This window comes from Phreatobacter sp., assembly GCF_052440005.1.
Taxonomy (GTDB): domain Bacteria; phylum Pseudomonadota; class Alphaproteobacteria; order Rhizobiales; family Phreatobacteraceae; genus Phreatobacter.
The window spans coordinates 1-55,483 of sequence record NZ_JBQVQL010000004.1; the positions used below are offsets into that span (position 1 = coordinate 1).

General features: G+C 69.4%; 53 protein-coding genes (1 of these 53 cut by a window edge). 23 read left to right on the forward strand and 30 right to left on the reverse strand.

Annotation, left to right across the window (positions count from 1 at the left end):
- Positions 1-343 precede the first annotated feature (343 nt).
- From ACT6XY_RS01730 to lexA, 6 genes are all read left to right on the forward strand, one after another.
- Positions 344-2,185, forward strand: coding sequence for an extracellular solute-binding protein (locus ACT6XY_RS01730; RefSeq protein WP_444746622.1), 1,842 nt, complete (start codon positions 344-346; stop codon positions 2,183-2,185).
- 62 nt (positions 2,186-2,247) lie between these two features.
- Entirely contained in the window at positions 2,248-3,834 is a 1,587-nt protein-coding gene (locus tag ACT6XY_RS01735) for an AMP-binding protein (RefSeq protein WP_444746623.1), read from the forward strand.
- A gap of 27 nt (positions 3,835-3,861) precedes the next feature.
- Positions 3,862-4,530, forward strand: a complete 669-nt coding sequence (locus ACT6XY_RS01740) for a DsbA family oxidoreductase (RefSeq protein ID WP_444746624.1) — start codon at positions 3,862-3,864, stop codon at positions 4,528-4,530.
- Between the two features lie 63 nt (positions 4,531-4,593).
- Positions 4,594-5,079, forward strand: coding sequence for a cyclic pyranopterin monophosphate synthase MoaC (gene moaC, locus ACT6XY_RS01745; protein WP_444746625.1), 486 nt, complete (start codon positions 4,594-4,596; stop codon positions 5,077-5,079).
- Positions 5,080-5,082: 3 nt separating this feature from the next.
- Positions 5,083-6,285 (forward strand): molybdopterin molybdotransferase MoeA, encoded by a 1,203-nt coding sequence (locus ACT6XY_RS01750; protein WP_444746626.1) that lies wholly within the window; start codon positions 5,083-5,085, stop codon positions 6,283-6,285.
- 111 nt (positions 6,286-6,396) lie between these two features.
- Entirely contained in the window at positions 6,397-7,089 is a 693-nt protein-coding gene (lexA, locus tag ACT6XY_RS01755; protein ID WP_444746627.1) for a transcriptional repressor LexA, read from the forward strand.
- A 7-nt stretch (positions 7,090-7,096) separates the two neighbouring features.
- Here lexA and ACT6XY_RS01760 read toward each other — a convergent pair whose 3' ends face one another.
- The gene (locus tag ACT6XY_RS01760; RefSeq protein ID WP_444746628.1) at positions 7,097-9,373 is read right to left on the reverse strand and encodes a ComEC/Rec2 family competence protein; all 2,277 of its coding nucleotides are present in this window, start codon (positions 9,371-9,373) and stop codon (positions 7,097-7,099) included.
- 113 nt (positions 9,374-9,486) lie between these two features.
- Here ACT6XY_RS01760 and gltX point away from each other — a divergent pair, with 113 nt between their 5' ends.
- Positions 9,487-10,905 carry a glutamate--tRNA ligase gene (gene gltX / locus ACT6XY_RS01765; RefSeq protein ID WP_444746629.1) on the forward strand — a complete coding sequence of 473 codons (1,419 nt, stop codon included), beginning with the start codon at positions 9,487-9,489 and terminating at the stop codon, positions 10,903-10,905.
- Between the two features lie 166 nt (positions 10,906-11,071).
- Positions 11,072-12,370, forward strand: a complete 1,299-nt coding sequence (gene gltA, locus ACT6XY_RS01770; RefSeq protein WP_444746630.1) for a citrate synthase — start codon at positions 11,072-11,074, stop codon at positions 12,368-12,370.
- Positions 12,371-12,430: 60 nt separating this feature from the next.
- Here the strand turns inward: gltA and lpxB are convergent, their stop codons facing one another.
- From lpxB to pyrH, 12 genes are all read right to left on the reverse strand, one after another.
- Positions 12,431-13,594 carry a lipid-A-disaccharide synthase gene (gene lpxB, locus ACT6XY_RS01775; RefSeq protein ID WP_444746631.1) on the reverse strand — a complete coding sequence of 388 codons (1,164 nt, stop codon included), beginning with the start codon at positions 13,592-13,594 and terminating at the stop codon, positions 12,431-12,433.
- Entirely contained in the window at positions 13,591-14,442 is an 852-nt protein-coding gene (locus tag ACT6XY_RS01780) for an LpxI family protein (RefSeq protein WP_444746632.1), read from the reverse strand. Before ACT6XY_RS01780 ends, lpxB begins: the two co-directional genes overlap by 4 nt.
- A complete protein-coding gene (gene lpxA / locus ACT6XY_RS01785; RefSeq protein ID WP_444746633.1) occupies positions 14,435-15,286 on the reverse strand; it encodes an acyl-ACP--UDP-N-acetylglucosamine O-acyltransferase in 852 nt (283 codons plus the stop codon). Before lpxA ends, ACT6XY_RS01780 begins: the two co-directional genes overlap by 8 nt.
- A 3-nt stretch (positions 15,287-15,289) precedes the next feature.
- On the reverse strand, positions 15,290-15,745 hold the full coding sequence (gene fabZ, locus ACT6XY_RS01790) for a 3-hydroxyacyl-ACP dehydratase FabZ (protein ID WP_444746634.1): 456 nt from the start codon (positions 15,743-15,745) through the stop codon (positions 15,290-15,292).
- Between the two features lie 2 nt (positions 15,746-15,747).
- The gene (lpxD, locus tag ACT6XY_RS01795) at positions 15,748-16,806 is read right to left on the reverse strand and encodes a UDP-3-O-(3-hydroxymyristoyl)glucosamine N-acyltransferase (RefSeq protein WP_444746635.1); all 1,059 of its coding nucleotides are present in this window, start codon (positions 16,804-16,806) and stop codon (positions 15,748-15,750) included.
- Positions 16,807-16,854: 48 nt separating this feature from the next.
- Positions 16,855-19,380 (reverse strand): outer membrane protein assembly factor BamA, encoded by a 2,526-nt coding sequence (gene bamA, locus ACT6XY_RS01800; protein ID WP_444746636.1) that lies wholly within the window; start codon positions 19,378-19,380, stop codon positions 16,855-16,857.
- A 214-nt stretch (positions 19,381-19,594) separates the two neighbouring features.
- Entirely contained in the window at positions 19,595-20,737 is a 1,143-nt protein-coding gene (rseP, locus tag ACT6XY_RS01805; protein WP_444746637.1) for an RIP metalloprotease RseP, read from the reverse strand.
- Between the two features lie 55 nt (positions 20,738-20,792).
- Entirely contained in the window at positions 20,793-21,971 is a 1,179-nt protein-coding gene (dxr, locus tag ACT6XY_RS01810) for a 1-deoxy-D-xylulose-5-phosphate reductoisomerase (protein WP_444746638.1), read from the reverse strand.
- Positions 21,965-22,813 carry a phosphatidate cytidylyltransferase gene (locus ACT6XY_RS01815; RefSeq protein WP_444746639.1) on the reverse strand — a complete coding sequence of 283 codons (849 nt, stop codon included), beginning with the start codon at positions 22,811-22,813 and terminating at the stop codon, positions 21,965-21,967. Before ACT6XY_RS01815 ends, dxr begins: the two co-directional genes overlap by 7 nt.
- 1 nt (position 22,814) lies before the next feature.
- Positions 22,815-23,582 (reverse strand): isoprenyl transferase, encoded by a 768-nt coding sequence (locus ACT6XY_RS01820; RefSeq protein ID WP_444746692.1) that lies wholly within the window; start codon positions 23,580-23,582, stop codon positions 22,815-22,817.
- Positions 23,583-23,601: 19 nt separating this feature from the next.
- Entirely contained in the window at positions 23,602-24,168 is a 567-nt protein-coding gene (gene frr / locus ACT6XY_RS01825) for a ribosome recycling factor (RefSeq protein WP_444746640.1), read from the reverse strand.
- 56 nt (positions 24,169-24,224) lie between these two features.
- Complete coding sequence (gene pyrH / locus ACT6XY_RS01830; RefSeq protein ID WP_444746641.1) at positions 24,225-24,941, reverse strand: UMP kinase; 717 nt, start codon at positions 24,939-24,941, stop codon at positions 24,225-24,227.
- Between the two features lie 169 nt (positions 24,942-25,110).
- Between pyrH and ACT6XY_RS01835 the strand changes: the two genes are divergently transcribed.
- Positions 25,111-25,845: an SDR family oxidoreductase gene (locus ACT6XY_RS01835; RefSeq protein ID WP_444746642.1), complete on the forward strand. Its 735-nt coding sequence runs from the start codon at positions 25,111-25,113 to the stop codon at positions 25,843-25,845.
- Positions 25,845-26,489, forward strand: a complete 645-nt coding sequence (locus ACT6XY_RS01840) for a 2-hydroxychromene-2-carboxylate isomerase (protein ID WP_444746643.1) — start codon at positions 25,845-25,847, stop codon at positions 26,487-26,489. Before ACT6XY_RS01835 ends, ACT6XY_RS01840 begins: the two co-directional genes overlap by 1 nt.
- Before the next feature lie 66 nt (positions 26,490-26,555).
- On the opposite strand, the gene tsf is transcribed toward ACT6XY_RS01840, so the two are convergent.
- From tsf to ACT6XY_RS01855, 3 genes are all read right to left on the reverse strand, one after another.
- Complete coding sequence (gene tsf / locus ACT6XY_RS01845; protein ID WP_444746644.1) at positions 26,556-27,479, reverse strand: translation elongation factor Ts; 924 nt, start codon at positions 27,477-27,479, stop codon at positions 26,556-26,558.
- Positions 27,480-27,614: 135 nt separating this feature from the next.
- The gene (locus ACT6XY_RS01850; RefSeq protein WP_444746645.1) at positions 27,615-28,613 is read right to left on the reverse strand and encodes a 30S ribosomal protein S2; all 999 of its coding nucleotides are present in this window, start codon (positions 28,611-28,613) and stop codon (positions 27,615-27,617) included.
- 168 nt (positions 28,614-28,781) lie between these two features.
- On the reverse strand, positions 28,782-29,432 hold the full coding sequence (locus ACT6XY_RS01855; protein WP_444746646.1) for an HAD hydrolase-like protein: 651 nt from the start codon (positions 29,430-29,432) through the stop codon (positions 28,782-28,784).
- Between the two features lie 123 nt (positions 29,433-29,555).
- Between ACT6XY_RS01855 and ACT6XY_RS01860 the strand changes: the two genes are divergently transcribed.
- From ACT6XY_RS01860 to ACT6XY_RS01880, 5 genes are all read left to right on the forward strand, one after another.
- On the forward strand, positions 29,556-30,092 hold the full coding sequence (locus tag ACT6XY_RS01860) for an MOSC domain-containing protein (protein WP_444746647.1): 537 nt from the start codon (positions 29,556-29,558) through the stop codon (positions 30,090-30,092).
- A gap of 87 nt (positions 30,093-30,179) precedes the next feature.
- Positions 30,180-30,971, forward strand: a complete 792-nt coding sequence (locus ACT6XY_RS01865) for an SDR family NAD(P)-dependent oxidoreductase (RefSeq protein ID WP_444746648.1) — start codon at positions 30,180-30,182, stop codon at positions 30,969-30,971.
- Positions 30,968-31,951 (forward strand): small ribosomal subunit Rsm22 family protein, encoded by a 984-nt coding sequence (locus ACT6XY_RS01870; protein ID WP_444746649.1) that lies wholly within the window; start codon positions 30,968-30,970, stop codon positions 31,949-31,951. Before ACT6XY_RS01865 ends, ACT6XY_RS01870 begins: the two co-directional genes overlap by 4 nt.
- Positions 31,948-32,196, forward strand: a complete 249-nt coding sequence (locus tag ACT6XY_RS01875) for a cysteine rich repeat-containing protein (protein ID WP_444746650.1) — start codon at positions 31,948-31,950, stop codon at positions 32,194-32,196. The genes ACT6XY_RS01870 and ACT6XY_RS01875 overlap by 4 nt, the downstream gene beginning before the upstream one ends.
- Before the next feature lie 81 nt (positions 32,197-32,277).
- The gene (locus tag ACT6XY_RS01880) at positions 32,278-33,171 is read left to right on the forward strand and encodes an EamA family transporter (protein ID WP_444746651.1); all 894 of its coding nucleotides are present in this window, start codon (positions 32,278-32,280) and stop codon (positions 33,169-33,171) included.
- On the opposite strand, the gene ACT6XY_RS01885 is transcribed toward ACT6XY_RS01880, so the two are convergent.
- From ACT6XY_RS01885 to ACT6XY_RS01895, 3 genes are all read right to left on the reverse strand, one after another.
- On the reverse strand, positions 33,158-34,249 hold the full coding sequence (locus tag ACT6XY_RS01885) for a 5-(carboxyamino)imidazole ribonucleotide synthase (protein WP_444746652.1): 1,092 nt from the start codon (positions 34,247-34,249) through the stop codon (positions 33,158-33,160). The two genes, ACT6XY_RS01880 and ACT6XY_RS01885, sit on opposite strands and share 14 nt — an antisense overlap.
- Positions 34,236-34,745: a 5-(carboxyamino)imidazole ribonucleotide mutase gene (gene purE, locus ACT6XY_RS01890; protein WP_444746653.1), complete on the reverse strand. Its 510-nt coding sequence runs from the start codon at positions 34,743-34,745 to the stop codon at positions 34,236-34,238. The genes ACT6XY_RS01885 and purE overlap by 14 nt, the downstream gene beginning before the upstream one ends.
- A 121-nt stretch (positions 34,746-34,866) precedes the next feature.
- Positions 34,867-35,079: a YdcH family protein gene (locus ACT6XY_RS01895; RefSeq protein ID WP_106748334.1), complete on the reverse strand. Its 213-nt coding sequence runs from the start codon at positions 35,077-35,079 to the stop codon at positions 34,867-34,869.
- 235 nt (positions 35,080-35,314) lie between these two features.
- Between ACT6XY_RS01895 and ACT6XY_RS01900 the strand changes: the two genes are divergently transcribed.
- The gene (locus ACT6XY_RS01900) at positions 35,315-35,491 is read left to right on the forward strand and encodes a YdcH family protein (protein ID WP_106748335.1); all 177 of its coding nucleotides are present in this window, start codon (positions 35,315-35,317) and stop codon (positions 35,489-35,491) included.
- A 97-nt stretch (positions 35,492-35,588) separates the two neighbouring features.
- Here ACT6XY_RS01900 and ACT6XY_RS01905 read toward each other — a convergent pair whose 3' ends face one another.
- Positions 35,589-36,149 (reverse strand): cytochrome b, encoded by a 561-nt coding sequence (locus ACT6XY_RS01905; protein ID WP_444746654.1) that lies wholly within the window; start codon positions 36,147-36,149, stop codon positions 35,589-35,591.
- Between the two features lie 249 nt (positions 36,150-36,398).
- Between ACT6XY_RS01905 and ribA the strand changes: the two genes are divergently transcribed.
- On the forward strand, positions 36,399-37,520 hold the full coding sequence (gene ribA / locus ACT6XY_RS01910; RefSeq protein ID WP_444746655.1) for a GTP cyclohydrolase II RibA: 1,122 nt from the start codon (positions 36,399-36,401) through the stop codon (positions 37,518-37,520).
- Between the two features lie 53 nt (positions 37,521-37,573).
- Positions 37,574-39,850 carry a hypothetical protein gene (locus tag ACT6XY_RS01915; protein WP_444746656.1) on the forward strand — a complete coding sequence of 759 codons (2,277 nt, stop codon included), beginning with the start codon at positions 37,574-37,576 and terminating at the stop codon, positions 39,848-39,850.
- Here ACT6XY_RS01915 and ACT6XY_RS01920 read toward each other — a convergent pair.
- From ACT6XY_RS01920 to ACT6XY_RS01945, 6 genes are read right to left on the reverse strand one after another with little or no spacing between them, the layout of a single operon-like run.
- On the reverse strand, positions 39,837-40,604 hold the full coding sequence (locus tag ACT6XY_RS01920; RefSeq protein ID WP_444746657.1) for a LamB/YcsF family protein: 768 nt from the start codon (positions 40,602-40,604) through the stop codon (positions 39,837-39,839). The two genes, ACT6XY_RS01915 and ACT6XY_RS01920, sit on opposite strands and share 14 nt — an antisense overlap.
- 11 nt (positions 40,605-40,615) lie before the next feature.
- A complete protein-coding gene (locus tag ACT6XY_RS01925) occupies positions 40,616-41,656 on the reverse strand; it encodes a biotin-dependent carboxyltransferase family protein (protein ID WP_444746658.1) in 1,041 nt (346 codons plus the stop codon).
- Positions 41,653-42,378: a 5-oxoprolinase subunit PxpB gene (gene pxpB, locus ACT6XY_RS01930; protein WP_444746659.1), complete on the reverse strand. Its 726-nt coding sequence runs from the start codon at positions 42,376-42,378 to the stop codon at positions 41,653-41,655. Before pxpB ends, ACT6XY_RS01925 begins: the two co-directional genes overlap by 4 nt.
- A 13-nt stretch (positions 42,379-42,391) precedes the next feature.
- On the reverse strand, positions 42,392-43,696 hold the full coding sequence (locus ACT6XY_RS01935; protein ID WP_444746660.1) for a TRAP transporter large permease: 1,305 nt from the start codon (positions 43,694-43,696) through the stop codon (positions 42,392-42,394).
- A 48-nt stretch (positions 43,697-43,744) separates the two neighbouring features.
- Positions 43,745-44,326 carry a TRAP transporter small permease subunit gene (locus ACT6XY_RS01940; protein WP_444746661.1) on the reverse strand — a complete coding sequence of 194 codons (582 nt, stop codon included), beginning with the start codon at positions 44,324-44,326 and terminating at the stop codon, positions 43,745-43,747.
- A 13-nt stretch (positions 44,327-44,339) separates the two neighbouring features.
- On the reverse strand, positions 44,340-45,338 hold the full coding sequence (locus ACT6XY_RS01945; protein WP_444746662.1) for a TRAP transporter substrate-binding protein: 999 nt from the start codon (positions 45,336-45,338) through the stop codon (positions 44,340-44,342).
- Between the two features lie 315 nt (positions 45,339-45,653).
- Between ACT6XY_RS01945 and ACT6XY_RS01950 the strand changes: the two genes are divergently transcribed.
- On the forward strand, positions 45,654-46,172 hold the full coding sequence (locus tag ACT6XY_RS01950) for a winged helix DNA-binding protein (RefSeq protein ID WP_444746663.1): 519 nt from the start codon (positions 45,654-45,656) through the stop codon (positions 46,170-46,172).
- 18 nt (positions 46,173-46,190) lie between these two features.
- On the opposite strand, the gene ACT6XY_RS01955 is transcribed toward ACT6XY_RS01950, so the two are convergent.
- Together ACT6XY_RS01955 and ACT6XY_RS01960 are read right to left on the reverse strand one after the other, a co-directional pair.
- Entirely contained in the window at positions 46,191-47,831 is a 1,641-nt protein-coding gene (locus tag ACT6XY_RS01955; protein ID WP_444746664.1) for a hydantoinase B/oxoprolinase family protein, read from the reverse strand.
- A gap of 5 nt (positions 47,832-47,836) precedes the next feature.
- The gene (locus ACT6XY_RS01960; RefSeq protein WP_444746665.1) at positions 47,837-49,936 is read right to left on the reverse strand and encodes a hydantoinase/oxoprolinase family protein; all 2,100 of its coding nucleotides are present in this window, start codon (positions 49,934-49,936) and stop codon (positions 47,837-47,839) included.
- Between the two features lie 297 nt (positions 49,937-50,233).
- Here ACT6XY_RS01960 and ACT6XY_RS01965 point away from each other — a divergent pair, with 297 nt between their 5' ends.
- Positions 50,234-51,010 carry a creatininase family protein gene (locus ACT6XY_RS01965; RefSeq protein WP_444746666.1) on the forward strand — a complete coding sequence of 259 codons (777 nt, stop codon included), beginning with the start codon at positions 50,234-50,236 and terminating at the stop codon, positions 51,008-51,010.
- Between the two features lie 4 nt (positions 51,011-51,014).
- Here the strand turns inward: ACT6XY_RS01965 and ACT6XY_RS01970 are convergent, their stop codons facing one another.
- Positions 51,015-51,962, reverse strand: a complete 948-nt coding sequence (locus tag ACT6XY_RS01970; protein WP_444746667.1) for an acetamidase/formamidase family protein — start codon at positions 51,960-51,962, stop codon at positions 51,015-51,017.
- A gap of 183 nt (positions 51,963-52,145) precedes the next feature.
- Here ACT6XY_RS01970 and ACT6XY_RS01975 point away from each other — a divergent pair, with 183 nt between their 5' ends.
- From ACT6XY_RS01975 to ACT6XY_RS01985, 3 genes are read left to right on the forward strand one after another with little or no spacing between them, the layout of a single operon-like run.
- Complete coding sequence (locus tag ACT6XY_RS01975; protein WP_444746668.1) at positions 52,146-52,697, forward strand: glutathione peroxidase; 552 nt, start codon at positions 52,146-52,148, stop codon at positions 52,695-52,697.
- Between the two features lie 43 nt (positions 52,698-52,740).
- On the forward strand, positions 52,741-53,913 hold the full coding sequence (gene rnd / locus ACT6XY_RS01980) for a ribonuclease D (protein WP_444746669.1): 1,173 nt from the start codon (positions 52,741-52,743) through the stop codon (positions 53,911-53,913).
- 10 nt (positions 53,914-53,923) lie between these two features.
- Entirely contained in the window at positions 53,924-55,123 is a 1,200-nt protein-coding gene (locus ACT6XY_RS01985) for a dipeptidase (protein ID WP_444746670.1), read from the forward strand.
- A 37-nt stretch (positions 55,124-55,160) separates the two neighbouring features.
- On the opposite strand, the gene ACT6XY_RS01990 is transcribed toward ACT6XY_RS01985, so the two are convergent.
- Positions 55,161-55,483: the final stretch of a universal stress protein gene (locus tag ACT6XY_RS01990; RefSeq protein ID WP_444746671.1), read on the reverse strand. The gene runs 511 nt beyond the window's last position; the window shows 323 of its 834 coding nt (coding positions 512-834); its start codon lies beyond the right edge, outside the window; the stop codon is at positions 55,161-55,163.

Sequence of the window (55,483 nt, forward strand, 5' to 3'; positions counted from 1 at the left end):
GGAGCCGGCTGGGCGGGACGCTGCGCCGGGCGCTGCGGCTGCTGCGCCTGGGCCAGGGCGAGAGCGGGCACCAGCGCGAGAGCGAGGCCTGCACCGACGCGAGCCGCGGCTTTGGCGGAGAACGACATGAAAGGTCCTTTCGATCGTGTCCGAAGCGCAAGCGGGGAGCCTGGGCGGGCCGGACCTTAATGGGTCGGATTCGGACGCGCTATGTCGCTGCCGAACGTGGCGACACGGTGGCGCTGTCCCTGGTCGCGCTCAATAGCGGCTCGCCGTCCCGTTGAAAAGCCGGAATCACCCGGCCTCATGCTAGGGATTGAGGCAGCCCAACCGACCGGAACCCATGCTGCATCGCCTCCTCCTCCGCCTTGTCGCCGCCGCCCTCCTGATCGCGCCTGCCGGAGCCGCCGCAACGGCCGCGGCCGAGGTGCCGCGTGCACCCGTGCGTCAGGCGCTCGCCATGCACGGCGAGCCCGCCAGCGCGCCCGACCTCGCCCACCGCCGCTACGTCAATCCGGATGCGCCGAAGGGCGGGCGCATCGTCCTTGGCGTGCAGGGCACGTTCGACACGCTCAACCCCTTCGTCGTGCGGGGCCTGCCCGTGCCTGGCGCCCGGCAATATCTCTACGAGACGCTGCTCGCCCGGTCCTATGACGAGCCCTTCACCCTCTATCCGCAGATCGCCGCCGGCCTGGAACTGCCCGACGACCGCTCCTGGATCATCTTCCACGTCGATCCGCGCGCCCGTTTCTCCGACGGCCGGCCGGTGACCGCCGCCGACGTGCGCTTCTCCTTCGAACTCCTGAAGGAGCGCGGGCGGCCGAACCACCGCAGCTACTACCGCAAGGTGAAGAGCGTCGACCTCCTCGACGACAGGACCATCCGCTTCGACCTCGCCGGCGCCAATGACCGCGAGCTGCCGCTGATCCTTGGCCTGATGCCGATCCTGCCTCTGCACGCGACCGACCCGGCGACCTTCGAGGAGACGACGCTGGAGCCGCCCGTCGGCTCCGGTCCCTACGTCATCGGCGAGGTCAGGGCCGGCGAGAGCCTCACCCTCCGGCGGGACCCGAACTGGTGGGGGCGTGACCTTGCCATCAACCGCGGCCTCTTCAATTTCGACGAGATCCGCTTCGACTTCTACCGCGACGGCAACACGCTCTTCGAGGCCTTCAAGAAGGGCCTCGTCGACAGCCGCGTCGAGACCGATCCCGGCCGCTGGACCTCGGGCTACGACTTCCCCGCCATGCGCGAGGGCCGTATCGTCCGCGAGACGCTGCGCCCCGGCACGCCCAAGGGCATCCGCGGGCTGACCATGAACACCCGCCGCGCGCCCTTCCAGGACGTGCGGATCCGCGAGGCGCTGGGCCTCCTCTTCGACTTCGAGTGGACAAACCGGGCTCTCTATGCCGGCGGCTTCGAGCGCACCCAGTCGCTGTTCGAGGGCTCCGAGCTCTCCGCCCGCGGCCGGGGCGCGACGGAGGAGGAACGGCGGCTCCTCGCCGCGGCGGGCGCCAGGGTGCGGGAGGACGTCCTCGACGGGACCTACGCCGTACCCGTCTCCGACGGCACGGGCAGCGACCGCAACCGCCTGCGGCAGGCCCTGGCGCTCTTCGCGGCCGCCGGCTGGCGCCTCGACAATGGCGCCATGCGCCATGCCGTCACCGGGCGCCCCTTCACCTTCGAGTTCCTGGTCGCGACGCGGGACCAGGAGCGTCTCGCCCTCACCTACCAGCGTTTCCTCCAGCGCGCCGGAATCCGCATGGCCGTGCGCAACGTCGACGCCGTGCAATACGATCGGCGGCTCCGCGACTACGATTTCGACATGGTCGACTACCGCTGGTGGAACACCTCGCTCTCCCCCGGCAACGAGCAGGCCTTCTACTGGGGCGTCGCCGCCGGCCAGTCGCCTGGCAGCCGCAACCTGCCCGGCATCGCCGATCCGGCGGTGGACCGCCTCGTCGAGGCCATCGTGGAGGCGCGCCGGCGCGAGGATCTCGTCACCGCGGCGCGGGCCCTCGACCGGGTCGTGACCTCCGGCTTCTACTGGGTGCCGCTGTTCCACCAGCCGTCCCAGTGGATCGCCCGCTGGAATCACATCGGCGTGCCTGCCGAATCATCCGTTTTCGGCTATCTCGTTGAGACGTGGTGGCGTCGTGACGCCGGTGGGGCTGACGGACAGTGATTCTGGGGCGCGGCAGGAAGGGTAAGGCGTCGGGCCTTGCGGGGCGCGCGACGCTCGATTCATTGCTGCGCCGCGCCGCCGAAATCCGCCCGACGGCACGGGCCCTCTCCGACGCGCCGAACCGCCCCCATCTCATCGGCGGCGAGCCGCGGCAGCTCTCCTGGGCCGAGCTCGACGGCCTCGTGGACGCCCTCGCCGGCCGCCTCAGGGACATGGGCCTGCCGACCGATGCGGTCGTGGCGACGCAGTTCCCGCTCTCCAGCGATGCGATCATCTCGTTCCTGGCGCTGCTGCGCGCCGGCCTCGTCGCCGCGCCGATCCCCCTCGGCTGGGGCCGCCGCGAGACGACCGCCCATCTCCAGCGCATCGGCGCACGTGCCATCCTCACGGCCGGCCGCGCCGGTCCGGTCGACTGCGCCGACATGATGCGTTTCGCAGCGGCCGAAACCTTTTCCGTCCGCTTCGTCCTGTCGCTGGGCGGCCCCGCGCTTGACGGCGTCATTCCGCTGGACGACGTGCTGGCAAACCCGGCGCCGGCCGAGCGGGTCGAGGTCGCCCGGCCCGACAATCCGGCCGACCACGTCGCGGTGGTGACCGCCGACGCCGTGGCCGAAGGCCATATCGCCGTCGCCCGCAGCCACAACGAGCTGATCGCCGGCGGCCTCGCTGCCTTTATGGCGGGCGTGCCGGACGAGCATTCCGTCTTCGCCGCGACCCTGGCTCCCGATTGCTTCGCCGGCCTCGCCCTGCAGGTCGTGCCCTGGCTCATGTCCGGCGGCACGCTTGTCGCCCATCCGCCGCTCGCCCTGCGCATCGTCGTCGACCGGCTCGCACCCGACGGCGCCACCCATGCCGTCCTGCCGGCCGCCGCCGCAGCGGCCGTCGTCTCCGCACCCCTCGCCCAGCGGCCCTCGCTGCGCCATCTCGCCCTCTTCTCCCGTCGTCCCGTCGAGCCCCAGGCCTTCGCCGAGGCGATTGCCGAGGGCCTCGCCGTCGACGTCTTCCTGGGCATCGGCGAAACCGCGGTCGCCCGCGCCCTGAAGGACGGCGCGGGTGCGATCATGCTGGGCCCGGACACCCACACCTCCGGCGGCCAGTCGCCGGTGCTCATCGAATCGCGCGTCGGCCCCGAAGGACGGCTCGAGCTGCGTGGCGCCATGGTTCCGCGCGCCGCCTTTCCGCCCGGCGCCGAGAACGGCGTTCCCCCCTTCTGGTCCGTGGACGAGGAGGGCTTCCGCGACACCGGGCTTCCTGCCGCCGCCGACAAGCCGCGCAAGACCCTCTCCATCGGCTCCCGCGAGCCGGGAGTCGTCTCCATCGGCGGGCGACGCTTCGCCGAGAGCGCGATCCGCGCCGCCTATGTCGAGGCCGGCGGCGAGATTGCGCCGGTGATCCGGCCCGACGCCCTCCTCGGCGACCGCGTCTCGGGCGTCGTCGGTGACGGCCGGGCGATCGCGGGCCTCGCCGGCCGCCTCCTGGAGACCGGGGTCACACCTCTCGCCATCCCCGGCGGAACCCGTCAGGCCGGGCAGCTGCCCTTCGAGGATACCCGCCCGCGCGAACCCGAGCCCATCCTTGACCCGCTGGGCGATGCCCATTCCGCCCTTGCACAGCTCCTGAGTGTGGCGCGGGCGGCGGCGGGGTATTAAATCTGGGCTTTGCCCCGGGAGCCCGCCATGGCCGACACACCATCCACGACCCCGCCTGCGCTGACGATCGACGTCGTCTCCGACGTCGTCTGCCCCTGGTGCTTCGTCGGCAAGCGCCGGCTGGAAAAGGCGCTGGCGCTCGTCCCGGACGTCCCCACCGAAATCCACTGGCGCCCCTACCAGCTTGCCCCGGACCTGCCACCGGAGGGCAAGCCGCGGCGCCAGTACATGCTGGACAAGTTCGGCGACCCAGAGCGCATCCGCCAGATCCACGAGCGCCTCACCGGCATCGGCGCCGAGGAGGGCATTCCTTTCGACTTCGATCGCATCGCGGTCGCACCGAACACGCTCAACGCCCATCGGCTGATCCTCTGGGCGCGCTCGCCCGACATCCAGGGCCGCGTGGTCGAGGCCCTGTTCACCGCCTTCTTCGTGGAGGGGCGCAATCTCGCCGACGACGAGGAGCTGATCGCCATCGGCGCCGCCTGCGGCCTCGACGCCTCGCTGCTGGCCGAACTTTTCCCCACCGACGCCGACGTCGAGCGAACGCAGCGCGAATATGCCTCGGCCCAGCGCATCGGCGTCACAGGCGTGCCCTTCTTCATCGTCGCGGGCCGCTACGGCATCGCCGGCGCCGAAGCCCCGGAGACGATCGCCGGCGCCATCCGCCAGGCTGCGGCAGAGGTCGCGGCCTGAAGGCCTGCCCGCCCGGGCGGGCAGGCCGTTGCAGACCCCTCGCGAAGGCGCTAGGTGCGGTTCATGGCACAGTCAAAGACCCTCACCCATCTCGACGCGAGCGGCACGGCCAACATGGTCGACGTTTCGGCGAAACCGGCGACGGAGCGCACCGCCGTGGCGGTGGGCGCGGTGGTGATGAAGCCGGAAACGCTGGCGCTGGTGCGCGCCGGTGACGCCAAGAAGGGCGACGTGCTCGGCACCGCCCGCCTCGCCGGCATCATGGCGGCCAAGCGCACGCATGAGCTCATTCCCCTCTGCCACCCGCTCCTCCTCACCAAGGTCGCCGTCGACCTGACCCCCGACGACGCGCTGCCGGGCGTTCGGGTGAGCGCGACGGTCAAGGTATCCGGCCAGACCGGTGTCGAGATGGAGGCGCTCACCGCGGTCTCGGTCGCCTGTCTCACCGTCTACGACATGGTCAAGGCGGTCGACCGCGGCATGCGGATCGAGGCGGTCCGCGTCGTCGAGAAGACGGGTGGCGCCTCCGGCAGCTACAGGGCGGACTGAGCGATGGCCGGCCTGCTTCCCGTCGACGAGGCGCTGGCGCGCGTCCTGGCGGGTGCACAGCCCCTTCCCGAGGAGTGGATCGCAGTCGGCGACTGCGACGGCCGCGTCCTCACCCGTGACCTCGTCGCCGGCCGCAGCCAGCCGCCGGACGACGTCTCGTCTATGGACGGCTATGCGGTCCGCGCCGCGGATCTTCCCGGACGGCTGCGGGTCATCGGCGAGTCGGCGGCCGGCCGCAGCTTCGCGGGCAGCGTCGCCCCCGGAGAGGCCGTGCGCATCTTCACCGGCGCCCCCGTTCCCGCCGGAGCCGACGTCGTCGTCATGCAGGAGGATGTCGGGCGCGAGGGCGACCATGTCGTCATCGCCGGCAGCGCACGGCCCGGCAAGTTCATCCGCCGCCGTGGTCTCGACTTCAGCGAGGGCTTGACGGGGCTCTCGGCGGGAACACTGATGAATCCGCGCCGCCTCGCCCTCGCCGCGGCCATGAACCATGCCACGGTACCGGTCCACCGCCGGCCCCGCGTTGCCATCCTGTCGACGGGTGACGAACTGGTGGAGCCGGGCACTGCGCCCGGGCCTGGGCAGATCGTCTCCTCCAATGCCCTGGCGCTCGCCGCCGTGGTCCACCGGGCCGGCGGCCAGCCGACGCTCCTCGGCATTTCTCCCGACCGGCTCGACGAGACGCTCGCCCGCGTCCGCCTCGCCCGCAGCCAGGGCCACGATATCCTGGTGACCTCCGGAGGCGCCTCGGTCGGCGAATACGACCTGATGCAGCAGGTCATCGCCACGGAGGGCGCGACCCTCGGATTCTGGAAGATCGCCATGCGGCCGGGCAAGCCGCTGATGATGGCCGACCTCGGCCCCATGCGGCTCCTCGGCCTGCCGGGCAATCCCGTCGCCTCCTTCGTCTGCGCCATGCTCTTCCTGCGGCCGCTGCTGCTGCGCCTCGCGGGGCGCGGCGATTCGGCCGACGAGGCGGAAGAAGCCGTCCTCGGTGCGGACGTGCCGGCCAACGACCTGCGGGCCGACCATCTCAGGGCGACGCTGGCCGTGCGCGACGGTCGGCTGGTGGCGACCCCCTTCCCCGTGCAGGATTCCTCGATGATCCGGGTGCTCGCCGAGGCCGAGGCGCTGATCCTCCGGCCCCCGCACGCCCCCGCCGCCGCGGCCGGCAGCCCGTGTCGGATCATCCGCCTCGACAGCTAGGCACCGCCTTTACCGGATCTCAACGGTTGCGGAACACATAAAGAACAGATAGTGATTGTTCATGATCTGTTCGGTTGAGTCGGCCGACGGCACTGCAGGGGACGGGAACCGATGCTGACACGCAAGCAACATGAACTTCTCCGCTTCATCCAGGAGCGGTTGAAGGAAAGCGGCGTGCCCCCCTCCTTCGACGAGATGAAGGAGGCGCTGGACCTGAAGTCCAAGTCGGGCATTCATCGCCTCATTACGGCGCTGGAGGAGCGCGGGTTCATTCGCCGGCTACCTAATCGCGCCCGCGCGCTGGAGGTGATTCGTCAGCCCGAGCAGTCCGCCGGCCCTGCCCGCGGCAAATTCTCTCCGAGCGTCATCGAGGGCTCTCTCGGCCGCGCCCGCCCGCCGTCGCAGGACGATGACGTGGTGATGCCGGTGGCCGTGCCCCTGATGGGCCGTATCGCGGCCGGCGTGCCGCGCGAGGCCATCGAGCAGCGAACGTCCACGATTTCGGTTCCTCCTGAAATGCTCGCCCGCGGCGAACACTATGCCCTTGAAGTGCGTGGTGATTCGATGATCGAGGCGGGCATCCTCGAGGGCGACCTCGCCCTCATCCGCAAGGGTGACAGCGCCGAGACCGGCGACATCGTCGTCGCCCTCATCGACGACGAGGAGGCGACCCTGAAGCGCCTGCGCAAGCGTGGAACCTCCATCGCGCTGGAGGCGGCCAACCCCGCCTATGAGACCCGCGTTCTGGGCCCGGACCGCGTGCAGATCCAGGGCAAGCTCGTCGGGCTGATCCGGCGCTACTGATCGAATTTTACTGAGCCGGCTCTGGATCGTCGTCCTGCGGTTCGGCCGGGGCCTGCGGCGCAGGCGCAGGTTGCGTGGCGCCTGCAGGCGGTCGGATGAGGCGCAGCGCCTCGCCCGCCGGGCGCGGCCGGAACCAGGGCCTGTCGGCGCCCTCCGGCCGGGCGGCCTCGACTCCGAGGCCGCTCTCCCCGCCGTGGATGCGCACCGCTCCCGTCCAGGCGATGGCGCGCAGGTCCACGATGGTCGCAGGACAGCCCGCCGGCACCGGTTGGCGCGTCACCACGATCCGCGCCTCCCGGCAATCGTCAGCCACAGCGTCCGGGTGGCGCGGCACGGCGATGCGCCCGCCGCCCGCAAGCGGCATGGCGCAGCCGAGCGGATCGCAGCGAACCCCCTGTTGCAGGCTCTCGTCGGCGGCGCTGCGGCCGTCCGCCTCGGCGGTGAGCCAGCGCTGGACCGCGAAGCGGTTTCCGCGGGCGGAGACGACCCGCAGGCGGCCGTCAGGAGCGCGGGCGGCGACCGTCGCCCCCTCCCCGTCGATGAGGATGAGCGGCCGCTGACCGGCCGGCGCGAGCGCGAGGCCGAGGGCGACCGCCGGAAGGCCGAGCCAGCGGAGCGGGGTCGAAAGGAGCGCGACGACGATGAAGCCGGCCGAGAACATGAGGAGCCCTGCCGGATGCAGCGAGGGCACGATGATCCGCCCGCCGGGCCAGGACGCAACCCACTCGCCCGTCTTCACGAAGAGGTCGATGCCGAGGCCGGCCAATGCCCACACCGGCCTGTCCCAGCCGAAGGGCCAGAGCAGCAGGGCGAGGATTTCGAGAGGCATGACCACGAACTCGATGATCGGCGCGCCGAGGAGGTTTCCGGCCACGCCGTAGAGATGGACCGTGTTGAAGTGGAAAGCCGCATAGGGCGTGGTCGCCAGCGACGCGAGGAAGGAACTGGCAGCGAGCCCGATGATGCCGTTGGTGACGAGGAGCAGCGAGCGCCCGATGCCTGCGGGGTCGCCGGAGTTGCGCTCGGCCCAGGGCCTCAAGGTGACGTAGCCGGCGACGAGGGCGAGCGTCGCGGCGAAGGACATCTGGAAGCTCGGGCCCAGCAGGCTCTCCGGCGCGATGGCGAGCACGGCGAGCGCCGCCAGCGCCAGGGTGCGCAGCGTCAGCGCGCCACGGTCCAGCGCCACGCCGACCAGCACGACCGCGATCATGATCCAGGAGCGCTGGGTCGCCACCTCCGCGCCGGAGATGACGAGGTAGGCAGTCGCCACCGCGAGCGCCGCCAGAGCCGCCCAGGCCTTCACGTGGCGGGTCAGGGCCAGCGCCGGCACGAGCGCGAGGCCGCCGCGCACCAGGGCGAAGACGAGCGCCGCCACGAGAGCCATGTGGAAGCCGGAGATGGAGAGGATATGGTAGGTGCCGGCGGCCCGCATGGCCTCGTTGATCCCCTCGGGGATGCCATCGCGGCGGCCGGTAACCAGCGCGTCGGCGATGGCGCCGGACGTGCCGGGGATGGCGGCGCGGATGCGCTCGCTGATGGCGCCGCGCAGGCTCTCGTGGGCGGCCCGCAAACGCACCGGCCAGGGAGCGATGGCGTCGGCTCCGGTCGCTCCGGGCGTAACGGGCCCGACGACGAATCCGCTCGCGCCGAGACCCTGGAAATAGGCGTCGCGGCCGAAATCGTACTGGCCGGGCGCGGCGGGATCGGCGGGCGGCCGCAGCCGCGCCGACAGCGTCACCGCCTGGCCCGCGGATACCGTGGTGCGCGTGCGGCTGGTGACGCGGATGCGCTGTGGCGCGCGGTCGAGAGCCGGGCTGACGCCGATGACCCGCAGCGTCAGCCGGTCGCCACCCTCGCGCTTCTCGACGCCCTCCACCCAGGCCTCGATGCGCAGGAGCCCGCTCTCCGCTGCGAGCACGGGATGGGCCATGACGCGGGTCTTCACCGTTGCCGCCGCAAAGCCGGCCGCGACCGCCGCGAGCCCCGTCGCGACGAGGAAGGCGCCGTAGCGGCGTCGAAGACGGAACGCGAGGACGACGAGGCCTGCAAGAAGGACCAGCGGCGCTACGAGGGACGGCTCCTCGGGGGCCGCGAAATAGAGGAGGATTCCGCCGCCCATCGCCACCGGCAGCATCAGGAAGGCACGACCGCGCTCGAGCTCGAGGGCGCCCCAGGCGAGGACACGGCCGCGCCACGCCTCAATGACGGGCGAGACGGCGACACCTGCCGGCGCGGCACCCCGGCCGGCCAGCACGGCGGCGATGGCTTTCGCCCGCCCTCTCAACGCCGCGCACCCATGGGGCCGCTCCCCAAGCCGTTCACAACATGCTACAGCCACGCGCTTTCCGGCGCCGAGCCTAACGCGGCCCGGCTTCCCCTGTCGTCTTCGGAAGAATCATGACCGTCGTCTCCCGCTTTGCGCCCTCCCCGACGGGCTTTCTGCACATCGGCGGCGCGCGCACCGCGCTGTTCAACTGGCTCTACGCCAGGAAGACCGGCGGCAAGATGCTGCTGCGCATCGAGGACACCGACCGCCAGCGCTCGACCACCGAGGCGATCGACGCGATTCTCGACGGCCTGTCATGGCTCGGCCTCGGCTGGGACGACGAGACGATCTACCAGTTTGCCCGCGCCGAGCGGCACGCCGAGGTGGCGCGCCAGCTGCTGGCCGCCGGCCGCGCCTACCACTGCTATGCCTCCCCCGAGGAGCTGGACGAGATGCGGGCCCTCGCCATGAAGGAGGGCCGACCACCCCGTTATGACGGCCGCTGGCGCGATCGCGACCCCGCCGAGGCTCCCGCCGGCATCAAGCCGGTGATCCGGCTCAAGGCGCGCCAGGATGGCGAGACGGTGGTGGACGACCTCGTCCAGGGCCGGGTCGTCATCCCCAACAAGGACCTCGACGACCTCGTGCTGCTGCGTTCCGACGGCACGCCCACCTACATGCATGCCGTGGTCGTCGACGACCACGACATGGGGATCACCCACATCATCCGCGGCGTCGACCACCTGACCAATGCCGCCCGCCAGACGCAGATCTACGAGGCCCTGGGCTGGCCGGTGCCGGCCATGGCCCATATCCCGCTCATCCACGGGCCGGACGGCGCCAAGCTCTCCAAGCGCCACGGCGCGCTCGGCGTCGAGCAGTACCGCGCGCTGGGATATTTGCCGGAGGCGCTGCGCAACTATCTGGTGCGCCTCGGCTGGAGCCAGGGCGACAAGGAGTTCTTCTCGACCGAGGAGATGATCGAGGCCTTCGACCTCTCCGCCGTCGGCCGCTCGCCGGCGCGCTTCGACTTCGCCAAGCTCGAGGCGGTGAACGGACATTACATCCGACACGCTGCCGATGACCGGCTGCTTGCCGCCATCGACGACATCCTGCCCCATATCGACGGCGGGTCCGAGATCGCCGCGGCTCTCACGCCGGAGCGGCGCGCCCAGGTGATGAAGGCCATGCCCGGCATCAAGGAGCGCGCCAAGACGGTGCTCGAACTGATCGACGGCGCCGGCTTCATTCTCGCCAGCCGGCCCCTCGCGGTCGACGACAAGGCCGCCGCCCTGCTGACCCCGGACGCGCGCGCCCACCTCGCAGCGCTCCACCAGCGTCTCGCGGCGCTGCCCGAATGGACGGTTGCGGCAGCCGATGCGGCAGTGCGCGCCGAGGCCGAGGCACGCGGCGTCAAGCTCGGCATGCTGGCCCAGCCGCTGCGCGCGGCCCTCACCGGCCGCACCACCTCGCCCGGCATTTTCGACGTGCTCGAGGTGCTCGGCCGGGAGGAAAGCCTCGCCCGCATCGCCGACCAGATGAGCGCCTGACGGCACGCCTGCGAGCCCGTCATACCTATGTCGCAAGGCGGGGCCTACGCAGCCCCACGCGCTTGCCGCATGGTCAAAAAGCGTCTATCCGGTCTTGAGGGCGCGACAGGTGTTCGGCACCATGGGCGGGCACGCATATTCAGATAGGAAATTCAAGGGGTTGCCGATGTCCGCAAGCGCAAAGACCGCGACACTCACTCTTGGCGACAAGACCATCCCGCTGCCGATTTCCAACGGCACCGTCGGCCCGTCGACCGTGGATATCGGCAAGCTCTATGCGCAGACCGGTATGTTCACCTACGACCCGGGCTTCACCTCCACCGCCAGTTGCGAAAGCAAGATCACCTATATCGACGGCGACGAGGGCGTCCTGCTCTATCGCGGCTACCCGATCGAGCAGCTCGCCGAGCACGGCGACTTCCTCGAGACCTGCTACCTGCTGCTCTACGGGGACCTGCCGACCGCTGCCCAGAAGGCCGATTTCGACTACCGCGTCACGCACCACACCATGGTGCATGACCAGATGAGCCGCTTCTTCACCGGCTTCCGCCGCGACGCCCACCCGATGGCCGTCATGGTCGCGGCTGTCGGCGCCCTCTCGGCCTTCTACCACGACTCCATCGACATCGCCGATCCGCACCAGCGGATGATCTCCTCGATCCGCCTCGTGGCGAAGCTGCCGACGCTGGCCGCCATGGCCTACAAGTACTCGATCGGCCAGCCCTTCGTGTATCCGCAGAACTCGCTCGACTATGCGTCGAACTTCCTGCGCATGTGCTTCTCCGTGCCGGCCGAGGACTACAAGGCCAATCCGGTCCTCGCCCGCGCCATGGACCGCATCTTCATCCTGCACGCCGACCACGAGCAGAACGCCTCGACCTCGACCGTTCGCCTTGCCGGCTCCTCGGGCGCCAATCCCTTCGCCTGCATCGCCGCCGGCATCGCCTGCCTCTGGGGCCCGGCCCACGGCGGCGCCAACGAGGCCGCGCTGAAGATGCTCGGCGAGATCGGCTCGGTGGAGAACATTCCGAAATTCGTCGCCAAGGCGAAGGACAAGAACGATCCGTTCCGCCTGATGGGTTTCGGACACCGCGTCTACAAGAACTACGATCCGCGCGCCAAGATCATGCAGAAGACCTGCCACGAGGTCCTCGGCGAGCTCGGCATTAAGGACGACCCGCTGCTCGACGTCGCCGTCGAACTGGAGCGCATCGCCCTGTCGGACGATTACTTCATCGAGAAGAAGCTCTATCCCAACATCGACTTCTATTCGGGCATCACCCTCAAGGCGATGGGCTTCCCGACCGACATGTTCACCGTGCTCTTCGCCCTCGCCCGCACCGTCGGCTGGATCGCCCAGTGGAAGGAAATGATCGAGGACCCGCAGCAGAAGATCGGCCGTCCGCGTCAGCTCTACACGGGCGAGCCGCGCCGCGACTACACGCCGATTTCCCGGCGCAAGTGATCCCGGCGGGCATCCGCCTGCAAGCATGGTTCAGCGGGGCGCTTCGGCGCCCCGTTCGCGTTACGGGGTGGGGCGGACAGCCGAGAGCACGATCCGTCCGGCCCTGACGCTCGGCGCCTCGCCCGAAAAATCCATTACGGTGTCGAGGCGGGCGAAGGCCTCCACCTGGCGCCGTCGTTCCGGACCGTCGACGATGACCGACGCCAGCGCGGCCGAGACCGCCTCCACCGTCCCTTCTTCCTGCAGGAATTCCGGTACCACCTTCTCGCCGAGCACGAGGTTGGCCAGCACCGCCGTCTCAGCCGTGATCAGCCGGCGGGCGATCTGCGCTTCGAGCCAGCCGGTGCGATAGGCGACGACCTGGGGCACGCCGGCGACGGCGAGCTCCAGGGTCACGGTCCCCGAACAGGCGAGGGCAGCCCTTGCCGAACGGAAGGCGGCGAACTTCGCATCCTCCCCATCGATGATGCGCGGCTTCACCGTCCAGAACGACACCTCTTGCGCGATGAGGTCGCGATGCTGGGCGACCGCCGGCAGCACCCAGTCGATCGGCCCCAGCCTGGCATCCACCCGCGCCAGCACCCCCGCATAGAGAGCAGAGAGACGCGTGATCTCGTTGCGACGGCTCCCGGGGAGCACGAGAACCTGGGGTGGCGCCGCATCGCGCCTCAGCAGTTCGTCCGGGCCGGGCCTGATCTCGGCGAGCCGCTCGCTGATCGGATGGCCGACATAGCTCGTCGGCGGCCCGCCGAGCTTGCGGTGGACGTCCGGCTCGAACGGCAGCAGGGCGAGAAGCTGGTCGACATAGGAGCGCATCTCCGCCGCCCGTCCCGGCCGCCAGGCCCAGACCGTCGGCGAGACGTAGAAGACGACGGGAATGTCAGGCCGCGCCTTGCGGACCCGCCGCGCCACCCGCCGGTTGAAGCCCGGTGCGTCGATCAGCACCAGCACGTCCGGCGGCCGCGCCAGGATCGCCGCAACGGTCTCGCGGATGCGCCGGAGCACGCGGGGAATGTGGACGATGATGGAGGTGAGGCCGAAGAGCGCGATCTCCACCATGGGGAACTGCGAGTCGAGGCCCCGCGCCCCCATCCGCCGTCCGCCGACACCGCGGAAGGCAACCGGCGCGCCGCGCAAGGCCACCAGCCCGTCCATCAGGTGGGCGCCGAGCTGGTCGCCGGATTCCTCGCCCGCAATGATGAAGACGTCGAGCGGCTGCGTCATGGCGCTTCGCCGGCGGGAACACCGACGACGAAGAGGCCGTGCCTGTCGGCGAGGCGGATGACCTCCTCCACGTCGACCACGAGGGTGGATCCGGCGACGACCGCGATACCCTTCAGCCCCGCGGCGGCGGCCTTCGCCACCGTATCGGGGCCAATGGCAGGCATGTCGATGCGCCGGTCCTGGCCGGGCTTCGGCGCCTTGACGAGCAGGCCGCTGCCACGGGGCCATTTCAGCCGCCCGGCAGCCAGCATGGTGGCGCAGCGGTCGAGCATCCCGTCGGTGCCCTCGGCGCCCTCCACGGCGACGATGCGGCGGTTGCCGATCACCATGCCCTGCCCGACGTCGTAGGGGCCGAGCGCCGCGATGGCGCTTCGGGCGAGCGCGATGTCCTCGAGGTCGGCCGCGGCCGGCCGCACCCCGCCGAGAGGGCCGTCGGGCATCAGCAGTTCCGGTGCCACCTCGTGCGCGCCGAGGAGGCGGAAGCCGTGGCGCTCGAAAATGCCGGCAATGCCGCGCAGGAGATGGTCGTCGCCGCCGCGGAACAACCGGACGATGTCCGGAAGCACGCGCAGGCCGCCGAGATCCGGCACCGTCGTCCAGAGGTTGGGTCTGACCAGCGAGCCGATCAGCACGAGATCGCGGCAGCCGGCCTTCCTCGCTTGCGCCACCATGGTGCCGAATTGGCCGATGCCGATCCAGGCGTGCGGAAAGGCCTGAAGGTCCGGGCCGGCGATGCCCTTCAGCAGGAGCGCGAAGACCGGACGCCCCTGGGCCGTCGCCGCCCGCGCCAGGGCGAGAGGAAAGCTCCCCGCCCCCGCGATAATGCCGAGCGGGCTCGTCTCACTCATCGGTGGCGGAAGGGCCCGCGCCGGCCACCCGGGTCTTCTTCGGCGCGGCCATCATCACCGGCCGCTTCTCCCCGGCCTCGATGAAGGCGATCAGGCGGCCGGCAGCGGGGTGGTCGCGATAAGCGGCCGTGGCGTCGGCGAGGCGCTCGGCAAAGGTGCCGACGCCGTAGAACAGGGTCTCGTAGCAGGCCCGCACGGTGCGCACGTCGTCGCGGCTGAGGCCGCGGCGCTTCATGCCGACGACGTTGAGGCCGATCAGCTCGCCCGAGGTGCCATTGGCGCCGAAGGCCATGCCGTAGGGGATGACGTCGTCCTTGACGCCCGTCACCCCGCCGACCATGGCGAAATCCCCGATGCGGGTGAACTGGTGGACCGCGCAGAGGCCGCCGAGGAAGACGTAGTCGCCGACCTTCACATGGCCGCCGATGGTTGCCGCATTGGCGAAGATGACGTTGTTGCCGACCCGGCAGTCATGGGCGACATGGGCATAGGCCATGAGGAAGCAGCGGTCGCCGATGGTCGTGGCGCCGGTCTTCGGCGTGCCGCGGTTGACCGTGACGCTCTCGCGAATGACGCAATCCTCGCCGACGCTCGCAGTCGTCGGGTCGCCCTTGTAGGAGAGGTCCTGCGGCGCGGTCCCGATGGAAGCGAAGGGAAAGATCTCGCTGCGCGCCCCGATGGTCGTATGGCCGTCGAGATTGACGTGGGAGTGCAGCGTCACGCCGTCGCCGATCTCCACGTCCGGGCCCACCGTGCAGAAGGGACCGATGCTGACACCCTGCCCCAGCCGGGCCGCGGGTGCCACATAGGCCAGCGGATGGATCTCGGTCGCGCGGCTTGTCATGGGTCAGGCGTCCGCCAGCATGGCCGAAAGTTCGGCTTCCGCGACCAGCTTGCCGTCGACCATGGCCTCGCCGCGGTAGAACCAGATGTTACGCTTCTTGGCGATCTTCGTCATGTGATACTCGATCCGGTCCCCGGGCGTGACCGGCTTGCGGAACTTCGCCTTGTCGATGGTCATGAAGAAGACGAGCTTGCCCGTTCCGCCCACCGAGGTCAGCGCCATGACGCCGCCGGTCTGGGCCATGCCCTCGATCATCAGGACGCCGGGCATGATCGGGTTGCCAGGGAAATGACCCATGAACTGCGGCTCGTTGGCCGTGACGTTCTTGATGCCGATGCCGAATTCATCGCCGCGGATGTCGACGATCTTGTCGATGAGCAGGAACGGATAGCGGTGCGGCAGCACGCTGAGAATCTTCTGGATGCCGGCCGTATCGATGCTGGTCGTCGTCTCGTTCATCGTCAGGAAGCCCCCTCGTCCTTGTCGGCGGGCCTTGCGCGCGCCAACCGTTCCACCGCGGCGATCTCGCGGAACCAGTCTCGCACCGGCTTGGCCGGCCGGCCGCCCCAGCGCGCCCCGTCGGGCACATCATCCTTGACGATGGAGGTGGCGGCAATCTGGGCGCCGTGGCCGACGGTGACGTGGTTGTTGACGCCGACCTGCCCGCCCAGCATGACGAAATCGCCCAAACGCGCCGAGCCGGAAATGCCGACCTGGCTGACGATGACGCAGTGGCGGCCGATCTCGACGTTGTGGGCGATCTGCACGAGGTTGTCGATCTTGGTGCCCTCACCGATCACGGTATCGAGCACGTGGCCACGGTCCACCGTGGTGTTGGCGCCGATCTCCACGTCGTCCTGAATGATGACGCGCCCGACCTGCGGTACCTTGGCGTGCTTCTGCCGGCCGAGCTCGAAGCCGAAACCGTCCTGGCCGATGCGCACGCCGGCATGGACGATGACCCGGTTGCCGAGCAGCGCGTGAACAAGCGAGACATGGGGACCGATGGCGCAGTCGCGCCCGATCCGCACCCCCGGTCCAATGACGCAGCCAGCCGCCAGCAGTGTGCCGGACCCGACCTCGGCCTGCGGCCCGACGACCACACCCGGATCGACCACCACGCCCGGCTCAAGCCTCGCGGAGGGGTGAATCATCGCGCCCGGCGAAATCCCGGTGGCGCAGAACAGCGACTGCGGACGCAGCGCCTGCGGATAGAGCTTGCGCGACACAGAGACGAAGGCCGCGTGCGGATGAGCGACGACGATGGCCGCGACGCCCGCCGGCACGAGGTCCCGCTGCCGGCCGGAGACGAGGCAGGCCGCGGCCCGCGTCGCCGCGAGCTGATCGGCATATTTGGAATTGTCGAGGAAGGTCAGGCTGTCGGGCGAGGCGTTGGCGAGCGCCGAAACACGGCCGATGGCGCGGTCGCCGTCGCCGCCGACCCATTCGGCCTTCAGAAAAGCCGCGACCGAGGCGACGGTCATCGCCTCGGCCGGAACAAGGAACTGGGGTTCCGTCATGATCATCCCGCCAGGGACCGCAGCGCCCCTGGACAGGGACGCCGACGGTCAGAAGCGCGTGCCGCCCGAGAAGCGGAAGGCCTGCGTCTGGTCGCCCCTCGCCTTCGAGAGGACGAAGGAGTAGTCGAAGCGGATCGGGCCGAAGGGCGAGTTCCACAGGAGGCCGACACCCACGGACGAGCGGATCTTGTGGGCTTCCGACCCCTGGAGGTCGACCAGCAGGTTCGTCCCGCCCGTATTGAACGAGTTGATCGAGCTGTAGCCCCACACCGAGCCGGCATCCGCATAGAGCGCGCCGCGCATGCCGAAATCCTTCGGCAGGAACGTGATCGGGAAGGTGACCTCCGCCGAGGCGCCCCAGTACATCGTGCCGCCGACCGCGTCGGCCGCCCGGTCCAGAGGCACACCGGCCGCCGCGTTGCGGATCGCGAAGTCGCGCGGACCGATACCGGCGGTCTGGAAGCCGCGCACGAGCTCCGGACCCATGAAGAACTGGTCCACCGAGTCGAGCTTGCCGCCGAGACCGGCGATGTGGCCACCCTGGACGCGCAGCATGGCAATCCAGTCGTTGGTCAGGTCGTGGTAGTAGCGCGCGTCACCCGTGGTACGGACGAAGCGGGCGTTGCCGCCGATGCCGGCCACGTCCTGGCGCAGCTCGGCGTAGAGGCCCTGGCTCGGATTGATGGCACGATCGAGGTTCGAATAGATCAGCGAATAGCCGAGCATCGAAATGAAGCGCGTGCGGTTGTTGATGGCGCGCAGCGCCCCCGAGACTTCGCCGTCGTCGAGGCAGTTGTAGGCACGGCCGAGGCCGGCGGTGTTGATCGTGCCGTCCGGAGCCAGCGAGGCAGCACCCTGGTCGACGCCGGCAGCAGCAGCACGCGGGTCGCCGCCCTCGAAATAGGAGAGCGTGCCGTTGTTGTTGTACTGGCGCAGCGGGCCCGTGTAGCTGCTGTAGCAGTTCGTCTGGTCGTCGCGGATGGAGATCCGCTGCGACACGGCGCTGTAGCGCAGCTGGACCGCGAACTGCTCGGTGATCGGGATGCCGAGGCGCAGCGTGCCGCCGTACGAGGTCGACTCGAACGGCTGATAGGTGGCGCGGCTGGTGTGGCGGTAGAACAGGTCGAAGCCACCCGACAGACGGTAGTCCATCAGGAAGGGCTCGGTGAAGGAGAAGTTGATGCCGCGCGAGCGCTGGCCGAACATGCCGCCCAGGCGAACGAACTGGCCGCGACCAAGGAAGTTGCGCTCTTCGACGGAGGCCTCGGCGATAAAGCCATCCGCAGTCGAGTAGCCACCGGCGATCGAGAAGGCACCCGTCGGCTGGTCCTGGACCTCGACGTTGACGATCACGCGGTCGGCGGCCGAGCCCGGCTCGGTGGTGATCTTCACTTCCTTGAAGAACCCGAGGTTCTTCAGGCGACGCTCGGCGCGGTCGACGAGCACGCGGTTGTACGCGTCGCCCTCGGCCATATCGAACTCGCGGCGGATGACGCGGTCCTGGGTGCGGGTGTTGCCGCGCACGTTGATGCGCTCGACATAGACGCGCGGGCCTTCCTCGACGACGTAGACGAGGTTGACGGTCAGCGTCGACGGGTCACGCTCGCCGCGCGGGCGGACGGAGGCGAAGGCATAGCCGCGGCGGGCGACCTCGAGGGTCACGTCCTCGAGCGACTTGTCGACAAGCTCGACGTTGTAGACGGCGCCGGGCTGGGTCTTCACGGCGCCGCGCAGGGTCGAACCCTCGACGTCGCGGATGTTCGACTGCACGTCGACCGAACCGATCCGGTACTGCGGACCTTCCTCGATCTCGATGACGATGTTGAACGAGTTGGCGGCCTGGTCGAAGTCGGCGCGCGCCGAGAGAATGCGCATGTCGACGTAGCCGGCGCGCAGGTAGAGGCGACGGATGGCCTCCTGGTCGGCGTTCAGGCGGTCGGCGTCATAGACGTCGTTGGACTTGAGCCAGGACAGGATGCCGGTCTCGGCCGTCGACATCACGTCCAGCAGACGCTGGCGGCCGAAGGCGTTGTTGCCGACGAAATTGATGGCGCGGACGCCGGCCTTCTTGCCCTCGGTGATCTCGAAGATCAGGTCAATGCGGCCATTCGGCTGCTCGATCGTCTTCGGCACGATCTCGACCTCGTAGCGGCCGGTGCGGCGATAGACGTCGTAGAGGCGCTGGGTGTCGGACTGGACCGTGGCGCGGGAGAAGGTGCCGCGGGCCCGCGACTCGATCTCGCCCTGCAGCTGCTCGGTCTTCAGGCGGCGGTTGCCCTCGAAGACGACCCGGTTGATGACCTCGTTCTCGGCGACTTGGACGACGAGGCGGCCGCCCTGGCGGCTGACGCGGACGTCGCGGAACAGGCCCGTCGCGTACATGGCCTTGATGGCCTCGTCGACACGGGCGGCGGTCAGCGGCTCACCGGGGCCGGTGCGGAAGTAGGAACGGACCGTATCCGCCTCGATGCGGCGGTTGCCTTGCACGACGATGCCGCTCGCCGACTGCGCATTCACCTCTGTCGAGAGCACCATGCCCGCGGTCGTGGCCATCACCACGCCCACTGCGGTCATCGTCCCTGCGATCACGACCGTTCGGACCGTCCGAGCGAAAGAAGTCATGAAGCACGCGCCTGTCTGTTTGGTATGTCGGTTTCACGCGAACGCGAACCACCCGTGGATTCCGCCCGGGCGACACGCTTGTAACCGGTTTGTCCGGGAGTGCAAACCGCACCGCCCCGGCCCGGCCGGTTTTTCGAAATCCGTTGCCGGTTCGCCACGCCTGCCATCAGCCGACGAGCCCCCGGATGTCGTTCCAGGTGGCGAAGATCATCAGCATCAGAACCAGCGCCAAACCGAAGCGGAACGCCATTTCCTGGGCCCCTTCGCTCATCGGACGGCCGCGCACGGCCTCGATCGCGTAGAAGACGAGATGGCCGCCGTCGAGCATCGGAATGGGGAAGAGATTGAGGAGGCCGATCGACACGGAAATGAGAGCCGCGAGGCTCAGGAGGGCCACGAATCCGATCTGCGCGGCCTCGCCCGAGACCTGAGCGATTCTGATGGGACCACCGAGCTGGTCGGCGCTCTGCGTGCCCATCACGACGCCGCCGAGATAGGCGAAGGTGCGCTCCACCACGAACCACGTTTCCTTCATGCCCATCCAGGTCGCGGTGAAGGGATCGTAGCGGCGGATCTGCGTGTCGCCCGGCTGGTTCGAGCGGGAAATGCCGAGGCGGCCGATGCGGTGGGTGCCGCCGAAGCGGTCCTTGAACTCGAAGACGGTCGGGACGGCGGTCAGGTCGAGCTCGCGGCCGTCGCGCTGCACCTTGATCGTCAGAGTCTCGCCGGCGCTGGAGCCGACGATGCGCTGCATGTCGGAGAAGCTCTCGATCGGCCGGCCGCCGATGGCGAGGACGAGGTCACCCGGCTGGAACCCGGCCTTCTGCGCGGCGCTGTCGGCGACGATCGTCTCCACCCGCGGCTGGGTGATCGGCTTGCCAAAGAGGGTGAAGACGCCGGCGAAGATGACGACGGCGAGAATGAAGTTGGCGATTGGCCCGGCCGCCACGATGGCGGCGCGCTGGCCGATGGATTTGTGGAAGAAGCTCTCCGAGCGCTGGGTCTCGGTCATGGCCGAGGCCGCGTCGAAATCGGGCGTCGAGGCCGCGTCGGCATCGCCGTAGAACTTCACGTAGCCGCCGAGGGGAATGAGGCACAGCTTCCAGCGGGTGCCGTGCCGGTCGTTGAAGCCCACCAGCTCGCGCCCGAAACCGATCGAGAACACCTCTACGCGCACGCCGTTGCGGCGCGCCACCCAGAAGTGCCCGAGCTCGTGGAAGAACACCACGACGGTCAGGACGAACAGGAACGGAATGATGGTCCAGATCAGGGTCTGGCCCCATCCGCCCAGAGCGGAAACGACGTTCATTGCGATGTCCCATGGATATCAGCCGCGGAAATCCGAGACTCATACCCTCCCACGTTCAAGATGCCGCAGCCCGGGCGTTAAGCATAGTGGCCCTCGCCCGCTGTCTGGCGGCATGGTCAATCAACCATAAATCGTCCAATGTGGCCGGAGCGGGGCCGACGCCTTCCGCCGCGAGGACCGCCTCGACGAGCGGCGCGATGTCGCAGAAGCCGATGTCGCGGGCGAGGAACGCTTCCACCGCCACCTCGTTGGCGGCGTTGAGCACGGTCGGCGCCCTCCCTCCGGCTGTCATCGCCTCGATGGCGAGGCGCAGGGCCGGGAAGCGGACGAGGTCGGGTTCCTCGAAGGTCAGTGTCGCGATGGCGGCGAAGTCGAGCCGCCGCGACGGTCCGTCGATCCGCTCCGGAAAGCCGAGGCAATGGGCGATCGGCACCCGCATGTCGGCGGCGCCAAGCTGCGCCACGATCGACCCGTCGCGATAACCGACCATGCCGTGCACGACCTGCTGGGGGTGGATCAGCGCCTTCAGCCGCTCCGGCGGCAGCGAGAACAGGTGGTGCGCCTCGATGAGCTCGAGCCCCTTGTTCATCAGGCCGGCCGAGTCGACCGTTACCTTGGCGCCCATGGCGTAGTTGGGGTGCTTGAGCGCGTCCTCGGGCCGCGCCGCAGCGATCGCCGCCGCGTCCCAGGTCCGGAAGGGGCCGCCTGACGCGGTGATCCAGACGGTCTCGACATCCTCCATGCGCGAGCCCGCCAGCGCCTGGAAGACGGCGTTGTGCTCGGAATCGACGGGGAGGATGGCGACGCCTCCAGCCGTCGCGGCCCCCATCACCATCGTGCCCGCAGCGACGAGGCTCTCCTTGTTGGCGAGCGCGACCGTCGTCCCCTGCCCGATCGCGGCCAGCACCGGCTCGACACCGGCCGCGCCGGATATCGCCGCGACGACCATGTCGGCGGGTCGCGCCGCCGCGGCCGCCACCGCCGCGGGGCCCGCCGCCGCCTCGATGCCGCTGCCGGCAAGGGCCTCCTTCAGCGCCGGATAGGCGGCTTCATCCGCCACCGCGGCGAAACGGGCGCCGAAATCGCGTGCGATGCGGGCAAGACCCGCCGCGTCGCCATTGGCCGTCACCGCCTCCACGGCGAAACGGTCGCGGTGACGCCCGACGATGTCCATCGTGCTGGTGCCGACCGAGCCCGTGGCACCGAGGATGGTAAGGCGGCGCACGCTCACCACACCAGCAGCCCGGCGGCGGGGTTGGCCGATCCGCCGCGCATCAGCCCCAGCGCCGCCGCTGCGACCGCGGCGACGAGGAAGCCGTCGAGACGGTCCATGACGCCGCCATGGCCAGGGATGAGCGATCCCGCATCCTTGGCCGCGAAACGCCGCTTGACCGAGGACTCGAAGAGGTCGCCGCCCTGGCTCAGCGCCGCGATGACCCAGGTGGCGATCGCGAGCCCGATGCTGAGGGGAATGCCGGCGAGCCGCACCACCACGAGGGCAATGGCCGTTCCCAGCAGCGTCCCGCCGATGAACCCCGACCAGGTCTTCTTCGGCGACAGGCGCGGCCACAGCTTCGGACCGCCGATGGAGCGGCCGGCGAAATAGGCGGCGACGTCGGTGCCCCAGACAACCGCGAAGAGCCAGAGGATAGCGACGAACCCGAGTGCATTGTCGTCCCGCAGGATGGTCGGTCCGAGCACCACGGCGGCGGCATAGAGGAGCCCCGCGATCGCCCAGCGGGATCGCCCCTGCGGGCTGAGCGCCAGAGCGACGCCGGCGCCGGCGCCGAGGGCCACCATGGCGAAGCCGGGATTGAGGAAGTACCGCTCGAGGCCGAGCGCGGCGGTGAGCGCGACGAGTTCGCCGGCATAGAGAGCCGGCGGCGCCTCGGGCAGGACCAGCCGGTTCCATTCCCGCAGCACCAGCGCCGCGCCGCAGAGCCACAGGATGGCGAAGGGCCAGTCGCCGAGCCAGGCGGTGAAGATCGCGACCGGAATGAGTACCAGCGCCGAGACGACGCGCTTCTTCAGGTCCGGATCGGAGAAGGCGCCCGCGGGGCGCTGGTCGGGCCGCATGTCAGGCGCCGACGGAGCCGAGGCCGCCGTAGCGGCGCTCGCGGCGACCATATTCGACGAGGGCCTCCATCAGCGCCTCGCGGCCGTAGTCGGGCCACAGGATGGGCTGGAAGACGAGTTCGGCGTAGGCCGACTGCCACATGAGGAAATTGGACAGCCGCATCTCGCCGGAGGTGCGGATGACGAGGTCCGGATCAGGAGTGCCGGCCGTGCTGAGCCGCGCCTCGATGGCCTCGGGCGTGATGCTCTCCGCGGTGCGCTCTCCCCGCGCCACCTCCGCCGCCAGCGCCCGCGCGGCTGCGGCGATCTCCTGGCGCGAGCCGTAGTTGAAGGCGACGATGAGCGTCTGGCGGGTATTGCCACGGGTCAGCGCCTCCGCCTCCGTCAGCAGCAGGCGAATGTCGGGCTCGAGGCTGTCGCGGTCGCCGGCGATGCGCACGCGCACCCCCGCCTCGTGCAGTTCGGCGAGGTCGTTGCGGATGAAGCGCTTGAGCAGGCCCATCAGTGCCGACACTTCTGCGGGCGGACGCGACCAGTTCTCCGACGAGAAGGAATAGACCGTCACAGTCTCGATCCCGATCTCGCGGGCCGCCCGCAGCGTGCGCCGCAAGGCGTCGACGCCGCGCCGGTGGCCCTCGATTCGCGGCAGGCCGCGCTGTTTCGCCCACCGGCCGTTTCCGTCCATGATGATGGCGACATGACGCGGCAGCGCCGCGGGCGCCGCCTCGGCGACACCCTGTTCAGCGGCCAGGCCTTGTCGGTCCACCATGGTCATGTCCGTTTCCGCCTCAGACCGTCATGATCTCTTTTTCCTTCTGCGCGAGCAGCTGGTCGATCTCGACGATGTGCTTGTCGGTTTCCTTCTGGACCTGGTCGGCGGCGCGGACGTTCTCGTCCTCGCTCATCGAGTGATCCTTCTCCTTGGCCTTCAGGATGTCCATCCCGTCGCGGCGGATATGGCGGATCGCCACGCGCGCGCCCTCGGCATATTTGTGCGCGACCTTGACCATGTCCTTGCGGCGATCCTGGGTCAGCTCGGGGATGCGCAGGCGGATGACCTGGCCCTCGGTCTGCGGATTGAGGCCGAGGCTCGACTCGCGGATCGCCTTCTCCACCGGGCCGACCATGGAGCGGTCCCAGACCTGGACGGAGAGCAGGCGCGGTTCCGGCACGCTCACGGTCGCGACCTGGTTGATGTGCATCGACTGGCCGTAGGCCTCGACCTGGATCGGGTCCAGGAGGTTCGGCGAGGCGCGGCCGGTGCGCAGCGTGCCCAGTTCGTGTTTGAAGGATGCGATCGAGCTCTGCATGCGACGCGTGAGGTCGCCAAGATCGAAGGTCGGGGACGCGGCCATGGGGTACGCCTCTTGGAGATTGCGCGGACGGATCCGCGGGAAGGTCACTGGCGCGGTCAGACGGTGACCACGGTGCATCGGCCCTCGCCCGCCAGCACCGACGCGACGGCGCCGGGGGCATCGAGGGAGAACACGATTATCGGAAGACGGTTCTCCCGGGCAAGCGCGAAGGCGGCCGTGTCCATCACCTTGAGATCGCGCGCGATCGCCTCGTCGGCGGTGAGCTGGTCGAAACGCACCGCGGTGGGGTCGCGCTTGGGATCGGCCGAATAGATGCCGTCGACATTGGTGCCCTTCAACACGACGTCGCAGCCGAGCTCCACGGCGCGCATGGTGGCGGTGGTGTCGGTGGTCAGCAGAGGCACGCCGATGCCGCCGCCGAGCACGACGATTTTGCCCGCCGCGAGATGGGCGAGCGCATGGCGCACCGTGTAGACGTCGAGGGCCTCCGGCACCGGCTCGGCGGAGAGGGCGATGGCGGGATGGCCGAGCGCATTGATCTGGCCGGCCAGCGCGATGGCGTTCATCACGGTCGCCAGACGGCCGATGGCGTCGGCGTCGACGCGGCTGAGGCCGATCCCGGCGATCTGCCGGCCACGGAAAATGTTGCCGCCGCCGACCACGACCGCGATACCGGTGCCGGCCCTGGCGGCCGCGATGAGGTCCTCGGCGATGGTCTTCATCGTCGGTGCGTCGAACCCGAACTCCTGGTCGCCCGCCAGCGCCTCGCCGGACACCTTCACCAGCGCGCGCCCGTAGCGTGGCCCGGCCATATCGTTCCCCCGATTCGTCATCGCCGTCTGAGATGTTTGGTCCGCCGGGTTTAGCGGAATGACCGCCGGGCGCAACAGCCGAGACGCCGCGCTCCCCGCCCTTGGCATCGTGCTGATACACGATATAGGCTGCCCCCTCGCCCACCCCGTCAACACCGGAGCCCCGCGCATGCCGAACCCGAAGGCCAGCGTCGCCGTCGTCGGCGCGGGAGACCATATCGGAGCCGCCATCGCCCGTCGCTTCGCCGCCGGCGGCTATGCGGTCTTCGCCGGCCGCCGCAACGGCGACAGGCTCGCGGCGCTCGAGCAGGAAATCACCGCCGCCGGCGGGACCTGTTATGGCCGAAGCCTCGACGCGCGCCGCGAGGATGAGGTCACCGCCTTCCTCGCCGAGGCGGACGCCCATGCGCCGCTGGAGGTCTGCGTCTTCAATGTCGGCGGAAATGTCCGCTTTCCGATCCTCGACACCTCCGAGCGGGTCTTTCGCAAGGTCTGGGAGCTCGCCTGCTACGGCGGTTTCCTTACCGGGAGGGAGGCGGCGCGGCTCATGGTGCCGCGGGGCCGCGGCTCCATCTTCTTCACTGGCGCCACGGCCAGCCTGCGCGGCGGGTCGGGCTTCGCCGCGTTTGCCAGCGCCAAGTTCGGCCTGCGCGCTCTCGCGCAGAGCATGGCCCGCGAACTCGGGCCAAAGAACATCCATGTCGCCCATCTCGTCATCGACGCAGGCGTCGACACCCCCTTCGTGCGCAACCTCCGGCGCGAGCGCACCGGCCTCGACGACGTTGCGCCGGACGAATTGATGAACCCGTCTTCGATAGCCGAGACCTACTGGCAGCTCCACGGCCAGCCGCGTGATGCGTGGACACACGAACTCGACATCCGGCCCTACGGGGAGACATGGTGATGGACACAGATGCCGACGACGAGGCGCCCATGTCGCTGAACGGACCCAGGCTGGTCGAATTCCATTTCGACGTCGGCAGTCCCAATGCCTATTTCGTCCACAAGGTGCTGCCCGGCATCGCCGAGCGGACGGGCGCGACCCTGCGCTACGTGCCGGTGCTGCTCGGCGGCATCTTCAAGGCGACCCATAACCGCTCGCCCTTCGAGGCCTTCGCCGGCATCCGCAACAAGCTCGCCTACGAACGGCTGGAAATCGCCCGCTTCATCGCCCGCCATGGGCTGACCGGCTTCAAGATGAACCCGTTCTTTCCCGTCAACACGCTGATGCTCATGCGCGGGGCGGTGGCGATGGACAAGGAGGGGCGCCTCGGCCCCTATGTCGAGGCGGCTTTCCACCACATGTGGGTCGAGCCGAAGAAGATGGACGACCCCGCCGTCTTCAAGACCGCCATGGACGCCTCCGGTCTCGACGGCGCGGCCTTGCTGGAGGCGGCCCAGGCACCGGACGTCAAGGCCGGGCTCATCGCCAATACCGAGGCGTCCGTCGGCCGTGGCGCTTTCGGCGTGCCGACCTTCTTCATCGGACGCGAGATGTATTTCGGCAAGGATCGCCTGCGCGACGTCGAGGAGGCGCTGGCCGCCTGACGCGGCGCGCCAAAGAAAAAGGGGCGGTTTCCCGCCCCTTCCCCTCGTCCGCAATGACGCCAGGCGTCAGCTCTTCAGGCCGGCCTGCGCCGCGACCTCGGCCGCGAAGTCGCTCTCGGCCTTCTCGATGCCCTCGCCGAGGGCGAAGCGGGTGAAGGCCTTCAGCTTGATCGGGGCGCCGACCTTGCTCTCGGCTTCCTTCAGCGCCTGGGCGACCGTCTTGCCGCCGTCGTGGATGTAGATCTGCTCGAGGAGGCAGACCTCCTTGGCGTAGGTCTTGATGCCGGACTCGACGATCTTGGCGATGACGTTCTCCGGCTTGCCGGCGTTCTTCTCAGCCAGGATGGCCTTTTCGCGCGCGACGACGGCCGGGTCGAGACCCTCGGCGTCCAGCGCCAGCGGGTTGGCGGCGGCGACGTGCATCGCGACCATGCGGCCGAGGGCGGCCAGTTCGTCCTTGGATCCGGTCGACTCGAGCGCCACCAGCACGCCGATCTTGCCGAGGCCCGGCTCGACGGCGTTGTGGATGTAGCTGCCGACGACACCGTCCGACACGGACAGGACGGACGCGCGGCGCAGCGTCATGTTCTCGCCGATGGTGGCGACAGCCGAGGCGATGGCGTCGGCGACCGAGCCGCCAGCGGCGGCGGGTGCGGCGAGGATCGCCTCGACCTCGTTGCCGGTCTTCAGGGCGACGTCGGCGATCGACTTGACGAGGTTCTGGAACTGCTCGTTGCGGGCGACAAAGTCAGTCTCGGAGTTGACCTCGACCACGGCGGCCTTCGGGCCGGCGGTGACGATGCCGACCAGGCCCTCGGCCGCGACGCGCCCGGCCTGCTTGGCGGCCTTCGACAGGCCCTGCTTGCGCAGCAGATCGTCCGCAGCCTCGATGTCGCCGCCGGTCTCGTTCAGCGCGGACTTGCAGTCCATCATGCCTGCGCCGGTCATTTCGCGCAGTTCCTTGACCATCTGGGCGGTGATGTTCGCCATGGGTCCGTCCTCGAATTGAAAGTCTGTGGGAAGGGAAACGGCCGGCCCGCGGAAGCGAGCCGGCCGGAACTCAGAACCGATCTCCGCCCAACACGGCTTTCGTGTCGCGCGGATGACGCCGGCCGGTTGGCCCGATCAGGCGGCTTCGGCCTCGACCAGCGTCTTGGCCTGGTCGATCCAGCCCTGGACGCGGCCCGGCAGGCCGACGCTGTCGCCGATCTCGGCGGCATCGGCCGGGGTGAAGCCGGCGATCTGCCAGTAGTGGAAGATGCCGAGGTCGTTGAGCTGCTTCTCGATCTCCGGCGACACGCCGGTGAGCTTGATCAGCTCGTCGGCCGGGCCACGCGGACCGGCGAGACGCTCGACGCCGGCGGGAGCGGCGGCCTCGGGCAGGTCCTCGACCATCGGCTTCTCGGAGGCGCCGAGATCCATGCCCGACGAGCCCTGGGCGCGGCCGATGCCGTCGATGGCGGCGCGGGCGATCAGGTCGCAGTAGAGCGAAATGGCGCGGCCGGCGTCGTCATTGCCCGGGATCGGATAGGTGATGCCGTCCGGATCGCAGTTGGTATCGACGATGGCGACGACCGGGATGCCGAGGCGCTTGGCCTCGAGGATGGCGATCGCCTCCTTGTTGGTGTCGATCACGAACATCAGGTCCGGCACGCCGCCCATGTCCTTGATGCCACCCAGGTTGCGCTCGAGCTTGTCCTTCTCGCGGGCGAGGGTCAGCGCTTCCTTCTTGGTGTAGCCGGCGCCGCCCGAGGCCAGGGCCTCGTCCAGCTTGCGCAGGCGCGAGATCGAGCCGGACACGGTCTTCCAGTTGGTCATCGTGCCGCCGAGCCAGCGGGAGTTCACGTAGTACTGGGCGCACTGCTTGGCACCGGCGGCGATCGACTCCTGCGCCTGGCGCTTGGTGCCGACGAAGAGGACGCGGCCGCCCTTGGCCACCGTGTCGGACACGGCGACGAGCGCGCGGTGCAGCATCGGCACGGTCTGGGCGAGGTCGAGGATGTGGATGTTGTTGCGGACGCCAAAGATGTACTGGTTCATCTTCGGGTTCCAGCGGTGGGCCTGATGGCCAAAGTGGCAGCCAGCTTCCAAAAGCTGACGCATGCTGAAATCGGGCAGCGCCATGGGTCTTCTCCGGTTGTGCCTCCGCGGACTATGGCCGGCCTCGGGTGAGGCTCCGTCGCCACCGGAGCGGCAAAGGACATTCGTCCTCAGCCGCGGGTCCGCGTGTGGAATGGCCGGGGCACTACACGATCCGGCCGGCGAGTGCAAGGGAGGCCGGCCCCGCCGGGGTCACGCCAGCAGCGCTGCCACCATGCCCGGCAGGTCCTGCGGCCGCTGGCAGATCGCGGTCGCGCCGGCTTCCCTGAGTTCCACCACGCCGCCATAGCCCCAGGCGACGCCGATCGAGGCGATGCCGTGCCGCTGCGCCGCGTGGATGTCGTGCATCCGGTCGCCGATCATCACGGTATCGGCGGGGTCGATGCCCTGTTCCGCGATGATCTTGGCGATGATGTCGGCCTTGTCGTCGAGGCTGCCGTCGAGCGCCGCGCCGTAGACCCGCTGGAAATGCGGCGCATAGCCGAAGCGCTCCACGATGGGGACAGCATAGGGCTCGGGTTTGGCCGTGCAGACGAACATCCGGTCCGACACCGCGCCGATGGCGACGACGGCGTCCATCATGCCGGGATAGAGCGACAGATCGTACATACCGCCGGCGCGGTAGTGCACCCGGTAGCGCTCGACGGCGGCCTCCGCGTCCGCCCCCTCCCCCATCACCTTAGGAAAGGAGAGCCGCAGCGCCGGACCGATGATCCAGCCGAGCGTCTCGTAGGGCGGCGGCTCATGACCGAGATCGGCCAGCGCCTTGCGGAACGAGCCGATGATTCCGGGCGCGGGATCGGTGAGGGTCCCGTCGAGGTCGAAGAGAACGGTGCTGGGCATCCGGCCTGAATAGGGCCGCGGGCGGGCCCCGTCCATGGCTGCTGCCGCAGGGGCCTGCCCCGTTCCCCCGGGGTGACAGGCCGCCAGCGCCGGGGCACAAGGCGGCTTTCGCGGAGGCATGCCATGGGCCAGGTCATTTCCGTCAGCCTCGACCGGCGGCACCGGTTCTCGAAAGCGTCCGTGCAGGAGATCACGCTGATCGCCGGCGAGGGCGTGGCGGGCGACGCTCATTGCGGGGTGACTGTGAAGCACCGCTCCCGCGCCCGCTTCAACCCGACGCTGCCGAATCTGCGCCAGGTCCATCTCATCCACGCCGAGCTCTTCGACGAACTGGCGGCGAAGGGCTTTTCCGTCGGCCCCGCGGAACTCGGCGAGAACATCACCACGTCCGGCATCGTCCTCCTCGGCCTGCCGACCGGCGCCCGGCTCTCCATCGGCGGTGCGGTCATCGAGATCACCGGACTGCGCAACCCCTGCATCCAGATGGACCGGTTCCAGGACGGGCTGATGCAGGCGACGCTCGACCGCGACGCCGAGGGCAATCTCGTGCGCAAGGCCGGGATCATGGGGATCGTCGTCACCGGTGGCACCGTCCGGCGTGGCGACGCCATCACCGTGACGCTGCCCGAGGGGCCGCACCGCCCGCTCCAGAAGGTCTGAGCGCAGCACGCCCCTTCTCCGGGCCCCCTCCCGCCGCCTGCGCTTCTGGTCTAGAAGCGCCTTCTGCACCGACATCAGGGGATCACCATGGGCGCACTGGACGGCAAGGTAGCCATCGTCACGGGGGCCGCGCGCGGCATCGGCAAGGCCATCGCCGAGCGTTTCGTGAAGGAGGGCGCCAGCGTCGTCCTCTCCGACATCGCCGACGAGGCCGGCCGAGCGACGGCCGCCGAGCTGGCGGAGATCGGCAAGGCCGCCTTCGTGGCAGCGGACGTCGGCGACGCCGCCTCGGTGGCCGGCCTCGTCGAGGGCGCGCGCAAGGCGTTCGGCGGCGACATCGACGTCCTCGTGAACAATGCCGGCATCGTCCACAGCGCCGAGTTCCTCGACCTCGCCGAGGCCGATTTCGACAAGGTGCTGCGGGTGAACCTCAAGGGCTCGTTCCTCGTCGGGCAGGCTGTCGCCCGCCGCATGGTCGAGCAGGTCAAGGCCGGCAAGACGCCCGGCGCCATCGTCAACATGAGCTCGGTCAACGCCCGGCTCGCCATCGTCAACCAGACGCCCTACTGCGTCTCCAAGGGCGGCGTCGGGCAGCTCACCAACGTCATGGCCCTCGGCCTCTCGGAATACGGCATCCGCGTCAACGCCATTGGCCCGGGCTCCATCGCCACCGAGATGCTGGCGAGCGTCAACACCGACAAGGCCGCGCGCCACCGGCTGTTCTCCCGCACGCCGCTGCGCCGCCTCGGCGAGCCCGACGAGATCGCCAAGGTCGCCGTGTTCCTCGCTTCCGACGCCTCCAGCTACATCACCGGCCAGACCATCTATGCGGACGGCGGCCGTCTCGGGCTGAACTACACGGTGCCGGTGCAGGATTGAGCGCCGACCTGCCGCCGGCGCTGAGGGCTGCCCTCGACGGGCTCGCCGGCCGCTTCGGCGGGCGCGAGCTCGCCGCCGCCAGCGCCCGCCTGACGGCGGATTATCGCGCCGGCCGCGGCTCGCGACTGCCCTCCCCCGTCGATCTCGCCGCCTATGCCGTGGCGCGCATGCCGGCGACCTATGCAGCCTGCGCCGCCGTTCTGTGGGAGGCGGCGGCCCGGATCGATTGCGCTCCCCGCTCGGTGCTGGACGTCGGCTGCGGGCCGGGCACGGCCACCTGGGCCGCCGCAACGGTCTTCGACAGTCTGACGCACGCGACGCTGCGCGACGCCCATCCCGGCATGATCGGCCTCGGCCGCGACCTCGCGGCGTCGGGGCCGGATCTCGTCGCCGCGGCCGACTGGCGCACCGCGAAGCTCGGCGCCGAGGCTCTGCCGCCCGCGGACCTCGTGATGGCGAGCTATGCGCTCAACGAACTGAAGCCGGCCGAAGTCGCGGTCGCCACGCGCAGCCTCTGGGCCGCCGCGGGCCAGTTGCTCGTGCTGGTCGAGCCGGGAACGCCCGCGGGCTTCGCCGTCACCGCCGCCGCGCGGAGTGCCCTCATCGCCGCGGGGGCCCGCATCGCCGCGCCCTGCACCGGCGAGACCCCCTGCCCGGTCGCGCCACCCGACTGGTGCCATTTCTCCGCCCGCCTGCCGCGCCTGCGCGCCCACAAGGCCGCCAAAGGGGCCGACGTGCCTTTCGAGGACGAGCGCTATGCCTATCTCGTGGCCGCCCGGCCCGGCATCGCCGTCACCCCGGCCGCGGCGCGCATCCTGCGTCCGCCCCGCGCCGACAAGGCAGGAACGACCTTCGCCCTCTGCACACACGGCGGCGCCGTCTCGCGCACCGTGCCGAGCCGCGACCGCGAGGCACACCGCTTGACGCGGCGGCTCGGCTGGGGCGACGCTTTCCACATCCTATCGCCGGAGCCGCCATGACACGCCGAACCGTCATCGCCCTCGCCCTTTGCGCCAACCTCGCGCCGCTGCCCGTCCTTGCCCAGGGGGAAAACCTCTCCTTCTCCCAGCGGATGAGCATCTACCGCGCCTGCAAGCCGGACCTCGACGCCAAGTGCCCCGGCGCCGGCACCGATTCGGCCAGAGTCTCGGCGTGCCTGCGCAGCAACCAGAGCCAGCTGTCGCAGTCCTGCACCGCAGCGATCCGGCAGGCGGGCCTGCGCTGAGGACGGCACCGCTGCCCTGCACCGGCCGCGATTGACCCGCCGCGCCAGAAGAGCCGATAGGCAGGCATCGGGAGTGCTTTGATGCTCGTCATGCCCTGGCTCTGGGCCGTCTTCACCGTCATCGCGGCCGCCGCCCAGACCGCGCGCAACGCCCTGCAGCGCAGCCTCACCGAGCGTCTCGGCACGATCGGCGCCACCCATGTGCGCTTCCTCTACGGCTTTCCCTTCGCGCTGCTCTTCCTCGCGATCGTCCATCTGGCCGTGCCGGCCCGCGCGCCATCGGTTTCCGCCGGGTTTCTGGCCTGGACGCTCGCTGGCGCCCTGGCGCAGATCGGCGCCACCGCGCTGATGCTCGCCGCGATGCGCGAGCGCTCCTTCGTCGTGACCACCGCCTATACGAAGACCGAGCCCGTCCTGGTCGCCCTCTTCGGCGTGGTGCTGCTCGGCGACCACCTGACCGGCTGGGCCTGGAGCGCCATCCTCGTCGCCACCAGCGGCATCGTCCTGATGTCGTGGAAGCCGGGCACGGAGCAGTCGTTGCGGCCGGCGGCCCTCGGCATCGTCTCGGCCGCCCTGTTCGGCCTCGCCTCCGTCGGCTTTCGCGGCGCCATCCGTAGCCTCGACACGGAGAGCTTCCTGCTCGCCGCCACCACCACCCTCGCCTGGAGCCTCTTCATCCAGACAGCCGTGCTGACCGCCTATCTCGCCGTCACCGACCGGGCGGGACTGGTGACGATCTTCCGCGCCTGGCGGCCCTCGGTCGCGGCAGGCTTCCTCGGCGCCTTCGCCTCGCAGTTCTGGTTTCTCGCCTTCGCCCTGGAGACGGTCGCCAAGGTGCGCACGCTCGCCCTCGTCGAGGTGCTCTTCGCCGGCATCGTGTCGGGCGCCATCATCAAGCAGGCGACGAGTCCCCGCGAGGGTCTCGCCATCGCCCTGATCGTCGGCGGCGTCGCGCTCCTGCTCAGTCTCGGCTGAGCGGCGAAAGCCGTGTGACGTGCCCCATCTTGCGGCCCTCGCGCTGGTCGCGCTTGCCGTAGAGATGCAGCACGCTGTCGTCCTCGGCCGCGAGCCTGCGCCACTTGTCGACGCCGTTCCCGATGAGGTTCTGCATCACCGCGTCGGAATGCCGCGACGTCGAGCCGAGCGGCAGGCCGGCGACGGCCCGCATGTGGTTCTCGAACTGGGAGCAATGGCAGGCGGCTTCCGTCCAGTGGCCGGAATTATGGACGCGCGGCGCCATCTCGTTCAGCAACAGCTGGCCGTCGCGGGTCACGAAGAGTTCGACCGCCAGCACGCCCACATAGTCCAGCTTCTCGGCGAGGACCGTTCCGGTCAGCGCGGCGCGCGCGCCGAGCGACACGTCGATAGCGGCCGGAACCGTCGACGTCCTGAGGATGCCGCCGCGATGGACGTTCTCCACCGGATCGTAGTGGCGGATTTCGCCGTCCACCCCGCGCACGACGAGGACCGAGATCTCCCGCTCGAACGACACGAAGGCCTCGAGAATGGCCGGCTGGTGGCCGATCGCCGCCATCGCACGGACAGGATCGTCTCCGGCGCGGATCACCACCTGGCCCTTGCCGTCATAGCCGAAGCGTCGCGTTTTCAGCACGGCCGGGCGGCCGATCGTCTCCAGCGCGCGGGCGAGGTCGTCGACCGAATCGATGGGCGCGAATTCGGGAACGGCGAGGCCGCATTCGCGGGCGAAGGTCTTCTCCCGGACGCGGTCCTGCGAGACCGTAAGGGCCATGGGTCCTGGCCGCACCGGGAGGCGGCTCGCCAGGAAGTCTGCGGCGCGGGCCGGCACGTTCTCGAACTCGTAGGTGACGACGTCGACGTCGCCCGCGAAGCGCGCCAGCGCCTCCTCGTCGGAATAATCGGCCTCCGTGATGCGGCGGACCACGTCGAAGGCGGGGCTCTCCGGTTCCGGGGCGAAGACCTGGCAGCGCAGGCCGAGCCGTGCGCCGGCGAGCGCCAGCATGCGGCCGAGCTGCCCGCCGCCGAGGATGCCGATGATCTGGTCCGGGCCGACCGAGCGGTCAGAGGTCGTCACGGGGGCGCTCCGCGATGGCAGCCGTCTGGCGCGCGCGATAGGCGTCGAGCCGGCCTGCGAGGGCCGGGTCGTTCAGGGCGAGAACGGCGGCCGCGAGCAGCGCGGCATTGATCGCGCCCGGCTTGCCGATGGCGAGAGTGCCCACCGGAATACCGCCCGGCATCTGCACGATGGAGTGGAGCGAATCGACGCCGGAGAGCGCCTTGCTCTCCACCGGCACGCCGAAAACGGGGAGCGGGGTCAGGGCCGCAGCCATCCCCGGCAGGTGGGCGGCGCCGCCGGCCCCGGCGATGATGATCTTGAAGCCCCGATCCCGCGCCGATCGGGCGAAGTCGTAGAGGCGGTCGGGCGTGCGGTGCGCCGAGACGATGAGCGCCTCGTGACCGATATCGAGATCAGCCAGAATCTCGGCGGCATGACGCATGGTCGCCCAGTCGGACTGGGACCCCATGATGATGGCGACGGGCTTCGACCCGCTCGCGGCCGTCTCCGGCATCGACGCCTCCCCCCGCACGTCGAGGATCGACGGCATCCAGAAAGAAGCGGCGGAGAATAGGCAGAGGACCGGCCCGTAGCAAGACGGCGCGACGGCCATTTCTTGCCTGACTTTCGGGCGTTCAGGCGATGATGTCGGGCGTCAGCAGATCGTCGAGGAAGGCGATGCGGTCGCGCAGCACCAGCTTGCGCTTCTTCAGCCGCTGGATCTGCAGGCGATCCGCCACCGGCATCCGCGCCAGCGCGTCGATGGCGGCGTCGAGATCGCGATGTTCCTGCCTCAGCCGCTCCAGTTCCGCCAGCGCCTCGCGCTCGTCGATGTCGTTCGATGCCATTGCGGATCCAGAGGCTGGGGCGGTGCCCGGGCGGCGCCCGGCGCGGGGTCCATTATGCCGCCGCCGCCACGCCTTGGGCAAGGCGGCGGCAGGCGGGCTCATGCCTGCGGCGGAGCGTCGCCGTAACATTCCGTGACTTTACTTTGCCGCATACGGGTTCACACTCGAAGGCAGTCCGATGCGTTTCGGACCTCGTCCGAAGCCGTCGGGACTCTTTGCCACAAGGAGGACTTTGATGAGCTTGCAGTCGCACCTCGCGGAACTCGAGAAGCGTCATGAGGCACTCGACCGGCAGTTGAGTCAGGTCGTCGCCCGTCCATCCTCCCCCGATGCGGAGATCACGGAGTTGAAGCGGCGAAAGCTGCAGCTGAAGGACGAGATCGAGCGCCTGAGGGCGAATTCGCTCCATTAGATTCGAAGCCGGCCTGGAGCCGCAGGGTTTTTGCGCTGCCGGTGCCCCTCGGGCGCCGGCAGCGTCGTTTCAGGTCCCGATCCCTAGAGCCTCACGCTCAGGGCCACATCCGCCGGAACACGCCATCCTTGATGACGACGAGGTGCATGAGCGCCGCGCCCACGTGCGCGAAGACGAGCAGCGTCATCAGCACGGCAGTGCCGAAGTGGACGCGGTAGACGGCCGCACAGGTGCTCTCCTGGCCCGAGAACGGCAGGGTCACCGGGATCGTCCAGAACAGGTTGACCGGTCCGTAGCACATCGAGGTGGCGAGCCAGCCGAGGAAGGGCACGAGGAAGATCAGCACGTAGAGCAGATGGTGGGTCGCACCCGACGCGATGCGCTGGAATTTCGTCAGGGTCGGCACCGGTGGCGGGGTGCCCTGTGTCACTTTCAGCGCCACGCGCGCCACGGCCAGCATCAACACCACCAGCCCGAAGGACTTGTGCCACTCGTAGAGGCTGTTCTTCAGCGCCGGGTTTGCACCCGGATTGGGCGGATAGGGAATGCTCGACATGAAGATGCCGATGGGCACGAGGCCGATGATCAGCGCGGCGGTTGCCCAGTGGATGATCCGATGGGGCGTCGAATAGACCTCGGCCTGCGACATGGCTGCCATCCCTTCTCTCGTCTCGTGGCGATGATGGGCGGGCGCGCGGGCCGAAGCAAGTGCCGCCCAGCCCTGGGCCATCGCACCCTCTGTCGTTACGGAACGATGACGGCGGACGCTTTTGATGCGACGATGACTGGTGACACTTTTTTCGCCGCTCCTGATCCAAAAGGCACAGTGACACCATACATGGACCGTGAGCAGCCGGATGGACGTCCTTCCGGTGCCGCCACGGGGGCATGAAAGGCCTTGTTGACGATGGATACTTCCGGAATTCTCGGCGGCGCAGCCGATATCGTCCGGGCCCAGGTCGAGCGGGCCATTGCCGAAATGCGGGCTGCGCGCCCCGTGCTGATCCGCAGCGAAGGACGGGCCGTGCTGGTCTTTGCCGTCGACGGCCTCGACCACGGCGCGGCGGAAGCCGCTTCCCGCCTCAGCCCGACCATGGCCCATCTGGTGCTGCCGGCCGCCCGCCTGCGCCGCCTCGGCCTCGAGCGCACTGCCCCGGCGCGGGTCGCTCTGCCGCGCCTCGACGCCGGCAGGATCGAGAACCTCGCCCTCACCGTCGAGGCGCGGATCGACGCGCCGGTCTCGCCCGTCGACGACCTCGACGAGGCCGCCCTCGAACTCGCCCGTCTCGCACTGATCGTTCCCGCCGTCGTGATGGTGCCGCTGGCGACCGGAGCCGAGGCCCCCGGCCACGTTCTCTCGGTAGACGCATCCGCCATCGTTGGCTTCCGCAAGCTCGAGGCCCGGCTCATCCGCATCGTCGGCCGCGCGCCCGTGCCGCTCGAGGGCGCTCCGGAAACCGAGTTCGTCGTATTCCGCGGCGGCGAGGGCCTGCGCGACCAGGTCGCCATCGTCATCGGCAAGCCCGATCCGGCCCAGCCCGTGCCGGTGCGTCTGCACTCGGCCTGCCTCACCGGCGACCTCTTCGGCTCGCTCAAGTGCGATTGCGGCGACCAGCTGCGCGACACGGTCGAGTGGATGGCGAAGAACGGCGGCGGCGTGCTGCTCTATCTCGACCAGGAAGGTCGCGGCAACGGCATTGCCAACAAGATGCGCGCCTACCGCCTGCAGTCGCTCGGCTGGGACACCTACGACGCCGACGAGGTCCTCGGTTTCGACCTCGACCAACGCCGCTTCGATTTCGCGGCGGAGATGCTGAAGCAGCTCGGCATTTGCTCCATCGACGTCATGACCAACAATCCGGTCAAGATCGCCGCCATGGCGGAGGCCGGGATCGAGGTCCGCTCCGAGCGCCGCGTCATCGGCCGCGCCACGGACGAGAACGTGCGCTACCTGACGTCGAAGCGCGACCGGGCCGGCCACGCCATCGACGCCGACGCGCTCATCGCCAGCCTCGCCTCCCGCAAATAGGCGGGATGGCGGCGTCGGCCGCGCTGGGCTAAGAGGCGGCAGGTTCCTCAACCATGCCGCCCATGCCCGTTCCCGATCCCGTGCCTTTCCGCCTCGTGCCGGCCCTCGGGCTGTTCGCGCTCGGCTGGTTCGCCCTCGCTGCGCCCTGGCTGCTCGGCACGGTGACGATTCCCTGGGACGCCAAGGCCCACTGGTATCCGCACCTCGTCTTCGCGGCGCGGGCGCTCCATGCCGCCGCCTCGCCCACCTGGACCCCGAACATCTTCGCCGGTTCTCCCGAGATCGCCGACCCCCAGTCGGTGCTCTTCTCGGCGCCGCTCCTCGCCCTCGCCGCCCTGATGCCGAAGCCCGGCCTGACGGCCATGGACTGGGCCGTCTTCGTCATGCTCTTTGCTGGCGGCACCGGCGTGATCCTCATGTTCCGGGATCGTGGCTGGCACTGGGGCGGTTCCGTCGTCGCGGCACTCGCCTTCGCCTTCGGTGCGGCGGCCGCCTGGCGTATCCAGCACCTCTCGCAGGTCTTCTCGCTCTGCTGGTGGCCGATCGCATGGTGGCTGCTCGCACGCGCCCTCGCACGCCGCTCGTTCCTCTGGGGCATCGCGGCGGGCCTCGCCGCGGCGCTGATGGTGCTGGGCCGCGACCAGGTGGCGATGCTCTGCGCCTATCTGCTGGCGGCGACCGTCGTGGTGCGGTGGGCCGCGGCGGAGCGGCCGCTGGCCGAGGTCCGCGCGACCTTGGCGCCGCTGGTCGCCGCGGCTGCTGCCGGGGCACTGGTGGTGGCCTTGCCGGTCCTGATGTCGGCCCTGTGGGGAGCGGAATCCAACCGCGTGGTCATCGACGAGATCGGCGCCGGTCGCGGCTCGCTCCACCCGGCCCATCTCCTCACCTGGGTCGTCGGCAACCTCTACGGTGCCGCAGGGCCGCTCGCCGAGCACTGGGGTCCGCCGAGCCCCACCTGGGGCGAGACCGGCCTCTTCCTCGCCCGCAACATGGGCAATCTCTATGCGGGCGCCCTGCCCCTGCTGCTGGTGCTCGGGCTCGTGCGCACCGGCGCCGTCCTCGACCGCGAGATCCGCTTCGTCACGATCGCCCTCGCCGTCATGCTGCTCTATGCCCTCGGCTGGTACACGCCGGCCTTCCGGCTGTTCTGGCACCTGCCGGGCGTCGACCTGTTCCGCCGGCCGGCCGATGCGGCCTTCGTCGTCGGCGCGCTCTTCGCCATCCTCGCCGGCTACGGCGCCCACCGGCTGCTGACCGCGAGCCTCCCCACCGGCTGGCGCGTCGAGGCCCTCGTCGCCGCCGCCCTTGTGACGGCGGCGAGCGCCCTCGTCGTCGCCAAGGGCGCCCCGCAGGCCGCATGGACGAACCTCGCCGTCGCAGTAGGCTCCATCGCGGCGGCGCTGCTCGTCCTCGGCCCCGGCCGCCGCCTGCCGGGTCACGCCCTCGCCGTCGTGCTGGCTGCGGTGCTGGCGGCCGACCTTCGCGTCACCAACGGGCCAAGCGAATCGACGGCCCTGCCGCTTGCGAGCTACGCCGTGCTCGAGCCTGGCAGCCAGGATCCGGCCCTCGCGCTCATCCGCTCGCTGACCGTCCGCGATCCCACGCGGCGTGACCGGATCGAGCTCATCGGCCTCGGCTACGAATGGCAGAACGCTGCCATGTCCCATGATCTCGAGGACGTGCTCGGCTTCAACCCCGTGCGCTCGGCCGCCTATGCCAATCTCGTGGGCGCCGAGGACATCGCCGCCCTGCCCGGCCAGCGGCGCTTCCCGCCAGCCTTCCCGTCCTATCGCGGCGAACTCGCCGACATCCTCGGCCTGCGCTACGTGGTCTCGCGGGTTCCCCCGAACGAGGTGGACCGGCGGCTCGCCCCGGACGCGCTGCCGCTGGTGGGCGAGGCCGGCGGCATCCGGATCTACGAGAACACCCGCGCCCTGCCCCGGGTGTGGGTGGCGCCGACCGCCATGGCGACGCCCCCGGATCTCGCGACCGCCGGTTTCCCCTCCGGTCTTGATCCGCGCCAGACAGTGCTCGTCGAAGGCCAAGTACCCTCGCCCCGGCAGCCCGGGGGAACGGCGCGCATCCTCACCTACCGGAATACCGACGTGGTGGTGGAGACGACGACCGCGGACGGCGGCGTGCTCGTCCTCGCCGATGCCTGGCATCCCTGGTGGAGCGCGCGGATTGACGGTCGCGAGGTGCCGATCCTCCGCGCCTTCGGCCTGGTGCGTGCCGTCGAGGTTCCCGCGGGCACCTCGACGGTCACCTTCACCTTCGAGCCGCTCACCGGTCTCGCCCGGCAGGTCTCCGAGCGGTTCAGGCGACCCTGAACGGCCGGATGGCGATGCCAGCGCCTTCCAGGGTCTCGCGGACCGTCCGCGCCATGGCAACGGCGGCGGGGTTGTCGCCGTGGACGCAGATCGTGTCGATGCCGACCTTCAGGCGCTTGCCGGTGACCGTGACGACCTCCTGGTCCTCCACCATGCGCAGGACCCGGGTCGCGGCGAGCGCGGCGTCATGGATCACCGCGCCCTCGACCTTGCGGCTCGTGAGGTTGCCGCTGTCGTCGTAGGTGCGGTCAGCGAAGACCTCCCGCGCCATGGGCAGGCCGAGCTTTTCGGCGGCGCGCTCGGTCGAAAGCCCCGGCATGACCACGTAGACGAGGTCGCGGTCCACCGCCTTGATGGCGCGGCCGACCGCCATCGCCATGTCGTCGTCGTCGTTCGTCATGTTGCCGAGAGCGCCGTGGGTCTTCACGTGGGTGACCTTGTGGCCGGCCATGACGGCGAGCGCCTGCATGGCGCCGACCTGGTAGGCGATCTGCTTCTCGAGGTCGGCCATGCTGTCGCCGCGGATGACCCTGCGGCCGAAGCCCCAGAGGTCGCCGAAGCCAGGATGGGCGCCGATGGAGACGCCCTTGGCCTTCGCGATCTCCGCCGTGCGGTGCATGATCAGCGGGTCGCCGGCGTGCCAGCCGCAAGCGACGTTGGCCGAGGAGACGATGGAGAGCATCGCCTCGTCGTCGCCCATCTTCCAGGGGCCGAAGCCCTCGCCCATGTCCGAATTGAGATCGACGGCAGTCATGACGGCCTCCTTCAGGCGGCGGAATGGAGCGGCGGCTCGGCCGGCGGCGCGTTGGCGTCGACCCAGCCGTCGACGAGATTGACCGACAGGAGATGCTCGGTGTCGAAGCCGAGCCCAACGGGCTTCAGCCCGGCGCGCACGGCCTCCAGCATCGCCGCCTGCTCGCGCGCGGCGGCAATCGCCTCGGCGAGCGTGACCGCAGTGAAGCGCATTTCACCGCCCGGACGCTGCTGCACGAAGCGCGGCAGGTCGGCGGAGACGATGGTGGCGATCTTCGGATAGCCCCCGGTCGTTTGCCGGTCGGCGAGCAGCACGATCGGCTCGCCCGAACCCGGCACCTGCACCGAGCCGGTGACGATGCCGTCGGAGACGATGTTGAAGCCCTTGCCGTGCTCGATCGCCGGCCCGTTGAGCCGGTAGCCCATCCGGTCGGCCTCGGCCGAGACGCGGTAGGTCTCGCCGAGGAAGGTGGCGATGCCCGCTGGCGTGAAATAGTCGTCCTGTGGCCCGAGCACGACGCGGAAGGCACCCGCCGAAACCTGCGGCGGTACGGTGGCGACGAGGTCGGGCCCCTGCGGGCTGCCGCCGACGGGCAGAACCTGGCCGGGGCGCACCGGCGACCGGTCGAGGCCGCCGAGCCCGCCGCGCAGGTGGAAGGAGCGACTGCCGAGATCGGTCTTCACGGCGACGCCACCGGACACCGCCAGCACCATGAAGGTGCCAGCCCTGGCGGCCCCGACGGTGATGCTCTGCCCATCGAGCGCCGTGGCGCTGGTGAGCGGCGGCACCGCCTCGCCATCGATCTTCAGGTCGGCATAGGCGCCCGCCAGCGCCACGCGCGCCGGGCCGCCCTCGACGACGAAGCTGCCGCCAAGCACGGTGAACTCGATGGCCGCCTCGCCCGGCGCGTTTCCGACGAGCATATTGGCGACGGCCAGCGCGATGCGGTCCATCGCGCCGGCGGGACCGACCCCGTAGCGCTGGTAGCCGAAGCGCCCGCCGTCCTGGATGGTCGTTCCGGCGCCGCAATCCTTGACGAGGAGCCGGATCATGCCGTCACCAGCTCGGCAACCGGCTCACCGGCCGCAGCCGCGGCGTCGAGCGCGTCCCAATCCCGCTCCGGAATCGGCCGGAACACCACCTCGTCGCCGGCGCCGACCAGGAAGACGGGATCGCGGTCCGGCATGAAGTTGCGCACCGGCGTGCGGCCGAGCAGATGCCACCCCGAGGGCGCCTCGACGGAGGCGAACAGCGCCTGGACGCCGCCGATGGAGACGGTGCCGGCCGGCGTCTTCAGGCGCGGACTGGTGCGCCGCGGCAGCGCGATGGAAGGGTCGGCACCCGACAGGTAGCAGAACCCCGGCAGGAACCCGAGCATGGCGACCCGGTAGGTCCGGCTCGAATGGCGCCGGATGACCTCCTCCGTCGAGATGCCGTGGCTCTTCGCCACGTCCTCGAGATCAATTCCGAATGCGCCGCCGTAGACGACGGGAATGATCCAGCGCCGCGGCGCACGCCCGTCCAGTTTAAGGCCGGCGAGGATGTCATGCACCCGTGCCTCGAAAGCCGGCATGTCGATGACCAGCGGATCGACCTGCACGAGCACCGAGCGATAGGTCGGCAGCGTCTCGATCACGCCCGGGATCGCCGCTTCCGTCAGCGCCGCGTCGAAGGCGAGGCACAGCGCGTTGAGCCCGTCATCGATCTCGGTGCCGAATTCCACCGTGACGGCGGTGTCGCCACAGGACAGGAAGCGCGGGGAATGGACGCCCATGGCCAGGTTCCGGTCAGCCCGCCATCAGATTTGGCAGGAACATGACGATCTGCGGGAAGACCACCAGGCTCATGGTGAAGATCACCATGATCAGCAGATAGGGCAGCGTCACCTTCGCCAGATAGGACAGGCTGTCGCCGGTGATGCCCTGGATGACGAAGAGGTTGAACCCGACCGGCGGCGTGATCTGCGCCATTTCGACCACCAGCACGATGAAGACGCCGAACCAGATCGGATCGAAGCCGGCCATCTTGATGATCGGCAGCACGATCGGCAGCGTCATGACGATCATCGAGAAGCCGTCGAGGAAGCAGCCCAGCACCAGATAGAAGATCACCAGGGCGAACATCAGCTGGAAGGGCGAGAGGCCGAGCCCCTGCACGAAGGCGGCGACCTTGGCGGGAATGCCGAGGAAGGCGGCGGCCGAACCGAGGATGGAGGCGCCGAGCAGGATCAGCGCGATCATCGAGCAGGTGACCACAGAGCCGATGGCGATCTCGCGCGCCGCCTGGGCCGTGAGCGACCCCTGCACGAGGCCGACGATCGCGGCGCCCAGCACGCCGACGGCGGCGGCTTCCGACGGCGTGGCGATGCCGCCATACATGGAGCCGAGCACACAGGCGATGAGGAACAGTGCGGGGCCCAGGTCCTTGAGCGACGCGAAACGCTCGCCCCACGAGAGGTTGCGCAGGGCGCGCTCGCTCTCCGGCACGAGATCCCTGCGGATCGTGGTGTGGATCATCACCCAGCCCATGAAGCAGCCGGCAAGCAGCAGGCCGGGAATGAGGCCAGCCGTGAACAGCTTGATGATCGAGACGTCCGCGAGGACGCCGTAGATGATCATGATGTTCGAGGGCGGGATGAGGAAGCCGAGCGTACCGGCACCGGCCAGCGAACCGACGGCGATGTCACGCGAATAGCCGCGCTTCAGGAGCTCGGTCAGCGCGATGCGCCCGACGACCTGTGTCGTGGCGGCGGACGATCCGGAGATAGCCGCGAAGATGGTGCAGCCGATGACGTTGACGTGGATGAGACGGCCCGGCAGCAGACCGGCCCACGGCGCGAGGCCGGTGAACAGCGAGCGCGACAGGTTGGTGCGGAACAGGAGCTCGCCCATCAGGATGAAGAGCGGCAGGGCCAGAAGCTCCTGCGTGGTCAGGATGTTCCAGGCGTATTGCGGCACCAGCCGGTGCAGCGGGATGTCGCGGAAGATCGCCAGGAGGATCGTCCCGGTGACGCCGAGCGTGAGGCCGATCCACAGCCCACCGGCCAGGAGGCCGAACAGGATGGCGAACATGACAATGACTTCGACGGCCATGGACGGCTCCGCTCGGCTGCTAGAATGGGTCGGGACGACGCGAGGCCGTTATTCGACAGGGTTCGAGGCCCGCATCGAGGGATCTTCGAGGGGCAGATCGAGAGCGGCCCGGATAGTGCGCGCCAGGAACTGGAGAGCGAGCAGCGCCATGCCGAAGGTGACGAGCGCCATCGGCGGCCAGACGATCGTGCCGGACGAGATGGAGACCTGGCCGCGGGAGTAGGAATTCCACGTGAAGATGACCATGGCCACCGTCAGGTAGCTGGTCGCGAGGCAGGCGACCGCCGACGAAACGGTTTCCAGCAGCTTCTTCAGGACAGGACCGGAATTGGAGAGGCCGAGAGTCACACGGATGTGCCCCCCGCCGCGCAGCGTCATGGCGGCTCCGAAGGTGAAGGCGGCCGCCATGAGGTAGGAGGAATACTCCCAGGCGTTGGGCACGACGCCAGGGCCGATGCCGAAGAAGTTGGACGCCGCCCGCGCGATGACCTCGGCCAGCATGAGGCAGGTCAGGGCCATCAGACAGATGGCGCCGACCCAGCCGTCGAGACGGCCGAGCCGGTCGATACCGGAGAGGAACCACCGGATGCCCGACGGCGCCCCGGCATTGAGATCGGTGTGGGGTACCATCGGGCTGTTCCGCTCAGGAGCGCTTCACTTCCGCGAGGTAGGCCTCGATCGGGCCCTTCGCAGCGGGAACGCGCTTGATGTAGTCCTGCACCATGTTGGCCGTGCGGCGGCGCATGTCGGCCATCATCGGCGCGGGGATGTCGACGACTTCCATGCCGCCCTGCTTCAGGCGGGCGAGGCTGTCCGTGTCGGCCTTCACCGAGGTCGCCCAGAATTCCGGCTCCAGCTTCTTGGCCACGGTCTCGATGGAGGCACGGTGGTTGGCCGGCAGCTTGTTCCAGGCGTCCATGTTGACGTTGACCATCTGGCACGACCAGACGTGGTTGGTCGGATAGATGTACTTAAGGAACTCCCAGAACTTGCCGTCGACGCCCGACACTGCCGAGGTCGAGACGCCCTGAACGGCGCCGGATGCGAGAGCCGGAATGGTCTCGCCCCAGGGAATGACGACACCGGTCAGGCCGAGGGCGTTGACCATGTCCTGCGCACCGCGATCGGGGCAACGAACCTTCTGGCCGGCGAGACCGGCGAGCGTGTCGGCCTTCACCTTGAGGTGCAGGTACTGCGTCGGCCACGGCACGATGTAGAGGTTCTTCTGGTTGTTGTTCTGCACCACGCGCTCGAACACCGGGCGGATGTGCTTGTGGTAAATGCGCAGCTCGTCCACCGAGCCGACGAGGAAGGGAATGCCTTCGGCACCGAGGATCGGCTCGTCACCGATCTGCTGGATGTTGAGCACGTCGGCGATCGGCACCAGGCCGTCACGCACCGCGCGAAGATGCTCCGGGCCCTTGAAGCCGAGCTGGCCGCCGGCCTTCACCGTGATGTTGACGGCACCGCCAGTCGCGGCCTTCACCTCGTCAGCGAATTTCTTGGCGTTGATGGTGTGGAAGTTGCCGTCCGGCCAGACGGTCGAGAGATCCCAGTTGGCAGCCTGGGCGCGCGCCACGGTCGGGGCGGCGAGAATGGTCGTTCCGGCGAGGCCGGCGACGAATTGACGGCGGTCGAACATTGGCGGGGCTCCTGGTTCCTGTCTCTGGATATGCCGTCGGGGACGACGACCGGGCTTTGCGCCCTTATTGGGGATTGGACCGCTGTTCGGCCGCATTGACAAGGCCGAAATCCGTGCAGCGCGAGCCTGGAACACGCGCATCGGGAACGCCTGCCATGCCGCCGCGTACCGGCGATCGTTGAGGGACGATCCCGCACCGCCGGCTTTGTGTCAACATCATGTTGACGTTTTGTCGTCGTTTTCTCTGTTTGATTTCGACGAAGAGTCGCGGCAATCTGACAGGCCGTGCTGAATGCACAGCCTTGAGGTCTGTCGATGACGCCTCCGTCCAAGCTCGGCCCCATCGTGTCGTCCGCCCATCTGGCCTCGGGCGAACTGCCGGCCCTGTCCGAGTTCGAATTCGGCATGATGATGGTCAGCCATGCCTTCCACCGCTGGACCGTGCGCTGCGCGGCGGCCGGCGGCGCTCCCGGCCTGTCGGCGCTGGAGAACATGATCCTGCACACGGTCTACCACCGTGGACGGCCGAAACGGCTCGCCGACATCGCCCTCGTCCTCAACGTCGAGGACATGCATCTCGTCACCTATGCGGTGAAGAAGCTGGAGAAGGCTGGCCTGGTGAAGGGCGAAAAGATCGGCAAGGAGAAGGCGGTCTCCGTCACCAAGAAGGGCGCCGAGGCCGTCATGCGCTATCACGAGGTGCGCGAGGCCCTGCTGATCCAGAGCGTCAAGGCCTTCGGTACCGACCCGGAAGTGCTCAGCCGCATCGCCACTGAGATGCGCGCACTCTCCGGCCTCTACGATCAGGCCGCCCGGTCGGCCGCCAGCCTCTAGGGCCGGCGGCCGAAGGCTTCAGCCGCCATAGACCTTTGCGCCCGCCGCGCTGACCAGCCCTGCACTCACGTCCTTCTCCACGGCGGCACGGTCGCGCTTGGCCGGATCGCCGATGCCGCCGCCGCCCGGCGTCATCACGACGAGGCGGTCGTCCGGCGGAATGAGCTGAAAGCCTTTTCCTTTCAGCACCTTGCCCGACTTCAGCGAGACTGCGCCGGCGGCCCCGTCCTTGCCGCCGTCGCGCCCGCGGGGCGGATGGTCGATGCGGTCATAGGCGGCCAAGAGGTCGAAGGGCTTGCCGATGCGGCTGCCCACCTCGATGACCTGGCCGAGGCCGCCGCGACGGGTCCCTGCCCCGCCCGAATCCTCGCGGAACTCCTTGCGCCAGAAGATCAGCGGGGTGATCGACTCGGCGATCTCCACCGGCGTGCCCTTGACGCCCGACGGATAGGCCGTCGCCGAGAGACCGTCCTTCATCGGCCGGGCGCCGGTGCCGCCGTTGGACGTCACGGCCATCATGAACCCGTAGTTGCCGAGGCCCGCCTCGTCGGTCTGGCCGCGCACGTTGAGGTTCCACAGGCAGGACGTGCCCTCTGCCGGAACGCGGTCTGGCACCGCCTGACGCAGGGCGCCGAAGACGACGTCGGGCAGCATCTGGCCGATGATGTGGCGGGAGGCGACCGGCTTCGGTTTCAGCGCGTTGACGATCGAGTTCTCCGGCGCCGAAACGGTCAGCGGGGCGAGCGAACCCGCATTGTTCGGGATGTCCTTGCCGACGATGCAGGCGAGACCGAAGACGGTGTAGGCGGTCGTATAGGCGAGCGGGACGTTGATGCCGCGCTTCGAGGCCTCGCCCGTGCCCGTGTAGTCGACATGGATGCCCGTCGGCGTCACCTCGACGGAACAGGCGAGCGTCACCGGCTCGTCGTAGCCGTCAACGGTCATGGTGTTGGACCACTTGCCCTTCGGCAGGGCGGCGATCGCCTCCAGCACCGCCGCCTTCGAGCGGGTGAGGATGTGGTCGGAGAGCACGTCGAGGTCGTCGAGGCCGAACTCCTCCATCATCTCCGACAGCCGCTCGCAGCCGACGTCGTTGCAGGCGGCGAGCGAATAGACGTCACCCTCGGTGTCGATCGGCAGGCGCGTATTGGCGCGGATCATCGCCATCAGCGTCTCGTTGAGCTGGCCCTGGTCGGCGAGCTTCAGCAGCGGGATGTAGAGACCCTCCATAAAGACGTCGGTACCATCAGGCCCGAAGCCGATGCCGCCGATGTCCATGAGGTGGCTGGTGCAGGAGAACAGGCCGACCAGCCTGCCCTTGTGGAAGGCCGGCGTCGTCAGCACGAAGTCGTTGAGGTGGCCGGTGCCCATCCACGGGTCGTTGGTGATGTAGATGTCGCCCTTCTTCATCGTCTCCACGGGGAAGACGCGGACGAAGTGCTTGACGCTCTCGGCCATGGAATTGACGTGGCCGGGCGTGCCGGTCACCGCCTGGGCCAGCATGTTGCCCTCGCGGTCGAAGACGCCGGCGGAGAGGTCGCCCGCCTCGCGCACGATGGGCGAGAAGGCGGTGCGCAGCAGCACCTGCGCCTGCTCCTCGACCACCGCGATGAGGCGGTTCCACATGACCTGCAGTTCGATGTCGGAAAGCTTGCTCATGACGGTCACTTTCCCTTCGCGGTGGACTTGCGGGCGGTGAGGACGAGGCCGAGGCCGCCGTCGATCTCGGCGTCGAAGGCGGCGGTCACATAGGTCGAGGTGCCGGCCTCCACGACGATGGCCGGACCCGCGATACGGGCGCCCGGCGCCATGGCGAGGCGATCGTACATGGGCACGTCCACCGTCTGGCCGGCCTTGGCGTCGAAGACGGGCCGCATGCCGATGGGCTCAGGCCCGGCGACGGCCGCGGGTGTCGCGAGCCGTGGCGGACGCGCCGTGTCGGTGGTGACCAGAAGCGACCAGGAGAGGATCTCGATGGCGGCGCCCGGGATGTGGCGGGCGAAGAGCTGGCGGTAGCCGGTCTCGAAGCTCTCGCGCATGGCCGGAATGTCCGCTTCCGCCAGCGGCCGGTTGGGCAGCGCAACGGCGATCTCGTGCCCCTGCCCCGCATAGCGCATGAAGGCGGTGCGGGTTTCGGTGAGCTTGCGGTCGCCGGCGGCGGCACTGGCGAGTTCCGTCGCCTCGGCGCTCATCGCCGCAAGCAGCCGGTTCGCCTCGCCGAGGTCGAACTTGTCGAGGCGCATGAACTTGGAATGGACGAGTTCGTAGGCTGCCGGCGCCCGCAGGAAGCCGACCGCCGAGCCGACGCCCGCATCCGCCGGCACCACCACGCGGGCGATGCCGAGCTTCTCCGCCAGACGGGCGGCGTGGAGCGGTGCGGCGCCGCCGAAGGCGACCATGGTGTGGTCGGAGACCACGACGCCGCGCTCCACCGAGTGGACGCGGGCGGCGTTCGCCATGTTCTCGTCGACGATCTCGGCGACGCCATGGGCGGCCATGGCGGTCGAGAGGGACAGCGGCGTGCCGACGCTCGCGTCGAGCGCCGCGTCGGACCGGTCCGGATAGAGGGTGATGGCGCCACCGGCGAAGCGCGCCGGCTCGATCTTGCCGAGGGCGACGTCGGCGTCGGTCACGGTCGGGAGTTCGCCACCGCGGCCATAGCAGGCCGGGCCCGGCACGGAGGCGGCGGAATCGGGTCCCACCGTGATCCGCTTCAGCGTGTCGACGCGGGCGATCGAGCCGCCACCGGCGCCGATCTCCACCATCTCGATGACGGGAATGCGGACCGGAAGGCCGGAGCCCTTCATGAAGCGCGACTGGCGGTCCACCTCGAAGGTGCGCGCCTTGTAGGGCGTCGCGTCGTGAATGAGGCAGATCTTGGCGGTGGTGCCGCCCATGTCGAAGGAGAGCACCTTGTCCTCGCCCCGCTCGGCGGCGATGTGGGCGGCGAGGATGGCGCCGCCGGCAGGCCCTGATTCCACCAGACGGATGGGGAAGCGCGCCGCCGTCTCCAGCGTCGCCAGCGAGCCGCCGGACGTCATCAGGTGGATCGGCTTGCCATAGCCCTCCGCCGCGAAGCGCGCCTTCAGCCGGCCGAGATAGCCGGCCATCAGCGGCTGGACGTAGGCGTTGGCCACGGCCGTGGAGGTGCGCTCGTACTCGCGCATCTCCGGACAGACTTCCGAGGACAGCGTCACGGCGATGCCGGGCGCCTCCCGGGCGAGGATCGCGCGCGCCCGCTCCTCGTGGGCCGCATTGGCATAGGAATGGATGAAGGCGACGGCCACGGCCTCGACGCCCGCCGCCTTCAGGGCTGCGGCGACGGCCACCACCGCCGCCTCGTCCAGGTCGATCCACACCTTGCCGGTGACGTCGATGCGCTCGGGAACCGTGAAACGCAGTTCGCGCGGCACCAGCTGGCGGGGCTTGTCGATGAAGATGTCGTACTGGTCGTAGCGGCCCTCGTCGGCGATCTCGATCACGTCGCGGAAGCCGTCGGTGGCGATCAGCGCGGTCTTCGCGCCCTTGCGCTCGATCACCGCGTTGGTCGCGAGCGTCGTGCCGTGGACGAAGACGTCGAGGGCGGCAAAGCCGATGCCGGCCTGGTTGAGGACGAGGCGCGTACCCTCCACCACCGCCTCCTCGGGCGCATGGGGCGTGGTCAGCACCTTGGTGGTGAACCGCTCGTCCCCGTGCTCCAGCACGATGTCGGTGAAGGTGCCGCCGATATCGGTGGCGAGACGGGTGATGGCGGTCTGGGTCATGCCTGGTGTCCGGTCCCTCGAGTCGGGCGGGGCACTGCCGGGCAGTCCTCCGTCACCGATGCCGCGACCTTTCTGGCACGAACCCGCGGGTTCGGCGACAGCCAGCCGCGCGGGACGAGACATTCGATCGGACCAATCCGCATGTCAACGATTCATCGACAATTCGTCATCGAATTGGAGCCGATCGCGGAGCACCCCTGCGATGGACGCGCAGCAATACCACCGCAGGGCTCGACGGCGGCAGGCGGGCGGCGCACGATCCCGCCCGATCCATCGGCAGCTTTCCGGAGCGTCCACATGCCTGCAGCCACCACGCCCCTTGTCGAATGGGCCAAGCTCACCGCGCCGGAACTGAACGCCATGGCCGCAGCAGGCGCGACCGTGCTCCTGCCGGTCGCCTCCACCGAGCAGCACGGCCCCCATCTCGGCACGGGCGTCGACACCACCCTCTGCGGCACCGTCTGCCGCATCGCCGCCGAGAAGGCCGCGGACCGCCGGCCGACCGTCGTCGCGCCGACGCTCTGGGTTGGCATGGCCGAGCATCACATGGCGCATGGGGGCACCTTCACGCTGGATATCCCCACCTATCGAGCCGTCCTCCTCTGCCTGATCAGGTCACTGGCCCGCCACGGTTTCAAGCGGGTGCTGATCGTCAACGGCCACGGCGGCAACATGACCGCGCTCAACGCCTTCCTGCCGGATCTCGAGCGCGAGACCGGACTGGTCGTCGCCGCAACGACCTATTTTGAACTGGCGCAGCCGGCCTTCGCGCCGCTCCTCGAGGACCAGACGAGCGTGCTCCACGCCTGCGAGGCCGAGACGGCCATGATGATGGCCGTGGCGCCTGAGGCGGTGCGCGAAAACAAGCTCTCTGAGGCGATGGGCCCGCATTTCGGCGACCCGCGCGCCGTTCTGGCACCGCCGGCCCAGCGCTTCCGCTCCTTCGCCACGCTCACGCCCTCCGGCGTCCTCGGCGATGCGCGCAAGGCGACCCGCGCCAAGGGCGAGAAGCTGCTCGCCGCCGCCACCGACGCCCTCGCGGACCTCATCGTGCGCGGCGAGCCTTGGGAATGAGGCCCTAGCGGATCTTCGCCAGCCACTTTTTGTCGAGCATCACGTGGATGCCCTTGTTACCGTTGACGACCTGCGTCACCCGCACGTCGGCGACGAGCGACAGCAGCGCGAAGGCCTCGTCACGGTCGAGGCCGGCGCGCGCCGTGACGAGGTCGATCATCGAGCGCAGGGCGATCTGCACCGCCGCATCGAGGTCCGGGTCGAAGGCCATGGTGAGGACGTGGCTCGCCGTCTCGGCCATCGGCCAGGTCAGGCGCATGTCCTCGCGAACGGTCAGCTTGAAGGTGCCGATGAGGCCGGTCTCGATGGCGGTGATGCAGACCTCGCCGTCGCCCTGGGCGCCGTGCGCGTCGCCGACGGAGAAATTGGCGCCGTCGACGAAAACCGGCAGGTAGAGCGTCGTACCCGCCACCAGCTCCTTGTTGTCGAGATTGCCGCCGTTGCGGCGCGGCGGCAGGGTGTTGACCCTTCCCCATTCCGGCGGCGGCGCCACGGCCATGACGCCGAAGAACGGCCGGTCGAGCGGAATCTCATGACCCCAGGGCATGGTCGCGATCTTGCGGGCCCGGTCGATGCGCGAGTGGAACAGGCGCTTCGCCTTGATGTCGTCGGGCAGCGCCCCGACCAGCGGCGCGACGAAGGTGTAGCCCCAGTCGTAGTGGAGATCGATCGCCTCGATGTCGACCTGCAGCACGTGACCCGCCTTGGCGCCGGCGACCGCCACCGGCCCGGTGCAGATATGCCCCGGCAAGGTTGGCCCACCGAAGCGCTGGTGGATCGCCAGGAGCCCGGGCGGAATGCCCCAGTCCGCGGGAGGCAGCACGTCGGCGCCGCCCGAGACCGTCGACAGCGTGACCGTCTCGCCAGACCGTATGGTGAGCCGCGGCGGCAGGGCGGCGTCGAAATAGCCCCAGTGGGCAGTGTCGGCGCCGGCGTCGAGGCGATGGGTCATGGCTGCGGGTCCCCCTGGAAAGCCCGGAAGTTTAGCTGCTCATCGGCGCCTGCCTAGCCTCGGCATCCGCAGTGCAGCGCCGCCTGCGATGACGGCCTCGCTCTCGCGCTTCACGTCTGCGTGCAATGCATCCAAACGGCACCGTCATCGCGTAGACTGCATGACCGAGCTGGAGCCCCGACCATGCTGACACGCCGCATCCTCCTCGCCTCGCCCCTTCTCGCCGCCCTGCCCTCGCCGCTCGCCGCCCAGGTCTCGTCCTCGGCCTACGCTTTTTCCTTCGATGGCCTCGACGGCAATCCGGTCCGCCTCGCCGACCACGCCGGGAGGGTTCTGCTGGTGGTGAACACCGCCTCCTCCTGCGGATTCACCCCCCAATATGCCGATCTCCAGACGCTCTGGACCCGCTACCGCGATCGCGGGCTGACGATCGTCGGCGTCCCCTCGGACGACTTCAATCAGGAGCGCGGCTCTGCCGCCGACATCGCCGCGATCTGCCAGGGCGTCTATGGCGTCTCCTTCCCCATGGCCGGAAAGCACCGCGTCACGGGCGGGCAAGCCCATCCCTTCTACCGCTGGGTAGCCGCCCAGCGGCCCGCGGACATCCCGACCTGGAACTTCCACAAATACGTTCTCGGCCGCAGCGGACAGGTCGTCGGCGCTTTCCCGGCGAGGGTCCGGCCCACCGATCCGCGCATCATCGCCCTCATCGAGGCGCAGCTGGCCTCCGCCTGAAGACCGTTCGCATCGGCCGCCGACTCCTGTAAGGAGGAGCACGATGCTGATCACGTCCTCTTCAGAACTCGCCGCCGTTTGCGCGCGGCTCGCCAAGCACCCCTTCGTCACGGTCGACACGGAGTTCCTCCGTGAGACGACCTTCTGGCCGAAGCTCTGTGTCATCCAGCTCGCGAGCGCGGCGGAGGCTGTTGCGGTCGATGCGCTCGCGCCCGGCATGGATCTGACTCCCTTCTTCGACTTGATGGTCGACCCCGCGGTGGTGAAGGTGTTCCACGCGGCCCGGCAGGACGTCGAAATCGTCTGGCACCTGTCCAAGCGCATCCCCGAGCCGCTTTTCGACAGCCAGGTGGCGGCGATGGTCCTCGGCTATGGCGACTCGATCTCCTACGACCAGCTCGTCCAGCGCACCAACGGCACCCAGCTCGATAAGACCAGCCGCTTCACCGACTGGTCGAAGCGCCCGCTCAGCCCCGCGCAGATCGACTACGCCATCGCCGACGTCACCCACCTGCGCGACGTCTACGTCAAGCTGACCGGCGAGCTCGAGAAGCGCGGCCGCAACGAATGGGTCGCCGAGGAGATGCGCGTCCTCACCTCCCCCGACACCTACCGCCAGGAACCCGAGCGGGCCTGGGAACGGTTCCGCAGCCGTGTCCGCAAGCCACGCGAACTCGCCGTGCTGATGGAGGTCGCCGCCTGGCGCGAGCGCGAGGCCCAGGCCCGCGACGTGCCGCGCTCGCGGGTGCTCAAGGACGACAGCCTCTTCGACATCGCGCTCACCGGACCGAAGAGCGTCGAGGCGCTGGGCGCCATGCGCTCGATCCCCAAGGGCTGGGAGCGCTCGCGCGACGGCATGGCCGTGGTCGAGGCGGTGCAGGCGGGCCTCGCGCGCGATCCGCGCGAGCTGCCGGCCATCGACAAGCATCGCCCGCAGAGCCAGTCGCAGTCGGCGACCGTCGAGCTCCTCAAGGTGCTTCTCAAGATGGTCGCCGAGAAGCATCATGTCGCCGCCAAGGTGGTGGCGACCTCCGACGATCTCGACCGCATCGCCGAGAGCGACGAGGCCGATGTCGGCGCCCTCAAGGGCTGGCGGCGCGAACTCTTCGGCGACAAGGCCCTGGCCCTCAAGCACGGCAAGCTGGCCCTCGCCATCGAGCGCGGCCGCGTCACCACCGTCGAACGCACACCGGCGGTCGTCATCGCCGAAGCCTGAAGGAGCTCGCATGAGCAGGACCGATCCGGCCCTCGCCAGGGCCCATGACCTGCTCGGGCGCTTCGTCCTCTTCGACGGGCACAACGACCTGCCCTTCTCGATCCGCCGCGCCGCGGATGGCGACGTCGCCGCCTACGGTCTCGACCGGGTCCACCAGGAGAGTGACACCGACATTCCGCGCCTGCGCGAGGGAAAGGTCGGGGCGCAGGTCTTCGCCGCCTTCGTGCCGACCTCGGTGCCCGATCCGGGGCGCTTCACCCTCGAACAGATCGCCATCGGCCTCGACATCGAGACGGTGCATGCCGACGTGTTCCACCCCGCCCGCCGCGCCGCCGACGTCGCCGCCGCCCGCCGGATGGGCAAGATCGCGTCCGTCATCTCGGTGGAGAGCGCGGTCGGCCTCGGCGGTTCGCTGTCGCCGCTCAGGGTCTGGTACGCGGCGGGCGTGCGCATCCTCACCCTCTGCCACAACGAGACGCTCGCCTGGATCGATTCGGCCACAGATGCCCCACGCCATGGTGGGCTGACCGATTTCGGCCGGGCCCTGGTCGCCGAGTGCAACCGCATCGGCATGATGGTCGACCTCGCCCACGCCTCGCCAAAAGCCCAGCACGACGCGCTGGACGTGGCGACGGCGCCGCTTCTCTGGTCGCATTCCAACGCCGCGACGCTCTGCCCGCATCCGCGCAACGTCACCGACGACGTCCTCGACCGGGTCAAGGGGAACGGCGGCATCGTCATGGCGACCTTCGTGCCGAACTTCATTTCGCGGAAGAGCCACGACTGGATGGCGCCGCTGCAGGTGCACGGCAAAACCCCGCCGGGCCGCGACATCGACGCGGCTGTCGCCCGCCGGGCGGCGGAAGCCGGCCCGTGGCCGCGCGCCTCCATCAGCGAACTCTGCGACCACATCCAGTACATCGTCGGCCGCACGGGCCTTGCCCATGTCGGCATCGGCTCCGACTTCTACGGCGGCCCCAACCCGCCCGACCTCGCCGACGCCTCGCGCTTCCCCCACCTCGTCGCAGAGCTGGTTCGGCGCGGCTGGTCCGACGCGGCCCTCAAGGGCATCCTGTCGGGCAATGTTCTGAGGGTCTGGCGGACCGTGGAGAAGATGTCGGCGACGCTGACGGCCGAGCGCCCGCCGGGCATCGCGCGCGTCGCCGCCGAGACGCTCGCGCCCCCCAGACGCAAGAAGCCGGCGACCTGAGGCCGCCGGCTCCCGCCGGAACGACGTCGCGGCGCCGTCAGTGCGCCATCAGCACCGGCACGGGCGAGTACTGGAGCAGGGTCGTGGTGGTGCCGCCGAGCACCATCTGGCGCAGGCGCGAGTGGGCGTAGGCGCCCATGACGATCATCTGTGCACGCGTGTTCTGCGCATGCTCGACGATCGTCTTGCCGACGTTGCGGCTGTAGGGGAGGTTCGTCACCGTCACCTTGACGCCGTGATGGGCCAGCATGGGCGCGAGATCGGCGCCGGCCACGAGGTCGTCCGCGTGGCGGTCACCGAGCACCGAGACGATCTCCACCTGCCCCGCCTTGTCGATGAAGTCCGAGGCCGAGCCGATGG

Excerpts from the sequence above, each read along its gene's own strand:
- ACT6XY_RS01820 (WP_444746692.1), bottom strand. The coding sequence starts at position 23,582 with ATGGTGGACCGACAAGGCCTGGCCGCTGAACAGGGTGTCGCCGAGGCG.
- lpxA (WP_444746633.1), bottom strand. The coding sequence starts at position 15,286 with ATGACAAGCCGCGCGACCGAGATCCATCCGCTGGCCTATGTGGCACCC.
- frr (WP_444746640.1), bottom strand. The coding sequence starts at position 24,168 with ATGGCCGCGTCCCCGACCTTCGATCTTGGCGACCTCACGCGTCGCATG.
- ACT6XY_RS01920 (WP_444746657.1), bottom strand. The coding sequence starts at position 40,604 with ATGACTGCCGTCGATCTCAATTCGGACATGGGCGAGGGCTTCGGCCCC.
- ACT6XY_RS01895 (WP_106748334.1), bottom strand. The coding sequence starts at position 35,079 with ATGGCATCGAACGACATCGACGAGCGCGAGGCGCTGGCGGAACTGGAG.
- pyrH (WP_444746641.1), bottom strand. The coding sequence starts at position 24,941 with ATGGCCGGGCCACGCTACGGGCGCGCGCTGGTGAAGGTGTCCGGCGAG.
- tsf (WP_444746644.1), bottom strand. The coding sequence starts at position 27,479 with ATGGCGAACATCACCGCCCAGATGGTCAAGGAACTGCGCGAAATGACC.
- lexA (WP_444746627.1), top strand. The coding sequence starts at position 6,397 with ATGCTGACACGCAAGCAACATGAACTTCTCCGCTTCATCCAGGAGCGG.
- gltA (WP_444746630.1), top strand. The coding sequence starts at position 11,072 with ATGTCCGCAAGCGCAAAGACCGCGACACTCACTCTTGGCGACAAGACC.
- ACT6XY_RS01925 (WP_444746658.1), bottom strand. The coding sequence starts at position 41,656 with ATGATCCGGCTCCTCGTCAAGGATTGCGGCGCCGGAACGACCATCCAG.
- ACT6XY_RS01985 (WP_444746670.1), top strand. The coding sequence starts at position 53,924 with ATGAGCAGGACCGATCCGGCCCTCGCCAGGGCCCATGACCTGCTCGGG.
- ACT6XY_RS01970 (WP_444746667.1), bottom strand. The coding sequence starts at position 51,962 with ATGACCCATCGCCTCGACGCCGGCGCCGACACTGCCCACTGGGGCTAT.
- lpxD (WP_444746635.1), bottom strand. The coding sequence starts at position 16,806 with ATGACGGAACCCCAGTTCCTTGTTCCGGCCGAGGCGATGACCGTCGCC.
- ACT6XY_RS01835 (WP_444746642.1), top strand. The coding sequence starts at position 25,111 with ATGCCGAACCCGAAGGCCAGCGTCGCCGTCGTCGGCGCGGGAGACCAT.
- gltX (WP_444746629.1), top strand. The coding sequence starts at position 9,487 with ATGACCGTCGTCTCCCGCTTTGCGCCCTCCCCGACGGGCTTTCTGCAC.
- ACT6XY_RS01955 (WP_444746664.1), bottom strand. The coding sequence starts at position 47,831 with ATGAGCAAGCTTTCCGACATCGAACTGCAGGTCATGTGGAACCGCCTC.
- ACT6XY_RS01850 (WP_444746645.1), bottom strand. The coding sequence starts at position 28,613 with ATGGCGCTGCCCGATTTCAGCATGCGTCAGCTTTTGGAAGCTGGCTGC.
- lpxB (WP_444746631.1), bottom strand. The coding sequence starts at position 13,594 with ATGACGCAGCCGCTCGACGTCTTCATCATTGCGGGCGAGGAATCCGGC.
- ACT6XY_RS01865 (WP_444746648.1), top strand. The coding sequence starts at position 30,180 with ATGGGCGCACTGGACGGCAAGGTAGCCATCGTCACGGGGGCCGCGCGC.
- ACT6XY_RS01905 (WP_444746654.1), bottom strand. The coding sequence starts at position 36,149 with ATGGCAGCCATGTCGCAGGCCGAGGTCTATTCGACGCCCCATCGGATC.
- ACT6XY_RS01780 (WP_444746632.1), bottom strand. The coding sequence starts at position 14,442 with ATGAGTGAGACGAGCCCGCTCGGCATTATCGCGGGGGCGGGGAGCTTT.
- bamA (WP_444746636.1), bottom strand. The coding sequence starts at position 19,380 with ATGACCGCAGTGGGCGTGGTGATGGCCACGACCGCGGGCATGGTGCTC.
- ACT6XY_RS01935 (WP_444746660.1), bottom strand. The coding sequence starts at position 43,696 with ATGGCCGTCGAAGTCATTGTCATGTTCGCCATCCTGTTCGGCCTCCTG.
- ACT6XY_RS01960 (WP_444746665.1), bottom strand. The coding sequence starts at position 49,936 with ATGACCCAGACCGCCATCACCCGTCTCGCCACCGATATCGGCGGCACC.
- ACT6XY_RS01965 (WP_444746666.1), top strand. The coding sequence starts at position 50,234 with ATGCCTGCAGCCACCACGCCCCTTGTCGAATGGGCCAAGCTCACCGCG.
- ACT6XY_RS01915 (WP_444746656.1), top strand. The coding sequence starts at position 37,574 with ATGCCGCCCATGCCCGTTCCCGATCCCGTGCCTTTCCGCCTCGTGCCG.
- ACT6XY_RS01975 (WP_444746668.1), top strand. The coding sequence starts at position 52,146 with ATGCTGACACGCCGCATCCTCCTCGCCTCGCCCCTTCTCGCCGCCCTG.
- ACT6XY_RS01860 (WP_444746647.1), top strand. The coding sequence starts at position 29,556 with ATGGGCCAGGTCATTTCCGTCAGCCTCGACCGGCGGCACCGGTTCTCG.
- ACT6XY_RS01950 (WP_444746663.1), top strand. The coding sequence starts at position 45,654 with ATGACGCCTCCGTCCAAGCTCGGCCCCATCGTGTCGTCCGCCCATCTG.
- fabZ (WP_444746634.1), bottom strand. The coding sequence starts at position 15,745 with ATGAACGAGACGACGACCAGCATCGATACGGCCGGCATCCAGAAGATT.
- ACT6XY_RS01880 (WP_444746651.1), top strand. The coding sequence starts at position 32,278 with ATGCTCGTCATGCCCTGGCTCTGGGCCGTCTTCACCGTCATCGCGGCC.
- ACT6XY_RS01750 (WP_444746626.1), top strand. The coding sequence starts at position 5,083 with ATGGCCGGCCTGCTTCCCGTCGACGAGGCGCTGGCGCGCGTCCTGGCG.
- ACT6XY_RS01740 (WP_444746624.1), top strand. The coding sequence starts at position 3,862 with ATGGCCGACACACCATCCACGACCCCGCCTGCGCTGACGATCGACGTC.
- ACT6XY_RS01855 (WP_444746646.1), bottom strand. The coding sequence starts at position 29,432 with ATGCCCAGCACCGTTCTCTTCGACCTCGACGGGACCCTCACCGATCCC.
- rnd (WP_444746669.1), top strand. The coding sequence starts at position 52,741 with ATGCTGATCACGTCCTCTTCAGAACTCGCCGCCGTTTGCGCGCGGCTC.
- ACT6XY_RS01940 (WP_444746661.1), bottom strand. The coding sequence starts at position 44,326 with ATGGTACCCCACACCGATCTCAATGCCGGGGCGCCGTCGGGCATCCGG.
- ACT6XY_RS01840 (WP_444746643.1), top strand. The coding sequence starts at position 25,845 with ATGGACACAGATGCCGACGACGAGGCGCCCATGTCGCTGAACGGACCC.
- ACT6XY_RS01730 (WP_444746622.1), top strand. The coding sequence starts at position 344 with ATGCTGCATCGCCTCCTCCTCCGCCTTGTCGCCGCCGCCCTCCTGATC.
- ACT6XY_RS01945 (WP_444746662.1), bottom strand. The coding sequence starts at position 45,338 with ATGTTCGACCGCCGTCAATTCGTCGCCGGCCTCGCCGGAACGACCATT.
- ACT6XY_RS01815 (WP_444746639.1), bottom strand. The coding sequence starts at position 22,813 with ATGCGGCCCGACCAGCGCCCCGCGGGCGCCTTCTCCGATCCGGACCTG.
- moaC (WP_444746625.1), top strand. The coding sequence starts at position 4,594 with ATGGCACAGTCAAAGACCCTCACCCATCTCGACGCGAGCGGCACGGCC.
- ribA (WP_444746655.1), top strand. The coding sequence starts at position 36,399 with ATGGATACTTCCGGAATTCTCGGCGGCGCAGCCGATATCGTCCGGGCC.
- ACT6XY_RS01900 (WP_106748335.1), top strand. The coding sequence starts at position 35,315 with ATGAGCTTGCAGTCGCACCTCGCGGAACTCGAGAAGCGTCATGAGGCA.
- pxpB (WP_444746659.1), bottom strand. The coding sequence starts at position 42,378 with ATGGGCGTCCATTCCCCGCGCTTCCTGTCCTGTGGCGACACCGCCGTC.
- rseP (WP_444746637.1), bottom strand. The coding sequence starts at position 20,737 with ATGAACGTCGTTTCCGCTCTGGGCGGATGGGGCCAGACCCTGATCTGG.
- ACT6XY_RS01875 (WP_444746650.1), top strand. The coding sequence starts at position 31,948 with ATGACACGCCGAACCGTCATCGCCCTCGCCCTTTGCGCCAACCTCGCG.
- purE (WP_444746653.1), bottom strand. The coding sequence starts at position 34,745 with ATGCCGGAGACGGCCGCGAGCGGGTCGAAGCCCGTCGCCATCATCATG.